Below are 55,534 nucleotides of genomic sequence, written 5' to 3'. Positions count from 1 at the left end.
AATTTTGCAATTTTTGTAGCCGTTGGCGGCGTAACTTCAGCATAGCTTGATAACTTTGGATCAAGCGCAACTTATCTTGTTTGATCCGTAAGATCTCGTCTTCTAAGACCGGTGTTGCCAATTCAGCTGCTGCAGTAGGGGTCGCCGCTCTGACATCAGCTACTAAATCAGCGATCGTCGTATCGGTTTCGTGTCCAACCGAAGAAATGATCGGGATCTGGCTTTCAAAGATCGCTCGGGCAACTTTTTCTTCGTTAAAGGGCCATAGATCCTCGATTGAGCCCCCACCACGACCGATAATGATCGTATCAAAATCTCCTCGAGCATTGACCTCTTTTAAACGTCCAACTAATGAATCAGCTGCTTTTTCGCCCTGAACGACTGCGGGAAATAAAACTAGTTGTGCGATTGGATACCGCCGTCTAGTAGTCGTGATGATATCACGGATGACTGCGCCCGATGGACTAGTGATCACTGCGATCCGTTTAGGAAAATGGACTAATGGCCGCTTAGGTGCGCTAAACAACCCTTCTGTGGCTAATTTAGTTTTTAATTGCTCAAACGCTTGATACAAAGCGCCCACACCATCTGGTTCCATCTTCTCGATCGTGATTTGGTAATTTCCACTAGGTTCATACAGATCTACTCTTCCGACCACTAAGACTTTCATTCCATCTTCAACATTGAATTTCAGTTTGTTAAATGCCGATTGAAACATGACTGCATCTATTTTAGCACCATCGTCTTTTAAACTAAAATATTGATGGCGGGGACGCAAACGGAAATTTGAGATCTCACCAGTCAGATAGACACGATTCAAATATGGATCAGCACTGAATTTTCGATGTAAATACTTAGTTAGTGCGGTGACGGTCAAATATTGATCTTTTTCCATTAGCTATTGCTCTTTTCTGCCAATTCAAGCGTTTGTTGCATCAACATCGCGATCGTCATCGGTCCAACGCCGCCGGGAACTGGTGTCAAATAAGCTGCCTTAGTTACAGCACTAGCTTGTTTGACATCACCGACTAATTTGCCGTTAGCCAAACGGTTGATCCCAACATCGATCACAGTTGCGCCTTCCTTGATATAAGTCTCATCGACCATTTCAGCTCGTCCCGTTGCAACGACTAAAATATCAGCCTGGCTAGCAACTCTTTGAAGATCTTTAGTCTTGCTATGCGCCACAGTGACGGTAGCATCTGCATTTATCATCAAAGCAGCTAAAGGACGTCCAACTAAATTACTGCGTCCGATGATCACAACATTTTTACCAGCCACCGGGATCTGATACTCTTCTAATAGGACCATAATGCCACGTGGGGTACATGGTAAAGCTTTAGGCTGGTCCATAAAAAGATGGCCTAAATTTTCGGGATGCAAACCATCAGCATCCTTTTTCGGATCGATCCGTTCGATCACTGCATTTTCATCAAGCTGTGCTGGTAACGGCATCTGCACCAAGATCGCATGGACTGTTACATCGCCATTCAACTCATCGATCAATTGTAATAACTCTGCTTGTGTCGTGTTAGCTGGTAAAGTGATATCTTTAGTCTTGATCCCGATCTTTTCAGCTGCCCGTTTTTTATTGCGGACATATACATGACTAGCCGGATCATCCCCTACTAAAACAACAGCCAAACATGGCTCTAACCCTTGTTGCTTTAACTTTTCTGTCTTTCCCTTTAATTGGCTGCGGATTTTTTCAGCAGTTCCGCGTCCGTCTATCATCACTGTCATATAAATCACAACCTTAACTTTAGTGTATACCTAATATTTTAGCACACTCAGCTACATTTTTTTCAAAAATAAAATGCCTGCACTAAACTTTAGTACAGACATTTTTCATCTTTAAAGTAGATTTGATAAAACACCATTGATAAAACGCCGTGATTTACCATCACTAAATTCCTTAGCTAACTGCAAAGCTTCGTCTAAAGCCACTTTAGCCGGAACATCATCAACATAAAGCATTTCATAGATCGCTAAGCGCAAGATCAAGAGGTCTATCCTGTTCAAGCGTGCGAGCGTCCAATTTGCGCTCAAATGTTGATCGATCTTTGCGTCTAATTCAGATTGGTGTGTAAGTACGCCTTCTACCAATTCAGGCAAGTAGGCTGGTACTGTAGTTGTCGCCTCATCTTCCAACAAAGCTTCGTAAACGTCTTGTGGTAAGGCATCTGGGTTGCTATTCAACGCAAAAAGTGCTTGAAAAGCCAGTTTACGCGTATCATGTCTACTAATACTCACTATTCTTCACCATTCTCTTCCCCAAATAAATTATTTGGGTCAATTGTTTGTTCTTGTTTTTCAGGTATTACCCCTTGAACGTGCACATCAACGCCTAAAATTTCAATTCCCGTCATAAAGAGAACTTGTTGGCGAACCTTTTCTTGGATCTGAGCCGCAACTTTAGGAACTGAGACGCCATAGTTCAAAAAGACATAGACATCAACTTTTAATTGATCTTCGTCTTTGTTGACTTTGACACCTTTACCTCGAATTTGACGGCCTAAGAGTTCTGAAAAGCTGTTGGCGATCGAACCACGCATCGAATATACACCATCAACTTGACTTGCTGCGATCCCAATGATCACTTCGATCACTTCTGGTGCTAAACGAACTTCACCTAAGCTGGGTTCTTTACTTGTTAAAACAATATTATTATCTTCAGACATATCTAAAACCTGCTATATAAAATATGGAAAAATATAGGGAAACTCCCTATATCTCAAGAAAGATTATATATTTCCTTTCTTAAATTTTTTCACTTCCAATATTCAACCAAGAAATCCTTTTTTAAAAATTTACCTGTCTTCAAGTTTTTTATGCCAGGACAATCCCGATCCCATATTATCTTTCTTACGGTCACTGTCACAAAAAATAGCTAAAATTGCTAAATGGTTGATTTTTGGCGAAAATAACGTTCAATTGACCAAATTAGGCACGTGAGATATAGGTGCCGTCAGTTGTGTTGATCGTTAATACATCACCTTCATTAACGAAGAATGGAACTTGGACCACAACACCTGTTTCCATTGTAGCTGGCTTAGAACCACCAGAAGCTGTATCACCTTTGATACCTGGTTCAGTTTCAGCAACTGTAAGATCAACAGTATTTGGTAATTCAACACCTAATGTTTCAGAACCGTACATGATAACACTAACGACCATGTTTTCTTTCAAGTACTTCAATTCTTCTGTTAAGCTTTCACCTGGTAATTCTAATTGTTCATAAGTATCTGTATCCATGAAGACATAGTTGTTACCATCAGCATATAAGTATTGCATCTTCTTGCGGTCGATCTGTGCTTGTTCTACTTTTTCACCAGCACGGAATGTTTTTTCTTGAACAGCACCATTACGTAAGTTTTTTAATTTAGAACGGACAAAAGCTGAACCCTTGCCTGGCTTTACATGTTGAAATTCGACCACACGCCATAATTCACCATCGACTGTGATCGTTAAGCCATTTTTAAAATCATTTACTGAAATCATATTAGTCCTCCTAAAATAATTACATAAGCCCCACTATCTCATTAGTAGCACACTTATCCAAATATAATTTATACACTTTATAATATCAAAAGAACAGCGGTAAATGCAAGTTAATCACCGCTATCTCGCTTAAATTTCATAATATTCTTGGTAAAAATCGGTCAAATTCTCATAGCCCGTTTCGGTGATTAAGATATCATCTTCCAAACGTACCCCACCCAGATCAGGTAAATAGATCCCAGGTTCGATAGTGATCACTTGTCCTGGCTGTAAAACTTCTGTGCTTGTTTTACCGATATAAGGGCCCTCATGAACATTTAGTCCGATCCCGTGTCCCATACCGTGTTCAAAATATTTTGCATAACCTTTTTGAGCGATATAGTCGCGTCCGATCTGATCAAGTTCTTTTCCGGTGATCCCGGGTCTGACTGCTTCGATCGTCAGTTGCTTAGCTTCAGCAACGATATGATAGATCTCTTCTAGCTTAGGATCGACCTTGCCTAGCGCAAAGGTTCGGGTCACATCCGAAGTATAGTAGTCTAAAAAATAACCATAATCAAGAGTTACTAAATCCCCTGAAGCTAATTTCTTGTTACTTGCGACACCATGTGGTAAGGCCGAACGTGTTCCTGAGGCTACGATAGTTTCAAAGGAGGCTTGACTAGCCCCGTTTTTTCGCATGTAATAATCTAGTTCCAAGGCTAGCTCTTGTTCTCCAAGTCCTGGTCTAGCAAGTTTTAAGACATGCTCAAATCCAGCCTTAGCCAAGCGACAACTCGCTTTTATCTTTTCGATCTCAGTAGCAGATTTTTGTGAACGCAAGGCTTCGATCAAACCACTCAATGCGACTAGATCACATGGAGCATATTCATCTAACTGATCATAAACTTGATAGCTCAAACTTTCTTCAAATGCTAAAGCAACAACTTTCTCACGTTCGCATATCTCTAAGGCTCGTCCAAAATAATCCCGTGTGATCACTGCTTTTAACCACGGATTAGTTTGAGCTATTTGCGTCTCAAAACGTGCATCAGTGATCAAATAACGTTCTTGTTCTGTTACTAACAGAATGCCGGCATCCCCGGTAAAGCCACTTAAATAATAGATATTATCTGGTGAAGTCACCAAATAAGCATCTACACTAGCTTCTTGCATTTTTTGACGTAAGCGTTGACAACGTTGGTCAAATTCATTCATCATTGATACCTTCCTTGATCCATATTTATCTCATGATAACACACCTATGCGCGCTAGAAAATCTAAACGATCTCCTTGATCTTATCAGCGATATAGTTTCCCTTGACTATCACGATGATCCGATTAGCTCGATAACTTTTGAGACTTCGAAAATGAACTCGAACGATCATAAAACATTTGTCTGTTCCATCAACGATCGCCGTAGCACCCTTAAAATTTTGTTTTGTACTAAGAACTAACATTGTTTGATCTTGTTCTTCAAAATAGATTTTCTCTAATAAGTTTGGCAAATTACCGCCCCCATTTACTTTTTATCCGTATTATATTCCTTAGTTCACAAAAATTCCATCAACCATAACTTATATAATCAATTTATAATAAGTTATCGTTTTTAAAAACATTCTTCCTTGTTACAGTTAATATGTTATACTGAATTTTATGTAAATTAGAAAACGAGGTCATGGATAATGAAAGAAATTACATCGGTCTCCAATCCTCAAGTCAAGGCTTGGAAAAAACTCGCCACCAAAAAAGGGCGTCAACAAAGTCAAACTTATCTGCTCGATGGTTGGCATTTAGTCAAAGAGGCATTGAATTCTGACGAACCGATCCAAAAGATCCTAGTCACACCGAGTTTCAAGTATCTAGCTGACTTAGAGATCTTGCCCGAGATCCAATATTTCTCGATCAGTGAGTCGATCGCCAAGCATCTCAGCGAAACTAAATCGCCCCAAGGGATCTTTGCTGAAGTAGCCTTTGACCAAACTACGATCAGTCCGACCACTGCTTCTGGTGCATGGCTCTTACTTGATGGTGTTCAAGATCCAGGAAATATCGGAACTATGGTGCGAACCGCTGATGCAGCTGGTTTTTCAGGGGTCGTTTTTGGGCCTAAGACAGCTGATATGTATCAACCCAAAGTCGTCCGCTCAATGCAAGGTAGCCAATTCCACCTTCAATTAGTCACAGCTGATCTGAGCACTTGGATCCAAGCTTTCAAGGCTAAAAATTATCCTGTTTTCGGAAGCGAATTAAACAAAGATGCTCGTTCTTATCAAGAAGTTGGCCAACACCAAAATTTTGCTCTGATCATGGGCAATGAAGGTAATGGGATGAGCGCAGAACTCTTACAACAAACTTCACTCAATCTCTATATCCCGATCAAAGGCCATGCTGAATCGCTAAATGTGGCCGTTGCTGCCGGGATCTTGATGTTTCAACTCATAGACTAACTAAGGATCAGTGCCGTATAAAAAAAGAGGGACCTATCACGATAAGCTCGTGGTAGGCCCCTCTTTTTTTATAGCAATTTTTATTCAATAGCATTCAAGTTTTGAACGATCTGTTCTGCATGAACATCGGCTTTGATCAACTTATCGGGATCAAATAAGATCCCCGCCATCTTAGCATTGTGCCCCGCTATGATATCTAAAGTCCGATCACCGACCATTACAGAAACACTGGGATCTAGTCCATGCTTAGCGACCAAAAAGTTCAACGCTTCAGGATCTGGCTTACGTTTAAAACCATCGTCTGCCGTCGAATGATCCGTAAAATATTGCAAAAATCCATCACGCTCGAGCAATGTCAATGAACTTTTATCGCGATGGGTCAATAAAAAGTTTTGCCCACCATTAGCAATGATCCGCTCTAATAACTCACGCGCCCCTGAAAACGGCTTAGCTTGAACTTGATACTTTTCTTCTAGACGTCGATAATCAGCATGCAATTTAGCCTCATCTAACTGTGCGGTCGTGTATCGTCGATAAGCTTCACGCACGGAAGCCTCACGCATCACTTGATAAACTTCACTTGTTGATAGTTCTACTCCTTGAAGTGCAAAAGCTTCAACAAAAGCTTTGACCATGCCAGGATACGTATCATAGAGCGTTCCATCAAAATCAAAAAAATAATTTTGATACATATTATGACCTCACTATCTATTCTCTGTATCAAAGATGATCGTTACAGGACCATCATTTACCAAACTCACTTGCATATCGGCCCCAAATTCTCCAGTTTGAACTTCGATCCCCAAAGCTTGCAACTTTTGGTTGAATTCAGCATAATTAGCCACCGCCTTAGCTGGCTCTTGGGCCTTAGTAAAACTTGGGCGATTTCCCTTCTTAGTATCAGCATAAAGCGTAAATTGTGAGATCGACAAAATTTTCCCCGCGATCTGTTGGACATTCAGATTCATTTTCCCCTCTTCATCGCTAAAGATCCGACAATTGGCGATTTTTTTTACTAAATAATCGATCTGCTCGCTACCATCGCCAGCCTGAAAACCCACTAATAGCAGTAGCCCTTGATCGATCTGACCAACAGTTTGGTCTGCGATCGCCACACTGGCTTTTTTTACTCGTTGTAATACTACACGCACTTTTCTTTACCTCACTTAATGGATCGTTCGTTTTACTACATAAACATCAGGGACTCGTTTGATATTATCGATGACCCGTTGCAAATGTACCTTATCTCTGATCCCTACTGTCACATCGATCGTTGCCATCTTATTATGATCGATCCGTCCGTTGATCGAATTGAGTTGTTTTGTCGTATTGTTGATCGCCTGTAAAACATCGTTCAACAGACCAGAACGATTATACCCTTGGATCTCAAGGTCAGTATTATAGTGTGTCCGATCATCAGAAACAACATTCCAACTTACATCGATCAAACGCGTACCACTTTGTTCAGCATTTTTCATATTAGGACAATCAGTTCGATGGACCGAGACCCCACGCCCTTTAGTGATATACCCAACGATCTCATCACCTGGGATCGGATTACAACAATGACTCAAGCGGACCAATAGATTATCGATCCCTTCGATCAAGACACTTTCATCATGCTTATTCTTACTGTTAGCATTGTTATTTTTGATCCCTTTATGATCTTCAAGAAGATCTTTTTCTTGTTGTTTTTTACGTTGTAATTCTTTTTGCTCACGAATATCTTGTGTCAAAATATTAATGACCCCAGCTGGCTGTAATTCACCAAATCCGAGCGCTGCATACATATCGTCGCTCGTGGAAATATGCCGTTTAGCCAAGACCCGCTCAATATTTTTAGTATTTAAAACATCGTGTACATTATAGCCTTCTTCGATCAGCGCTTCTTCTAAGATATCTTTACCTTGGTCGATATTTTGGATCCGATCTTGTTGTTTAAAGAAACGCTTGACTTTATTACGTGCCTTATTCGTATGCACTAACTCGAGCCAGTCACGGCTAGGACCGGCCGAATTTTGCGAGGTCAAAATATCAACGATATCGCCATTTTTGACCTGATAATCCAGTGGAACGATCTTACCATTGACCTTAGCTCCCGTCGTATGGTTTCCGATCTCCGTATGGATCGAATAAGCCATATCTAGTGGACCGGCTCCTTTAGGTAATTCAAAGACATCCCCTTTAGGTGTAAAGACATAGACCCGGTCACTAAAGAGATCACCCTTGACACTTTCCATGAAATCACTAGCATCAATGGATTCATTTTGTAACTCAATGATCTCTTTGAACAAGTTGAGTTTTTCACCCGTTGTCGTTTCTTTAACACCATCTGTCTTACCTTCCTTGTAAGCCCAGTGAGCAGCGATACCATATTCAGCCACCCGGTGCATCTCCTCAGTTCTGATCTGCACCTCAAATGGAGTCCCATTTGGTCCGATCAAAGTCGTATGCAACGATTGGTACATATTAGCTTTAGGCATCGCAATATAATCTTTGAATCGGCCTGGCATTGGGGTCCACTTCGTATGGATCGCCCCTAATACCGCATAACAATCCTTGATCGATTTAACGATCACACGGATCGCAAGTAGGTCATATATCTGGCTGAATTGCTTGTGCTGATCACGCATCTTACGATAGATCGAGTAAATATGCTTTGGTCGCCCATAGATCTCACAATCTTTGAGCTTAAGATCCACGATCGCACCTTTGATCTCATCGATCGCTTCATTGATGTATTGTAAACGTTCGTCACGTCTTGAATTCATCAAATGCACGATGCGATAGTATTGTTGAGGATTCAAATATCTTAATGAGGTATCTTCCAATTCCCATTTGATCGTACTGATACCTAAACGATCAGCTAACGGTGCATAGATCTCGAGCGTTTCATTTGCAATACGGCGTTGTTTGTCTGGACGCAAATGTTTTAGGGTACGCATATTATGCAAACGGTCAGCTAACTTCACGATAATGACCCGTAAGTCTTTTGACATCGCCAAGAGTAGTTTACGGTGATTTTCAGCTAGCTGTTCTTTGTGTGACTTGTAGCGGATCTTGCTCAATTTTGTGACCCCGTCTACGATCACTTCGATATCTTTACCAAAAAGCTCACCAATATCAGCCAAAATAACGGGCGTATCCTCGACCACATCATGCAAAAAACCGGCACTTACCGTTTCAGGATCCATTTTTAATTCAGCTAAGATCGCAGCCACTTGGATCGGGTGGACGATATATGGTTCTCCTGACTTACGAAATTGTTCACGGTGAACGTAGGTAGCAAAATCACAGGCTTTTTGTACAATCGCCACATGTTCTGCATTCATGTATTCACTACATTTGTTGATCACATCTTCTGCACTCCAAATTACGTTCTTTTCCATCTCATCACCGTCGCCACTAAAGACAGTAGCGCTTCCTTTCTCACCAATCTACCAAATTCATTTGAATGCACGATAGGCACTTTTCACTACTGCAAAAAGTGCCTATTGCTGTTGTAAATTTTATTTGCGTACAGCACCATAGGCAAAGCATGTCAACATCAGATAAACTACGGTACAATAGATCGCATGGCTATCAAAAAAGAAATCACAACCGATCAAGTAAATAACTGGGAAAAATAGCACTAGCCAAAACTTATCGGCATGTTTACCTGCATAAAATCCAATTGCGATCGCATAAACTACATTGATACCAAATAAGATCACACCCGTTTTCGTGATCTCATCAACATTTAAAACCGTAAAAATGATCGGGATCACGAAACTAAACAGTGTGGCAAAAGCCCAATATGAAATTATTTTTTGGGGTGATACTTTACTTAATTGCATTTTCATTACCTGTTTCTAAAATTAATTAATTTTATTTTACCGTAAAATCACATTTTAGTATAGAAGAAACTCTGCTACAGGCTATTTGACCAATTCTAACGCATACGAAAGCGTCGCTAAAAGATATAGTGGCGCTGTCTCAGCCCGCATAATCCTTGGCCCTAACCCCGCTTGAATGAAACCTTCTTGCATCAAGATCTCGATCTCATTTGTTGATAAACCACCTTCTGGGCCAAAAACTGCCGTCAGATGTGGGGCTTGGTGTGCAGTAAGTTGTTCAATAACTTTGACTAAATTAGCTTTTTCCCCTTGTTTAGCTGCTTCTTCATAGGCCACGATACCTGACTCATCTGTGGCTAGTTTTAATTCTTTCAAGCTGTTGCAATAGCTGATTGTTGGGATCGTTGTGCGATGTGACTGTTCAGCCGCTGCTAAAGCGATCTTTTCCAACCGTGCGATCTTTTTAGCTTGCTTTTTATCATCCCACTTGGCGACCGAAAAATCACCTTTGAAAAAGATAAATCTATCAGCTCCCAATTCTGTTCCCTTTTGCACGATTAATTCCGCTTTATCACCCTTAGAAAGGCCACAAGCGATCGTGGTTACAACGGGCAATTCAGTTTGATGACTAAAAGTTTCAATGACCTTAGCTCGTGACTGTTGTTTATCGACTGCAGTCACTTCCATCAATTGAACTTGCTTATCTGGAGTCACCAACTCAAATTTATCCCCAACACGCATCCGCATTACTGTGATTGCATGCTTATAGATATCTTTTGGTAAAACAAATTGCTCATTGGCTAACATTTCATTATAAAAATAACGTTGCATTTTTTAGACCTCATCTGTCGTTGGCATATGGGCGATGATCGAGTACCAATCTTTTATATTTAAGATTTGATCGATCACAAAACCTTTGGCTTCAATTTCACTGACGATCAAATCTTTTTTATCAGCGATGATCCCGGAAGTGATAAAGATCCCACCTGGCTTTAAGCACTCATAAGCTTGAGGGATCAAAGGTACGATGATCTCGGCTAAGATATTAGCCGTGATCAACCCAACTTTGGTCTTGATCCCAGCCAACAAGTCATTTGCTCCCACCGTGATCGCATCTTGCATGCCATTTAACGCCAAATTTTCTTCGGCCACCTTGACCGCTTCAGCATCAACATCATAAGCAGCGATCTGAGCGACACCAAAATACTTAGCTGCAATACTCAAGACACCCGAACCAGTGCCCACATCTATCATGGTCTCTCCACCACGCACAACAGTCTCTAATGCTTGTAATGCTAATTTAGTTGTTGGATGAGTTCCCGTTCCAAAAGCACGACCGGGATCAAGTTTGATAACTTTTTCATCAGTTGTTTCTGGCGTATAACTTTCCCAACTTGGCACGATCGTCAAATAGCGCGTTAAACGGACTGGATGATAGTATTTCTTCCAAACATCTGCCCAAGAATCATCATCCAGTTCGGCTAATTTGACAGTTCCCTTGCCTGGATCTAAGCCAAATTCGCGCAATTGTGCGATCTTTTGTTCTAATTCAGGGAGTAGCTCTACTAAGCCAGCCTGTGCTTGAAAATATGTAGCTAATTCAACTTGACTAAGATCTGAATCATCGATCTCAACGCCACCAGCCCCATTTTCCATCAAAAGATTGATCACAGCTTCACTCGCCTCATTTGTCGTCGTTACAGTTAATTTGATCCAATCCAAAATAAATTCATCCTTTGCTTAAAATTTAGGGTACGGCAAATTTTCCGCAGCCGTATTCTCAGTCGCATCCTGCACAAATCTTTCAAATTCACTCATCGACCAGGTCAATTCGAATAATTCCTTGTCGCTGTCATTTAAAAAGTCAAGCAGATCCGAACGTCCATTGTCTAACACGATCTGTAAATAACTAAAAAATGCTTTACCACGTGCTAATGTCCAACCTTTTTTACCAGCATAGCTCAAGCACGCTAAATACGCTTCTGGTTCGACTTGAGCTGCATTTTTCTCATCATAAAATAAAATACTGTCACTAAATGAAATGATCGCTTCATCCGAACTTACTCCTTCCGCGTCTGTGATGACTTGACTAGTAGAATTTTCGGCGTAAAAAGTCAATTCCATCTCAAATGTTTTGGCGCGTTTATTCCAAAAAAGTTCGATCTTACCATCAAAATCTAAGCTATCTATATTGCTTTCCAAAAAAGTCAAAAGATCTGTTTTTGCCATCCAATCAATCCTGTCTGTGTATAGTTATACTAATATAGTAACCTCTAGGCGGGATAGAAAACAAGTTTAATTCGATAATCTTTTGTTTTTAGCTGATTTAACGTATATTTTATCGTTTTTAGCAATATTTTATTAATTTTTTACACTCAAGTAAGTACAAAAGCCATAATTTCTGATAAACTAAGAGTGTGAATTACTAACTTTAGGAGATGATTTACTTGGCAAAATACAAAATGATTCTTGATCTCGATACTGGGATCGACGATGCATTAGCCATCGCTTATGCTTTAGCTTCAGAAGAATGCGATCTGATCGGGATCGTGGGTTCATATGGTAACATTCTAGTCGAAGATGGGGTCCAAAATAGTTTAGACTTGCTTGAACTGTTAGGACATCCAGATATTCCAGTTTTCACTGGGCTTCCACACGCTTCTACTAAGGATAGCTTTGAAGTTATGCCGATCAGTGCCCAGATCCACGGCAAAAACGGGATCGGTGAAGTCAAACTTAAAAAGGCTGACCGTAAACCAGAAGCAATGTCTGGAGTCGATTTCTTCATCGAAGCTGCTCACAAATACGGCAAAGATCTCGTGATCGTTCCAACTGGTCCTTTGACAAACTTAGCTGCCGCCTTAGAAAAAGATCCTGAGATCGCTAAACTTGTAGGTAAAGTTACCTTAATGGGTGGAGCTTTGACTGTTCCTGGTAACGTCAACCCGGTAACTGAAGCTAACATCGATCAAGATCCTGAAGCAGCTGATAAAGTCTTTCGCAGTGAATTCCCATTGACGATGATCGGCTTAGACGTTACGACCCGAACACTCTTGACTACAAAAGAAACTCAAAAGTGGCGTGACTTAAAGACTTTAGCCGGTGAAAAATATGCTGATCTGACAGATTACTATATCGATGCTTACAAAGTTACAAGTCCTTACTTAGGCGGCTGTGCTTTACACGATCCACTAGCTGTAGCAGCAGCGATCGATCCTTCGTTAGTAACAACACTTGATCTAAACATGAAAGTTGATACCGAGGGGCCTTATGCCGGACGCACGATCGGGGATGAGACTCGGATCAACGAACCCGCTTTATTGACTAAAGCAGCCGTCAACGTTGATAAAACCCGCTTTGTCGATTTATTCATGGAACGTTTGACGACGCTATTTAGCAAAAATTAGGAAGATGAGGCTTAAGCAATGAATATTCTTGGGATATCCCTTTATATCTTTTGGCTTTTGCTGGGCATCTTAAAATTTAGTTCTTTACCGCATAACCGCAGTTTTTCTTACCAACAAGCCTTCTTTGGTACTTTGTACTGGTACAAAAATTTTAGAAATTTACTGTTGCTCTGCGCTTTGATGGTCTTATTTATTTTTGCGCCACTAAAATTGATCTACTTTCTATTTTTTATTACCGCCTGCCTAATATTTCTTATGACAGCGCGCAATTTTTGGCTTCGGATCGGCAACGCTTGGACAAGTATCTTTCTTTGTTTAGCTTGTATCTTTATTGGGATCGGCACTGGACTATTTGTTTTCAGAACTTAAATATTTGCTCCCTTGGTCATGGCTAAGGGAGTTTTTTGCGTACAAAAAAAGACCTGCCTTTTTTGGCAGATCTTCTTTGGACAAAATTATTTAACTTCAATGATCTTGACTTGCATTTCACCGCCAGGAGTTTCAACACTCACGGTCTCGCCCACTTTATGTCCAACTAAGCTTTGGGCGATCGGTGATTCGTTTGAGATCTTACCAGCAAATGGATCAGCTTCAGCAGCACCCACGATCTGGTAAGTTTCTGGTTCATCGTCGTCTTCTTGGAAGACTACTGTTTTACCGATCGCAACTTCGTCAGCAGCGATCGAGCCATTATCAATGATCTCAACATGGTTCAACATGTTTTCGACTTCTTTGATCCGACCTTCAAGCATTGATTGTTCATTCTTTGCTGCTTCGTATTCGGAGTTTTCAGATAGATCTCCAAAGGAACGAGCGATCTTGATCCGTTCGATGATCTCTGCTCGTTTAGTTGTCCGAAGTTCTTCTAATTCAACTTCAAGTTTTTCTTTACCTTCCAATGTCATTGGAAATGTTTTTTCTTCAGCCATTTTTACACCTCATTAATATCATTAACTGCGTGGTTCATTATACCACAACTAGTCTTCGTTTTTACGAATGATGTCACGAACTTTTGTGACCAAAAGATCGATCGCAACCTGATTTTCGCCACCTTCAGGCACAATAATGTCAGCATAACGCTTTGAAGGTTCAATAAATTGATGATACATTGGCTTGACCGTTTCAAGATATTGATCGATCACTGATTGCAAGGTCCGACCGCGTTCTTCGATATCACGTTGGATACGACGAATGATCCGAATATCGTCATCAGTATCCACGAAGATCTTAATATCCATCAAATCACGTAAACGTGCGTCGTTTAGCGTTAAAATACCTTCCACAATGATAACTTCTCGCGGTTCTTGAACTACGACTTCCTTGCTCCGTGTATGAGCAGCATAATCGTAAACCGGGATCTCGATCGTCTTCCAGTTGAGCAGATCTTCAAGTTGTTCGATCAAGAGATCTGTATCAAAGGCATTTGGATGGTCATAGTTGACTTTAGTACGTTCTTCAAATGGAACATCATCTTGACTCTTGTAATATGAATCTTCTTGGAGCATCATCAAGGAATGACCATGAAGTTGATCAAAGATCGCACGGGAAACAGAGGTCTTCCCACTACCTGATCCCCCAGTTACACCGATAATAATTGGACGTGGACGCTTCTTTGCTTCTGACATTAATAAATACCTACCTTAAATTAATTATTGATTATCTTTTTCGAGTTTCTTGGTCAATGCTTGATGTTCTTCATAAGTCTTGGAGAAGTAGACCTTACCTGTCTTCATATTTGCGATGAAATAAAGATAACCTTTATCCTTATCGACTGGGTCTAAGACAGCTTTTACCGATGCAATACTTGGGTTATTGAACGGCCCAGGTCCCATACCTTCATTTTGATATAGATTGTATGGAGAATCAACTTCAAGATCTTTATATGTCACATTTTGCTTGTGTTTACCCAAAGCATAAAGAACTGAGATATCTGATTGGATCTTCATATTCTTTTCTAAGCGATTTTCAAACACACCTGCGATCTTATAACGATCATCTGCAGTCACACCTTCGCGCTCAACTAGAGAAGCTAAGGTCAAGACTTGTTGAACTGTGTAGTGACGTTCGGAGATCTTACTGTAGTATGGTGACAACATTTCATTAGTCTTAGCTACCATTTGTTCGACCAATTGTTTTAATGTCGTATCATCTTGAACTGAATAAGTAGCTGGATATAAGTAGCCTTCTAAACGATAACGAACATCTTTGGCTTCAAGCGCTGATGTTAATAACTCTGGATACTTGTTTTTTAACTCGTTTAAGAAAGTTTCGTCGTTGACTAATGCCAAAAAGTCCTTCTTACTGAACTTAGTCGCATTTTGGATCTCAGTTCCGACCTCATCGATCGTTACCCCTTCTTTAACAAGAACTTTTCCTGAGTCAAGTGGTTCACTAGCGCCACCTTTTTGTAAAGCTTTTGAGATCTGTTCAAGTGTCATCGAGGGTTTTAGTTCATAGTACCCTGCCTTAAAATTCCCTAGTTTATTGGTCTTAACATAGTAATCAAAGACAAAGCCGCTCTTGATGACCTTTTTTTCCTCCAAAATAGCGCCGATCTGTTTGTTGTTACTTCCAACAGGGATCTTGACCTCGATACGTTGATTCGAGTTTTTGTCAAGTGGTTGCAAAGCCGTCTTAACGTAGTGGTAGCCAAATGCTCCGACTAATACGATCAAAACTACGATCACCAAGATAACCCCAGTGATGATTTTTTTAGCAACCGATTTCTTTGCTTTTTCTTTACCCAAAGTAATCACCCTTACTACACTAATGTGAACAAATATAAATATATATTTGTGAAAGAATTATAGTTTTTCCTTTCCTGCGTTTTAAGCCCCTAGCTAACTTGCTATGTATAAAGATCATACACTGGATCTATCGATTTTATGAGATCTTTAGCCCCACATTGTGATCTTTCTGACTATGATCTCTTTGACCCATGGCATTATTTCATCTAAGCCACTCCCGTGTAAACTCTATCTCTACCATTATATAAGCGTGGTTGCCTAATTGCAATATTGTATCATGGTTAATTTCTAAAAAAAGAAGCCCATATGAGCTCCTTTAATTTTATTTCTAACGAATGTCTGCTTCGAATTCTTCGACTAACTTAGCTTGCACTTTTTCAAAAGCTTTGGTAACTGCTTCATCTTGTAAAGTTGTATTTGGATCAGAGTAGACCAAAGTATAAGCCAATGATTTAAAGCCATCCATAATATGTTCACCTTGATATACATCAAACAGCTTGATATCTTTCAAGAAAGCACCACCATTTTTGCGGATGCAATCTTCGATCTGTTGATTTGTCACATCGGCCGAAACTGCCAAAGCGATATCACGTGTGATCGATGGATATTTTGAAACAGGTGTATAAAGTTTAGCTGCTTTTGGCAACTCGATAACTTTTTGTAGATCAAGTTCAAAAACATAAACCCGTTGTTTTAATTTATATTCCTTAGCTGTGTTAGGATGAACTTCACCGATAAAGCCTAAGTAAGTTTCTCCTGCATAGATCGCAGCCGTCCGACCAGGATGCATATCTGGCATGGCAACTGCTTGATAAGATTCGTTAGTTACACCTAATTCATGTAACAAGTTAGCTACGATCCCTTTGAGATAGAAGAAATCAACTTCTTGTTTTGTAGTATTCCAGTTAGCATCACTGACTAAGCCCGTTACTGCCCCAGCGATATGTTCAACTTCACGTGGGCGTGTTTGATCTTCATCTCTAAAGAAGACCCGTCCTTGTTCATATAACGCAACATCGTTAACTTTACGTGCTGCATTATAGGCTAGATCATCTAAAAGCCCTGAGATCAAGTTCATGCGAACCGTCGTGTGTTCACTGCTCATTGGAAAATCTAAATTAGTCGGCAAAGCTTCTTCTAAAGCAAAACGTTTGGCTTTTTCTTCAGTCGTCAACCCGTATGAAATAGCTTGATCTAAGCCAGTTGCTTCTAAAGTTTGGCGTGCTTGGCGGATCAATTTTTGAGCTGGAGTGTAGCTACCTGGTGTTGTTTGCCCTGCTGGCAGTGTTGTTGGCAAATTATCATAGCCATAGATCCGTGCTACTTCTTCAACTAGGTCAGCTTCGATCGCAATATCCCAACGTCTTGTTGGTACATAGACTGTCAGCTCATCAGCTGCGACTATCGTTTCAAAGCCTAAACGATCAAAAATAGCTTGGATCTGTTCCACCGTCAATTCTGTACCTAAAACTTTATTGATATGTGAAGCTGAGGTCTTGATCTTAGCTGGAGTAGTTTCTAGTTCGTTGACACTAGCTACCCCTTTGACCACTTGACCTTCACCTAATTCAGCGATCATTACCGCAGCAGCATCTAACGCTTCACGCACAGCTGCTACGTCAACACCACGTTCAAAGCGCATTGAAGCTTCTGAGTGCAAGTTTTCCCGCCGTGAAGTCTTTCTGATCCGATGACCGTCAAAGACAGCTGCTTCCAAAGCAACTGTGGTCGTTTCGTCGCTGATCTCAGTCTCTAAGCCACCCATCGTACCCGCTAAAGCAACTGGTACATCATTAGCTGTGATCACAATGTCATTTGGTTGTAATTTACGTTCTTCACCATCAAGGGTAACTAGCATTTCGCCTTCTTTAGCTAAACGCACAACGACTTGCTTAGATCCTAACTTATCCAAGTCAAAAGCATGCAATGGTTGACCGTAATCAAGCAAGATATAGTTTGTCACGTCAACGATATTGTTCAACGGGCGAATGCCTGCATTCCAAAGACGTGTTTGCAACCACATTGGACTTTCTTTGACTTTGACATCTTTTATGACCCGCATCATATATGGTTTAGCTAATTCTTCAGGTGCGCTGACAGTAACGTGATCAGCGATCTCATCTGTAGCGGATTCGATCACATTTGGCACAGGCAAGGTCACTTCACGATCATAGATAGCTGCGATCTCATGGGCAGCACCGCGCATACTTAAAAGATCACCACGGTTTGGTGTGATATCAAGATCGATCACCGTTTCGTCCATCCCTAAGTAACCAAAAACAGGTTCACCTGGTTTAGCATCTTCGGGTAAAACATAGATCCCGTCAGCAAATTCTTTAGGAACTACACTTTCAGAAAAACCTAATTCTTGTAAAGCACAGATCATCCCTTCAGAAACTTCGCCCCGCATCTTACCGCGTTTGATCTTCACATTACCAGCAATCCGTGAATTTGGTAAAGCAACGATGACTTTTTGACCAGCCTTGATATTAGGTGCACCACACACGATCTGTGATGGTTCTTCTTCACCAATATCTACTTGGCAAATGTGTAAGTGGTCAGAATTTGGGTGATCTTTAACATCCAAAGTATAACCTACAACGATCTTCTTTAGTCCATCTTCAAGTTTACCTGTGCTAGCAACTTCGACCGCCGTTCTTTCGATTTTTTCAGCCAATGCTAACGGTTCAAGGTCAGCGACAGGCACATATTCATTTAACCATTTTGTTGAAACTTTCATGAATCAGTTATCCTTTCTGTGCGAATTGTTGTAAGAATCGAACATCATTTAGATAAAATTCGCGAATATCATCGACACCGTATTTGAGCATAGCAAAGCGATCAGGTCCAAGACCAAAGGCAAAACCGCCATAAACTTCTGGATCGACACCAGCCATCTTCAAAACGTTAGGATGGACCATACCAGCACCTAAAACTTCGATCCAACCTGTTTGCTTGCAAACTGAACAGCCCTTACCACCACATTTGAAACAGGAAACATCAACTTCAACAGAGGGTTCCGTAAATGGGAAGTAACTTGGACGCAAACGGATCTCGCGTTGTTGGCCAAAGACCGTCTTAGCGATCAACTCTAACGTACCCTTTAGATCACCCATCGTAATATTTTTATCGATGACTAGACCTTCAACTTGGTGGAACTGATGCGAGTGTGTCGCATCGTCTGTATCACGGCGGTAAACTTTACCTGGCGAGATCATCTTCAATGGTCCCTTGCTAAAGTCATGAACTTCCATCGTCCGAGCTTGCACAGGTGATGTTTGCGTCCGCATCAATAATTGTTTCGTAATGTAAAATGTATCTTGCATATCACGGGCAGGGTGATCTTGTGGCAAGTTCAACATTTCAAAGTTGTAATGATCTTCTTCGATCTCAGGTCCATCGACAACTTGAAAGCCCATCCCTAAGAAGAGTTTTTCGATCTCATCGATAACTTGGACTAAAACATGGGGTGTCCCCGTCTTAACTGGAGTCGCTGGTAAAGTAACATCGATCGTTTCACTTTCTAAGCGTTTAGCCAACTTTAATTCCTCTAATTCAGCGTGCTTTTCAGCGATCGCTTGGGTCAATTCATCTCTGATCGTGTTAGCGAAGCTTCCGACCTTAGGACGTTCTTCAGCGCTTAGATCACGCATTCCCCGCAAAACTTCAGTAATTGAGCCCTTTTTACCCAATAATTCTACTCGGACGTCATTGATATGTTTAGTATCTTCAGCACGCCTAATTTCTTCTAAGCCATTTTGTTTGATCTCTTCAAGTTTTTCTCTTAGATTCACACTAATCTTTCCTTTCATCCGGCTGTTCCAACGTAAAAAAGCCCCATCCCTAAAAAAGGGACGAGGCTTCGCGGTACCACCCTTGTTCTGTTAAGCAAATAACAGCACTCTTTCATGATAAAACGGTCATGAACCGATCTGTTATTCATCCTAAGGAATCCCAACAGCAACTCAGGAAGTGAAATTCGGCCTTAGATCAAGCAAGCCTTCTCAGCTCCCGGCTCTTTTCTGTCTTGATCGATCAGCTTACTAATTTCCGTCTACGTCTTTAAATATTCTACAATTCAGTTTAAGCTCGCATGCATAAATAGTCAAGTAGTTATTTGCAATCTTCTTCAGAATACCACTTTTCTGACCAAATATGTATCTCTTGCATGATCGTTTTTAAAGCGGCGCCCCGGTTGGTCAATTGATAGACCGCACGTGAACTATTGCTAGTCATCACACGTTCTACAAACCCTTCCTTCTCCAACTCTTTTAGACGTTCCACTAAAACGCGATCACTGCATTTCTCAACTTTTTGTGCTATTTCTTTAAAACGCTGTGGCCCTTCGTTCAATAAAACTTCGATGATCAAACCATTCCATTTTTTCCCTAAAATCCCAAAAGTCTTTTGGAACTTCGGACAGACTTTGAATACTGATTGTGTACTCAAGGCACATACCCCTTTCTAAATTACACAAATAGACCCGCACTATCGAGTGATACGGGCCTATTATCTGTGCTTTCAATAGTGCTTAACACTATTTTACACTATTCACTTACTTTCGCAAAGCCTAGAGCTTGTTTTAATGAACCAATTATTTTCAAAGAAAGATGTTTACTGTATTCTTCAGTCGCCGAATATTTATCAACTAATGACACAATGTAGCCTTCTGGATACTTTGGAGGGCAAGTCGTTGCACCCCACATGTGTTTGATGATGATATCTTTTTCGCGTGGAGTTAGTACGGTCAACTTTTCAGCATTACGTACAGCGATCCGCGGATGGATCCACGCATGCGTGCCACGGTCGAATTTAGTCACACGCCAATCATAGTAAAATAAATCATGCAACAAGCCAGCACGAGCTGTAGCTTTTGCATCCAAGTGGAATTTTTTAGCAAGTAAATAGCTTTCATAGGAAACAGCAATACAATGTTCTAAGCGCGTTGAAAAATGGTGTTGCGTATAATTAGCCAACCGTTGGACTTCTGGCTTTTCTAGCAATTCACCTACATAGCTCATATATTCTTCATCATTACGCCATACGTCTTTTTTCATAGATGCTGCCTAACTCCTTTAACCAATATTTTACTAACCAACCCTACTTCTCACTCTTTATCTTACTATTTTATTTTGTAAAAGCAATCTTTAAGCTGTCGTTTTAAGTAATTTAAAGATAAATTTAAAAATTCAGGATCTATTTGTCCAGTAAACGAACATATGTGCTACAATACATAAAAAGAACATGCATTCGCAAAAGAGGTATTAGCTATGGATAAACAAGAATTCGAGACTTATTTAAATGAGCACTGCTCGGCTTTAACTAAATTTCAAGAACGAGCTTTAGACTACCAAGCCAATAAAAATCAAAATCGCGCTAGATCGGCTCGCTGGAATGATGCCAAAGTCCAACGAGCCGCCGATGCAATGTACGATACTTTTCTTACTGGGATCTACACCAAATTACGCAGTGCGATTGAAGACAAATATGATTGCCAAGCTTGGCTCGATTATATCGAAAAATACGGACTCTTAGAACAGTTGGAAGAAAGTGTCCTTGAGATCGAATTTGAGTAAAAAGATAGCAGATGTTTGAGGCATCTGCTATCTTTTTACTCAAAAGTACTGAGGAGATCGTTCCATGACCACACCAGAAAGCCAAGCAAAAATCGAGCAATTTACAGAACTGATGCAGCTTCAAAGGGAGACTGGCATAGAATTTTGTGGACGTGAATATTTCTTCGAACCTATTTTCAGCGACGACCCATTTAAAGCTATCGGTTGGAGGTTTTCTACACTTTGTTTTAGGAAATAATCACTATATCTAACTATTGTTGTGAATGCACATCAATAGTTACTTAAAGTCAATTGAAATTTTTTCCATTGAACTAACACTTACTATAGTCTTTCCTCTAAAGCACCGTATTTCTTGATACCATGTTCTCTTTGATCTTAGTACGCATCATAATCTTATCTTCTTCTCTACACCCTTGAAATACTAATTCATCGACATCATTGAAATAATAGCACCCATCAGGATTATTCATTCTCTCCTGTTCATCAAGCATTATATAATGTTCCATTCCGACTTTATGCCTAAATTCAGCAAGTTGTTCACCTGCTCCATATAAAAGTGGACCAGTAGCACCCCATATTTCTTTCAACACGTAATAATCTATCTTATATTGATACTCTAAGTAATTATGCCTTCCCATCCTATCTTGCCCCTGTTCATTACATTCAATTCTACAGCATATTTATTTTCTTTCACTATATCATATCCTGATAGAACAGCAACTATAACCTTGAATAATTTTAAACTACTCCAGATACTCTGCATGCGCTACGTTATCTTCGTAGCAACAAATATAATCTCCCTTATCACGTCCCTTTTCGGGGACAATCGTTAAATACGCACCATTGTCATCATTATCATAACTAGTAGTATAATCTACAATTTTCCCAATAATAACTCTACCATTTTTTAAAATAACTTTGCCCCTAGCAACTCTTTCAAAATTACTCAAAATCATCCGAATCACCCTTCCATGGAACTAAATGAACACCTGTACTGCTTAGTGTATTTTTACACCAGTAAGCCTTCGTCCTTTGTTATCTATAGCAACAACTCACCTACATATACCCTTTCACGAGGGTCATACTCGGAGTTTTCATTTTTTTCAAACTCTCCTTTTCCTTTAAACTCATTATACAATAATTCGATATCAATGTTGCTGTTAAAAAGCGTTCTACTTTTTCCGTCTTGTGGCGTATGTGGTATATCCTTGTTTTGATGTCTTTTTTGAGCATGCTTATTGATTTCATCTTTCCAAATGCCTTTTGCAAAATTTTCTTGAATATTAGGTGGCTCAAGCTGCGGTTTGTAGCCTGCTTGTTTATCCCTGACTAGTAATATGCCAATTTCTCGGATGGTTAAGTACACTATTTTCTAGTGAAATAACGTCCATGAACTCCATTCCTTTGACGTAACCATACTCGGACAGCATTTTCATCGTTTCGTATAATTGGCGATTCGAAACATCTAACATGCTAGCGTTCAGACTGTCGATGTTAATATCTAAATCGTTCTTATAACAATTCATTTAGGTATTTCAAGATTTTACACGTTACTCGAGCATAGGAATTTGATTTCACGTCTATCACTCCAACATATTAAAAAAGCACTCAATCACGAGTGCATAAGATTTAAGATAATTGTACAATATTCAAGCGGCGATACGCTACCATAATCAATTCTTTAACATTATAGCCGTCAACTTCAAAGTCATCCAGTTCTGGCGCTTTTAAAAACGCTTCAGGATCAGCAACTTGAACAGAACAAATTTCACCACCAGAAAATTCTGTCCACTCTGCAAAAAGAACAGACTGAATCCCCTTAGGCAGTTCTATTCCCCCGCGGTATGTGGGGCCAATCCTGTTAGGGAAGTCAATGTCAATTTCAGGAACAGTTTCATCTAATTCGTATTCAGTCAAACTGAACTTAAAGTTCTCAAAGTCCATTAATACAACTTTCCTCCATTTTTATAATTTTCTATACTTTAAACTCGCTTGCAAGAGTAGTTATTTGTACTTTTCCATTCCATTTTACACCTATTCATCACATTTAATTCTACAGAATATTTATTTGATTTAACTATTATCATATCTAGTATATAGTTGTGTCGTCTGCCTACGTTTGGTTATACAGTTTCCTCTATTCCAATCTAACGTAAACATTCCCGATGGAACAGTCACCCTCGAATAATTTTAGACTACTCTAGATATTCTGCATGTGACACTTCATCTTCATAGCAACAAATATAGCCACCTTTTAACGGACCAGCTTCGGGGACAATTGTCAAGTATGCACCATCATCATTGTTATCATAACTAGTAGTATAATCTACAATTTTTCCGATAAATACTTTACCATTTTTTAAAACGACTTTTCCCCTAGCGGTCCTTTCAAAATTACTTAAAATCATTTGAATCGAATCACCTTTCCATGGAACTAAATGAACACCTATACTGCTATAGTATATTTTAGCTGTTGTCACTCGTTATCTATAGTGACAACTCTACCTACATAATATCCTCTTGCGAAGTCCGTGTTCAAGAATTGTATTTTATTCAAATTTTCCTTCGTAGGAATTTGATTTCACATTTATCACTCCAGTATATTAAAAAAGCACTTAACCATGAGTACTTAAAAATTAAGTCAATTGTTCAATGTTTAATCGACGATACGCCACCATGATCAAATTCTTGACGTTGTAGTTATTGACTTCAATATTATCTAAAAATGGATCATTTAAAAAATCAGCTGGGTCTACAATCTCGATATAACTAATTTTTCCTTCTTTAGTTGAATCCGTATAAATTATAGATACCCCATTACCAGGAAGTTCGATTTCACCAAAACGAGTCTTTCCCGTTATATCTAGAAAATCAACACCGATTGCCGGTATTGTTTCATCCATAAAGTATGAAGTTAATTTAAAACTAATATTTTCAAAATTCATCAATATAGACGCTTCCCTTCTTTTTGTTTATTTAAGTATCTTGGATCTGGTTCGTATGCTGTAACTATATTACCATTTCTTGTAACTACAATAAAAGAATCTTCACCCCAAGAAGAGACCTACGTGGCACAGCGCCCCTTTCTGAAAAATCCCCTAACCCGTTACTACAATGAGTTTTAAAAAAACTATAAAAGAACGTACATTCAAGAAAAGGGAGAAAAATTATCGTCAGTGTCACAGAAACGCTAGAATATAAAAATATAGCCATTTCAAATCAATACAAATCGGATCAAACTAAAACCGCTGCCGGAATGCGCAACCTAGTATCATCGCATATTTTTAGGCATACGCATATTTCCAAACTCGCAGAGCTAGGTGTGCCACTATATGTGATCTAGAATCGTGTTGGTCATGAATCAAGCAAAATAACACAGACGATTTATCTTCATGTCACAGAACAGGCTAAGAAACAATTGAATTCAAAATTGGACGAGCTTTAAAAAAGTTTTCTCCCATTTGTCCCCCCAAAGGGTATTTTTTTAGATCAAATTAGCCTCATCTAATTTTTTGCAAATAAAAAAACCCTTGAAAACTCAAGGGTTTCGACGTTTTTATTAACGGCGGCGTTCTGGGATACGAGCAGCCTTACCTTGTAATGCACGTAAGTAGTACAACTTAGCACGGCGTACACGACCGTAACGTACAACTTCGATCTTGTCAACACGTGGTGTGTGCAATGGGAATGTACGTTCAACACCTACACCATTACTGATTTTACGAACTGTGTAAGTTTCTGAGATACCTTCGCCACGACGTTTGATAACAACGCCTTCGAAGATTTGGATACGTTCACGCTTACCTTCAACGATACGAGCGTGAACACGCACTGTATCACCAGCGCGGAATTCTGGAATATCATTACGTAATTGAGATTCCGTAATCTTTTGGATCAATGGGTTTACTGACATTATATATGTTCTCCTTTTCCTCGACATTCATGTCCAGATACAGCGGAATATCGTTAATCGTCGGCAAATAGCCAATAAATATCTTAACATACTCAAAATTGAATGTAAACATCAATTTTAAAAATTTGGTTTAGCTAATGGTGGTGCTGGCACTGGATGAGTCCCGATAAACTTTTCCATCCAAACCATATCATACCAAGTATCAAATTTGTAGCCACAGCTATGGAAACGGCCGACCAGCCGATACCCTAAATGCTCATGAAAATGCATGCTGGCATAATCAACATGCTCTTGCTCCTCAGTCGCAGGAACACTGATACATGCGTTGATATTTTGGATCCCTTGTCGTTTAAGAGCTTTTTCTAACGCCTGATAGAGCTTTTTGCCAATGCCACCACCTCGACTAGCATGGTCCAAGTAGACTGTGACTTCAACGGCCCATTTGTACGCTTCTCGGTGATTGAAAGAAGCTGCATAAGCAAATCCAACTACGATATCATCTTTTACCGCTACTAAATAAGGATACATCGCCGTAGTCTTTTCGATCCGTTCAGTAAATTCGGTTAAAGTTGGAACTTTATATTCAAACGTGATTGCTGTCTTTTCAACATAATAAGCATAGATCTGGCGCAAAGCCTCAGCATCAGCTTTTTGGACCGGTCTGATCACGACTTCACTCATCGTCATTTACCTCAAGTGTTTTAAACTCCCGTAGCCATTTTTCCTCTTGAGCAGAAAGCTCGTAATTTTCTAGAAGGTCAGGCCGGCGCTCATAAGTCCGACGTAAAGCTTCCTTATTGCGCCATTCAGCGATCTTTTGGTGGTTACCACTTGTTAGTACTTCAGGCACTTTCATTCCTCTAAAATCGGCTGGACGGGTGTATTGTGGATATTCAAGTAAGCCCATCGAAAATGAATCACCTAAAGCCGACTCACGGTTACCCAAAACATCAGGCAATAAACGTACCGTCGCATCGATCACGACCATCGCACCTAATTCACCACCAGTCAAGACAAAATCCCCTAATGAGATCTCATCTGTCACGCGTTCTCTGATCCGTTCATCATAGCCTTCATAATGGCCACAAATAAAGGTCAAATGTTTTTCTTGCGATAATTCTTCGGCAACTTTTTGATCAAATTTACGTCCAGCTGGATCTAATAAGATGACTTTGCCTAAGCCATCATTTTTAGCAGCGATCGCATCTAAAGCATCATAGATTGGTTGAGCTTGTAACAACATGCCAGCGCCACCTCCATAAGGTGTATCATCAACATGACGTTGCTTATTAGTCGTATAGTCACGAAAATCGGTCACTTCGACATCAAGGAGTTGCTTTTCGATCGCTTTGCCCACGATCGATTGCGTCAATGGTCCCTTGAACATTTCGGGAAATAAACTTAAAATATCTATCTTCATCTAGTCATCCAATCCCTCTAAGAGTTCAACATGTACTTTACCAGCAGCTAGATCGACATCTTTGATCACCTCATCGATCACTGGCAGTAAGAGATCATTTTTTTGTTTACGTTTGACGACCCAGACATCATTAGCACCAGGCGATAAGATCTCCTTGATCTCCCCAAGTGAGTTGCCATTTTCATCTACAACATCTAAACCGATGATCTGATGATAGTAATATGAACCATCTTCAAGTTCTTCTTGTTGATCAGCCGAAACCTTTAGATCATCACCCTTGAATTTTTCAACTAAATTGATGTTATCGTAGCCTTCAAACGCTAACATGATAAATTGCTTATGGCGGCGACTCTTTTGGATCGTCAATTCCGTTCCCGTGCTTGCATTTTGCTTAAAAGCATATAATTTATTACCTGGCTTAAAACGCTCTTCTGGAAAATCAGTCGTTGCGATCACCTTGACTTCCCCACAGATCCCGTGAGTATTAACGATTTTTCCAACTTGATAAAATTCCATTTAAAACCCTCCTCGTATTTGCTATTAAAAAAACCTCTGAAGAAACTAGGTTTCAGACAGAGGTTTGATTAATCATCTACAATATTTAAACGAACACGCAAAGGTCCGTCAATACGAATGCTATAAACGATAGTCCGGATCGCTTGAGCTACCCGACCATGTTTTCCAATCACACGCCCGACATCTTCAGGCGCTACAGATAAGTTAAAATTCAGAAAATGTGCATCCTGGGCAGTTGTAATCGCAATCGCCTCAGGTTCAGACACCAATGGTTTGACAATCGATAAGATCAATTGTTTCACATCTGCTTCTGTCATTTACCTAACCTTATTTCTTGGAGTACTTAGCTTCGTGGAATTTCTTCATAACGCCTTCTTTTGAAAGGATGTTACGAACTGTATCTGATGGTTGAGCACCGTTATTCAACCAGCCCATGATAGCTTCTTCTTTAAGTGTAACTTGTTCTGGTTGTGTCAATGGGTTGTATGTACCCACTGTTTCGATGAAACGGCCATCACGTGGAGAACGTGAATCTGCTACAACGATACGATAGAATGGGCGCTTCTTAGAACCCATACGCTTTAAACGAATTTTTACTGACATGCATTACACCTCCTAATATCTTATCAACGATAAATAATATACCAGTAATTTGGTCTGCTGTAAAGGGAAAATTCTTGACAGTTATAAAAAATTTTTCTAATTTAATGAAAAACCTTGATTTACCGCCTATTTGCGCCGCTTACGCAAACGTTGTAATTTACGTTTTTTATTTTTACGTACCATGCGATTCATGGACATCTTAGCTAATTTACCACTGATACCATCACCTAAGAGACCTTCCATCCCACTGAAATTCCCCTTAGACATCTTTTGCATCATATCACGCATTTGTTTAAATTGCTTGATCATTCGGTTCACTTCTTGGATCGGACGTCCTGAACCAGCTGCGATCCGGCGTCTGCGACTTGGATTCAAAAGATCTGGATCTTCCCGTTCTTGTGGTGTCATTGAGTAAACGACCGCCTTGGTATGCTCCATATCTTTAGGATCGACCTTAATATTTTTTAGGGCTGGATTATTGGCCATCCCTGGGATCATCTTCATGATATCTTCGATCGGTCCCATATTTTGAACTTGTTCTAATTGATCTAAAAAGTCATTGAAATCAAAGCTGTTTTCCCGCATTTTATCGGCGAGTTCTTCGGCTTTTTTCTCATCAAAGTCCTTTTGAGCTTTTTCGATCAATGTGAGCATATCACCCATCCCTAAGATACGTGATGCCATTCGATCAGGGTAAAAGACGTCTAAGGCCGTCATTTTTTCACCTTGCCCGATAAATTTGATCGGTTTACCTGTCACCGCACGGATCGAAAGCGCAGCCCCACCACGAGTATCGCCATCTAATTTCGTTAAGACGACCCCCGTTACATCCAATTGATCGTTAAAACCTTGGGCGACTTCCACGGCATTTTGCCCGGTCATCGCATCAACTGTCAGCAAGATCTCATTTGGTTGGGCCAATTCTTTGATATTGACTAACTCATCCATCAATCGTTCATCGATCTGTAAACGACCAGCCGTATCGATGATCACATAGTCATTTTTCTTTTCCTTGGCTAGTTCCATCCCTTGCTTAACGATCTGAACGGGATCGACATCGGTTCCCATTTCAAAGACTGGGACATCTAATTCACGCCCAATCGTCTTCAATTGGTCGACCGCAGCTGGGCGATAAACGTCAGCCGCGATCATCAATGGACGTGCATTTTGTTCGTCTTTTAGGCGCTTAGCCAATTTCCCTGCTGTTGTTGTTTTACCGGCACCTTGTAGCCCGACCATCATAATGACTGTCGGGATCTTAGGTGACTTATTCAATGGTGTGGCTTCTTCCCCCATCACCTTGACTAATTCTTCATTAACGATCTTGACGATCTGTTGTGCTGGCGTCAAGCTTTCTAGCACCTCAGCACCTACAGCTCGAGTACGCACGGTCTTCACAAAGTCTTTGACTACTTTAAAGTTAACGTCAGATTCCAACAAGGCTAAACGGATCTCGCGCATTACCTCTTTGACGTCGGATTCGCTGACCTTACCCTTACGCCGTAATTTTCCGATCGCATTTTGGAGACGTTCTGTTAATCCTTCAAATGCCATTTAGTGCACCAACTTTCATTTTTCTTCTAAAATTTCTAATTTTTCGACCAATGCTAATAATTTCTCATCGGTCGGATATTTTTCAGTCACATAAGCTAAAAGTTCATCCGTTTTTTCGCTTTGTTGTAAAAAATCACGATACAGATGCAGTTTCTGCTCATATTCTTCTAAAATTTTTTCGGTCCGCTTGATGTTATCATAGACTGCTTGCCGTGAAACTTCATAGTTTTCGGCGATCTCACCTAACGAAAAATCGTCCCGGTAATATAAAGCAATGTAATTCATCTGCTTTTTAGTCAGCAAAGGCTCATAGAATTCAAACAAAGCATTTATCCGATTGGTTTTTTCAATTGCCATTTTCTTACCTTAATCTTTCTTAGGTGTAACTAGGCCTTTGAATAAGCCATAGACAAATTCTTCAGGTGAAAAGTCGCGGAGATCGTCCATTTTTTCGCCTAGACCAACTAATTTCACTGGTAAATGAAGTTCATTTCTGATCGCTAACACGATCCCCCCACGTGCAGTCCCATCTAACTTAGTCAAGACGATCCCGGTAACGTCGGTAACTTCTTTAAATTGTTTAGCTTGCGTCAAGGCATTTTGACCTGTTGTAGCATCTAAAGCCAATAATACTTCTTGCGGTGCTTCGGGCAATTCACGCGTAATGACACGCTTGATCTTATCCAACTCGTTCATCAAGTTGACTTTATTTTGCAAACGTCCAGCTGTATCGACCAATAAGATATCATAGTTTTCTTTTTTAGCCTTGATCACAGCATCGTAAACAACAGCTGCTGGATCGCTTTTTTCTGGCTTAGTAACTACATCGACTCCAACACGTCGGCCCCATTCAGCTAGCTGCTCGATCGCACCTGCTCGGAAAGTATCACCCGCGGCTAACAACACTTTTTTACCAGCTTGTTGGTAACGGTGAGCTAATTTACCGATCGTTGTCGTTTTACCTACACCATTGACCCCAACAAATAAGAACACGGTCGGTTCATCTGGGTCCTTAGCAAAATGTAAACTATTGTCTTCATCAACGCCTTCACTTTCATAGATGTCGACTAAACGCTCGATGATCGCATCAGAGACATCGGAGCGACTTTTAGCATTACGCAATTTTACTTCATCTTGCAATTCATCACTGATCTTCATCGCCGTCTCAAAGCCAACGTCAGCTTCGATCAAAGTTTCTTCGAGTTCTTCAAAGAAATCCTCATCTACTCGTCTAAAATTAGCCAATAAAGCATTTAATTTAGCACCAAATCCCTTACGCGACTTAGCCAAACCTTTGTCATAACGCACGGTTTCAGAAGGTGTCGTCTCTGTTTCAGGTTCCTTAGGTGCCACTTTAGTTTCTTCTAACTCAGCACTTTGTTGTTCTAATAGCTCTTCTTCGACTTCTTCTTCATTTTCTGATGTTACTTCAATTTCTTTTGTGACTTCTACTTCTTCTGGTGTTTCGACCACTTCTTCAGTCACTTCAGTTTCCTTATCGACTGGTTCAGTCGCTTTTGCTTCATCAGTTTTTGCTTCTGTTACTTCAGACTGATCTTCTTCTGGTGTAACAGTTGTCGTTTCATCAGTCGCAGTTTCCTCAGGTTCTGAGCTTTCTTCTTCTGAGGTCGAAACAATTTCGTCTTCTTTTTTTGGCTCTTCTTCAGGTTCACCCGAAAAGGCTCGTCTTAATCGATCAAAAAGGCCCATGCCCATCCCTCATTTCTTATTTTGTTTTATTTTATCAAATTCATTTGTATTTTCCAAAACACTATGCTAATTCATCCAACGATACCGAGACCATCTTTGAGACCCCAGATTCTTGCATCGTGACCCCATATAAGACATCGGCGTTCATCATCGTCCCTTTACGGTGGGTGATCACGATAAATTGCGTCTGGGCATTGAACCGTTGGAGATAGCGTGAATAACGGATAACATTAGCATCATCCAAAGCAGCTTCAGCCTCATCCAAAACTACAAAAGGTACTGGGCGGACCTTTAAGATCGCAAACAATAATACGATCGCAGTCAAAGCCCGTTCCCCACCTGAAAGTAGATTTAAATGCTGGAATTTCTTACCTGGTGGCTGAACCATGATCTCGACACCAGTGGTCAAGAGATCGGCTGGATCAGTCAAACTAAGTAGCGCCTTTCCTCCTTCAAAGACCTGCGGAAAGATCTCAGAAAAGGCAGCTGCAACTTCATCAAAAGCTTGTTTAAAACGACTTTTGGCTTCAGTATCCATTTCATCCATACTTTGGACTAATTGCGCTTTTGCCTCTAACAGATCGGCTTGTTGTTGCGTCAAGAATTCATAACGCGTATTGATCCGTTCAAATTCATTGATCGCCCCTAAATTGACTTCACCTAGCTCTTCGATCCCTAATTTCAAAAGATGGACTTTATTTTTGACAAATTCTAGATCTGTTGCTTGGTTTTCTTGTTTAGCCATTTCATAACTCAAGCCATAGTTTTGAGCTAATTCATCTAGATCACGTGCTAGATCTGCTTTGCAACTCCCCAGTTGTGCCTTGATCTCGCTCTTTTCATCCAGGCTAGCCTGACGCAATTCATTTGCCCGTTTCAATTCTTGTTGGGCATTTTTAAGGCGTACCGCTAGATCTTGACGTTTTTGTTTTTGATCTGCGATCGCTTGCTCAAGCTCTTCATAACGCTGTTCGACATCTTGGCGTTTAGCTTCGATATCGGTGTCGCGCACCTGATTTTGTTTTTGATTTTCTTTGATCTCAGTGATCTTAGCTTGTGCTTTAGTGATCCGGGCATGTGTTTGGTCTAATTGCACTTGGCTTTCTTTGACTTGAACTTGTAGCAACTGCGCTCTTTCTTTGGCGATCGCTTCTTTTTGCTTGAGTTCATTTAAAGTCTCTTGCTGTTTTGCTTGTGTCGCACTGGTATCTTTTTGTAAAGCGACTCGCAATTTTATCTCATTTTGCTTGGCTTCAATATCTTTTGCCAACGTTGCCTGTTTCTCGACCAAAGCTTGACGTTTACTTTCATACTGACTTTGATCAGCCTCACTCATGCTAGCTATTACTTCTAACTGTTCAACTTGCTTAGCTTGATGTTCGACTTCAAGCTCACAGCGTTCCAAAGCCTTGAGTGCTTGTTGTTGTTCTTCTAATGCCTGTTGTTCACTTGGCTTCATTTCTTCTAGCTCTTGGACTAGTTGTTCAACTTTTTCTTTAGTCTGGCCACCTTCAAATTCGATCTGCGATAGTTTTTGTTCCATCACAGTAATATCAGCTGCCAGTTTTTCAACTTGTTGCTGTTGTTCTAACAGACCAGTTCGTTGCTTTCTATCTTGTCCCCCAGTCATCGAGCCGCCAGCATTGATAACTTCACCCGCTAAAGTTACGATCTTGACACTATAATTGAGCTTTACAGCAAGCTTAGTAGCTGCATCTAGGTCTTGGGCGATCACGATCGCTCCTAATAAATGTTCGACAACAGGTTTATCCAAAGGATCGTACTGGACCAGATCTTTGGCCAGCCCGACAACACCTGCTTGTTGCTTGACCGTCTGTAAGTGACCTTGGGCTAAAAAGCGTGGTTTGACAGTCGTACGGGGCAAGAATGTCGCCCGCCCAGCTTTTTGCTTCGTCAGATAATTGATCGCCGCTTTTGCACTTTTATCATCGGTCACGATCACATTTTGTAATTGTGCACCTAATGCCACATCGATTGCTTTAGCTACTTTAGCTGGGACCTTAAGCCGTTGAGCTACCGAACCTACTACACCAGTCAGATCTGCTTGTAAGATCGCTTTGACCCCGTGATAATAGCCGGCATAATTAGCTGCAATATTTTGCAGTGATTCATGCTGCGCACGCGCCTTTTGCAAGATCTCACTTGCCTTGAGCCAGCGTCTTTGTTGGTCTTCGCGCAAACGCTGAGCGGTCGTTTGTTGCGTTTGAAGTTCGTTCACTGTTGCTTGAAGTTTAGCATGAGCCGCTTTAGCTTCAGCCGCTTGTTTACTTGCCTTTGCCTGTTTTTCTTTGAGCGTGGCCAACTGTTCTTTAGCACTTGTGATCCGCTTTTTGTCAGCTTGCTTTTGATCTGAATTGCGTTTGTTTTCCTGTTCTAAGTAGGCTAATTCATTTTTAGCCGAAACTTGTGCCTGCATCAGATCGATCAGGTCTTGCCGTAGCTTTTCGATCTGATCAGCCAAAGTCTCAGGATCATCGACTAATGCCGCCTGGATATCCTGGATCTGCTTAGTATACTTATCTTGTAAGAAAGCTGCTTTGGCTTGCTGTGTTGTCAGATCATCAACTTGTGCTTGTAATTGCGCAACCAAACTTTCATCGCGCTTGATATTTTCATTGAACTCAGCGAGGCGTTCTTTAAAGAGATCATCATCATGCTTTGAGATATCTTGACGTCCGATCAGCTTCTCACGTTGTCCCGTCAAAAGGTTGAATTCTCTTTGATCTTCATCTAATTTTGCTTCTAATTTTGCTTGCTTATCGGCTAATTGTTGCGATTTTTGCTCTTGGAGCTCAGCGTGCTTCGTGTGAGTCGCTAGCAATTTTTCGATCTCAGAAAGTTTTGTTTCGATCTGTGCTTTAGTTTTGGCACGTTGCTCGATCTCTAAGACTAGCCGACTTTTTTCATAATGATCAAACTCTTCTTTTTGAGCCACATAGTCCTTAGCAATACTTGCTTGTTCTTTTAGTGGTTCTCTTTGTTGCCGTAATTCAGTAATAATATCTGCTACCCGATCTAGGTGATCTGTAGTTTCAGCTAGCTCTTGTTGCGCTTTTTGCTTTTCTTTTTTGTACTTGACCACACCGGCGACTTCTTCGATCAAGACACGCCGATCTTGGGGTTTACTGTTAAAGATCGCTTCAACTTTCCCCTGTGAGATGATCGAAAATGATTCCCGACCCAAGCCAGTATCCATGAACAATTCTACAATGTCACGCAAACGGACTTTAGCATTATTGATCAAAAAATCACTGTCGCCATTTCGGTAGATCTTACGCGAGATCACAACTTGATCGGCATTTAGATCTAAAAAATGGTCTGAGTTATCAAATTCTAATTCAACTTCGGCATGATTTAGCGGAGCCCTTGTTTGAGAACCAGCAAAAATAACATCTGGCATTTTTCCCCCGCGTAAGCTCTTAGCGGATTGCTCCCCTAAAGCCCAACGTAAAGCTTCGATGATGTTACTTTTACCACTCCCATTGGGCCCAACGATCCCAGTCATACCACCTTGAAATTCGATCTTGGTCTTGTCAGCAAAGGATTTAAATCCGTTTAGAGTCAACGACTTTAACTTCATGCTGAATTTCTTCCCTTCAAATAAACTAATTTTTTTGGAGTGCTTTTAATGCTTGGAAAGCCGCTTGTTGTTCGGCAGCTTTCTTTGACATTCCTTTTCCTTCACCGATCTTTTGTCCATCAGCATAAACCGCCATGGTGTATTCTTTTTCATTATCCGGACCATTTTCAGCAACTTTTACATAAGTGATCTTGCAATCCCCATGTTGTTGCAATAATTCTTGAAGTTCAGTTTTATGATCTAAATAGTGATCAAACCAGCCCAGATCAAGCTTAGGAAAGACGACCCGACTGATAAAGCTGACTACGACGCCTTTACCTTGATCAAGGTATAATGCCCCGATAAAAGCTTCAAAAATATCGCAAAGTAACGACGCCCGATTACGTGCATTGGCTTTTTCTTCACCTTTGCCTAAGCGGATATATTCATCAAAATGGCATTCCTTAGCAAATTTGCTGAAACTGTCTTCACAGACCATCGCCGCACGCAAGCGTGAGAGTTTTCCTTCTGGTAAAGTAGGATAGCGTTTAAATAGGTATTCTGAGACGCAAAGTTGCATCACAGCGTCGCCTAGAAATTCGATCCGTTCATAATATTTTAGTTTTTCACGTGGATGTTCGTTTACATAAGAAGCATGGGTAAAAGCTTCGTCAAGTAAAGCTGTATTTTTAAAATCAATGCCAAAATCATCCTTTAGCATTTGTGTTAGTCCAATTATCAAAATGATTCTCCTCACTTTATTAATGCATTATCCATTATAGCAAAAAAGACCAGCTTTGTTACAGCTGGTCTAAGATAATTCTATCCTTGATGTGAAGCGATATAATCTACAGCATCTTTAACTGTCACGATTTGTTCGGCATCTTCGTCAGAAATTTCAGCACCAAAAGTATCTTCTAATTCCAAAACAAATTCTACCAGATCGATCGAATCGGCATCAAGATCAGTCTTAAAGTTTGTTTGTTCTGTCACCTTATCAGTGGAGACATCGAAGTGATCCTCAATAATTGTTGTGATCTTTGTAAGAATTTCGTTTTCTGTCATGGATATCAACCTCACCTATCCTAGTTTTTCGCAAACAAGTATATCATATTACTCAGCGTCTTTGCTATCTAAAGCTTCTTTCGCTTGTTGGGCTTGCCAGTATTTTGTAAAATTAGGCACCATTTCTTCATTGATCATGGTCCTGATCTGTTTTAATGTGTAATACACTGTCAGATCATCACTTGACCCGTGCGCTTTAACGACCGGTGCTTTGACCCCAAGTAAGACCGCACCACCATATTGAGCTTGGTCCATGCGACCCTTAATGCTCTTTAGATCGTCTTTTAGTAATAGTGCACCTAATTTGCCTTTAGCACCAGCATTGGCGATCGTGTCTTTCAACAAACTCATTACAGCTAGAGCCGTCCCTTCGATCGCTTTTAAGACTGCATTCCCTGTAAAGCCATCCGCAACGACTACATCACAGACACCTTTCATCAGATCTTTAGACTCAACATTTCCGATAAAATTCAAATTTTCATCAGCTGCTAAAAGTTGGTAAGCTTCTTGTGTCACTTTACTTCCCTTATGCGGTTCAGTCCCATTGTTCAATAGTCCGATCCGTGGTTCTTTGATCCCGCGAACGTTGCTAGCGTAATACGTACCTAAAAGGGCATATTGATAAAGGTGCTCTGGTTTACTATCGGCATTAGCCCCACTATCAAGTAAGTTGAATGCTCCATCCTGTCCTGAAACAACAGGTAAAGTCGATAGTAAGCCCGGACGCGTGATCCCCTTGATCCGTCCGACCAGTAAAAGTCCCGCTGTCAAAAGAGCCCCTGTGTTCCCACAAGAAAACAGCGCATCGGCTTCTTTAGCCTTGACTGCATTAGCTGCCACGACCAAAGACGAATCTTTCTTACGCCGGATCGCCCGGACCGGTTCATCATTCATCCCGATCACTTCAGTTGTGTTAACGATCGTGATCCGCGTTTGATCAGTTATATATTTCTCGATCGCGGTCTTATCACCATACAAAACAAGTTCTAGGTCGCTGAACTCATCACGTGCTTTGAGCGCACCCTTAACAACACTTTCGGGTGCATTGTCGCCCCCCATTGCATCGATCGCAATTTTCATTTCATACATCCTCTCTTTAGTCAAAACTGGTAAAATAAGTAAGCTCTTGATTCAAATAGCGCATCAAGCCGGTATTTTCCTGACGATAACAGAATTTTTCGTCGGCTAAAAGTTTAGCCACTTCTAATTGTGCTACTTGTAAAATATTGAAATCACTCACTGGATCACCGATCTTAAAATCCGGTAGCCCCGATTGTTTCTTACCTAAAACATCCCCTGGGCCGCGTAATTCTAGATCTTTTTGGGCAATCACAAAGCCATCTGTCGTTTCGACCATTGTTTTCATTCTTTCGATCCCATACTCACTCTTAGGATCAGCTACTAACAAACAATATGATTGTTTATTGCCCCGTCCGACACGACCACGCAATTGATGCAACTGCGCTAAACCAAAGCGGTCAGCATCTAAGATCACCATGACTGTTGCATTAGGAACATCGACCCCAACTTCGATCACTGTAGTCGAGACTAAAACGTCTAGCTCACCTGCTTTAAAGCGATCCATTACTTCATCTTTTTGTTCGGACGTCAGCTGACCATGTAACAATCCTAACTCATAGCGTCCTGCATAGTGAGCCTTTAACTTTTCATAGATCTCTGTAGCATTTTGAAGATCTAGCATTTCTGACTCAGCGATCAATGGTGAGATCACATAAGCTTGTGAACCATTTTGCAACTGTTGTTCCATAAAGTCAAGTGCTTGCGTAAATTGCTTTTGGCGTAACCAGTTTGTTTTAATGGTTTGCCGGCCCTTAGGTAGTTCATCAATTATCGAAACATCCATCTCACCATAAGTCGTGATCGCTAATGTCCGTGGGATCGGAGTCGCGGTCATCGCTAAGGCATCAGGAGAATCTCCCTTTTGGCGTAGAGCTTGACGCTGACCAACACCAAAGCGATGCTGTTCATCAGTAACGACTAAGCCTAGCTTTTTAAAATTGACATTGTCCTGGATCACTGCATGTGTCCCGACTAATAGGTTTATCTCCCCACTGGCTAAATTATCCAGTAAAGTCTGCTTAGCCTTTTGATTGCGAGTCACACTACTGGTCAATAAGGCTACGTTGACCTCTGGTATACCTTCAAACAATTGGGCTAACTTTTGGGCATGTTGTTGCGCTAAGATCTCAGTCGGTGCCATCAAGACCGTTTGATACCCCGCTGTAACAGCAGCATACATGGCTAAAGCCGCCACGACCGTTTTTCCTGAACCCACATCCCCCTGTAAGAGACGATTCATGTGTTCCGGCCGGTGTAGATCCCGACAGATCTCGTTAACGACCCGTTTTTGGGCCGCTGTCAGTTCAAACGGTAACTGTTTGATGAATTGACGCAATTTATCGTTGTCGTATTTGATAACGATCCCGTTTTCCTTACGGTGTTTTTGCTTAAGCAGTTGGATCCGCAATTGGAATTTAAAAAACTCTTCAAAGATCGCTGAACGCCGGGCTGCTTTTCCTTGAGCCAAAGTCACTGGAAAATGCATATCATGGATCATCTGCGCACGTGTCTCTAAGCGAAATTTTTGGCGCAAACTATCGGGGACGATATCAAATATCAGATCATGGTAGTCAGCATAGGCTAGTGAAACAAGATCTTTGATCGTTTTAGCCGTGATCTCCTTTGAAGCCCGGTAAACACCAGCTAGATCTTCATCTTTAGCCTGATACATCACTTTCATCCCAGTCAAACTCTGGCGGCGTTGATCATATTTACCATAGATCGCGACCTCTTGCCCCGTACTCAATTGTTTAGCTAAATAACCTTGATTAAAAAAGGTCACTTTAACTAGATCATTTTCGACCAATAAGCCAAAATTCAACCGCATTTTAGCCCGGCCAAAATTAGAAACGACTGGTGGTGCAGCGATGACACCCTTTAAGACGACTTTTTCGCCATCAGCTACGTCGCTTAGTTGTTTGACCGTCAGATCCTCATAGCGAAATGGGTAATAGGTCAACAGGTCTTCGATCGTATTTATCCCTAATTTGTTCAACGCCTGTAATTTTTTAGGACCCACGCCTTTCAACACTGCAGGTGAGTCCGTCAAGGCTCGTGCCATAAATAATCCCCCTCAAACAAATAAATTCTAACTTCTATGCTCGCTAGAAGTTAGAATTTATCGCGCATTATTCGACTGAGATCAAGTATGGATAAACTGGTTGGTCACCTTCATGGATCTCAATTTCGATCTCAGGATCTAATTCTTCAAGCTGAGCTGCAATTTCGTTTGCTTGTTCTTCTGAACCATCTTGACCATAGATGATCGTTACGATCTCACTATCTTCATCTAACATCACCTTAGCCATCTCGATCGCTGCTTGTTCACAAGTTGGTTGGGTGACTACGATCTTACCATCAACGATCCCCATATAATCATCTTTCTTGATCGGGCGACCCTCGATCGTTGTATCACGTACCGCGACCGTAACTTGCCCTGAAAGAACTGCATCCATTTCTTCAGTCATCGCTTCGGTATTTTCTTCGATCGAAGCTGCATCATTAAAGCCAAGCATTGCGCTCATACCTTGGGCGATCGTCTTACTCAAAACTACGGCAACTTGAGCATCAGCTACTTCAGCTGCTTGTTGAGCTGCTAAGAAGATATTCTTATTGTTTGGTAAGATGATCACTTTCTTAGCATTGGTCTGCTCGATCGCTTCAACGATATCTTTCGTACTTGGATTCATCGTTTGACCACCATTGATGATATGCGTTACGCCCAAGTTTTTGAAGATATTAGCGATCCCTTCACCTGAAGCGATCGCGATCACACCATATTCTTTTTGAACTTCTGGGGTAGCCGGAATATTAGGTGCTGGCATTTCATCATCTTTTTCCAAGATCGTTTCATGTTGCAAACGCATGTTATCGACTTTGACTTTGATCAAAGAACCAAATTCTTGACCATAGGATAATACCTTACCTGGATGCTCTGTGTGGACGTGAACTTTAACCACTTCATCGTCGGCAATAACGAGTAATGAATCCCCGATCTTAGATAGATGTTCCCGGAATTCATCGTAGTTAAATTCCTTGTCGACTAAGCGTCCTGCCCCTAAACGGACCATGATCTCAGTACAGTAACCAAATTCAATATCTTCAGTATGCAATTGACTTTGGGCACTCTTATGGTGTTCTGCATTGACCATTTCATCCATTTCGATCGGGCTTGGTGTATGAACTTCATCTTCTTGGCGTTCATTGCCAGCTAAAGCATCATAAAATCCTTGATAGACAAAAGTTAGTCCTTGACCACCAGAATCAACAACGCCAACTTCTTTTAAAACGGGTAAAAGATCTGGGGTCGTTTGTAACGCAGCCTCCGCAGCTTCATAAGTCGCTTTCATAACTTCAACGACATCAGCTGTTTGGGCAGCCGTTTTTTTAGCTGCTTCAGCTGCCTTCCGTGCTACCGTCAAGATCGTACCTTCTTGCGGTTTCATAACTGCTTTATAAGCTGTTTCGACCCCACCTTGAAGGGCTACAGCCAGATCAGCCGCACTCAAAGTTTCTTTTTGGGTAACACTTTTTGAAAAGCCACGGAAAACTTGGGATAAAATAACACCCGAGTTACCACGTGCCCCCATCAACAGACCTTTAGCTAAAGCATTAGCTAATTCCCCAACATTACTTGAAGTTGACTCGGCAACATATTTTTCACCGCTCGCAAAGGAAAGACTCATATTTGTCCCTGTATCCCCATCGGGCACCGGAAACACATTCAATGAATTGATAAATTCTGCATTATTAGTCAATCTTTTCGAACTGACCAGAATCATTTTACGAAATTCTGTTTCAGTAATATTCTCCACTTTCAAGTTACTAACTCCTCCTTGGTTATTTCGCGGTACTAATCGTTGATGACACGTACGCCTTGAACGATAACATTCACAGATTCAGCGGTAATGCCTAACATTGAATCTAAATTGTACTTAACTTTATCTTGTACATTGCGGCAAACTTCTGAGATCTTTGTACCATAACCGACAATAATATATACATCCACAGCGATGCCTTCATCTTCTTGACGAATCACAACACCTTTAGAGTAATTGTCACGCTTTAAAATTTCATTCAAATTGTCTCGAATCTGGTTTTTGCTGGCCATACCAACGATCCCGAAAATTTCAGTTGCGGCTCCACCAACAACAGTTGCGATCACTTCATTGCTGATATCGATATTTCCAAATTGATTTTGAATTTTAACAGCCATTTTATACAGCCTCCTTAACTAATAAGACAATTCCCTTTTCCCAAAAAATGGAAAAGAAATATCAAATCGATGTTCAGTTTTTCACTGCTCAATCAATACTTGTCCTTTCATTATACCATGTTTATCGCAATTGCCCAAAAACAGTTGTTCATTTTATCTTTTTTACCCTTTAAATACTAGCATTCTCCCCTATTAGGCCACTAATATTGGTTTAGATAAAAATTTAACTTTTGGAAAAGCCTATATTTTAGGCATTTATAGCTGTCAAGCAAAATTACTTTATAGAAAACTATTGCAATCGCGCGCTATCTATGATAATTTTATTTAGTGAATGAGCAAGACCCCTTGCTCCTTAATTCGAGATAAGGGAGGATATAATCATGGCTAAAGATTTTGTAACTGGTCGTAAGACAACTTTTGGTAAGAAGCGTTCCCATGCTTTGAACCAAACAAACCGTAGCTGGAAGCCAAACTTGCAAAAGGTACGCATCTTGGTTGACGGCAAGCCTAAGAAGGTATGGGTTTCAGCTCGTGCTTTGAAATCCGGTAAAGTTACACGCGTCTAATCGAGGCGTTTACAGGCCCCAACTTGAGGGCTTTTTATTTTACCTTAAAAACACATAAAAACTCCCCGTAGGTAGCACTAGGCTATTTACGGGGAGTTTTTATCTACTCAATGATATAAACTTCTTTCCAATTATTAGTAGCACCTGCCGAATTTTGGATCAAACCTTTAACAGTCACATTTATCAACTGCGGTACATTAGTTTGATAAAGCGGCGCCACACCTTGTTGTTCACTTAAGACTTTAGACGCTTGAACTAGATCATCCCAACGCTTCGCTTTATCACTCGCATCAGTCGTTTTGGAAGCTTCGATCAAGCGGTCGTATTCTGCATTTTCCCATTTACCAAAGTTATAAGAATTATCCTTTGTAAAGAGATCTAGGAAACTGATCGGATCAGCAAAATCGGCTGACCAACCACTTAACTGAACATCAAAGTCACCTTTTTCACCACGGGCGATCCGTGTTTTCAATGGCACACTTTGGACTGAAACTTTAACATCAGATAGATTTTCTTCCAGCTGACTTTGGATAAATTCAGCCACTTTCTTTGAAATATCATCATCACTACTCATTAAAGTAAATGATAATTTATCTTGGCCCAATTCAGCCAAACCTTCCTTCAATAATTCCTTGGCTTTTTTCTTGTCATAGCTGACACCAGCTGTCGTTTTCGCTGCCTGAGCAAAGTCTTGGTCTTTGTACTCAGCTAGACCTTGAGAAACGATCCCTAGACTTGGTTGCGAACCACCGCCAACGATATTTTTAGCTAATTCTTGGCGATCGACAGCATAGGATAGTGCTTGCCGAATCTTTAAATTCTTAAAACTTTCCTTTGTCTGGTTAAAGTCTAGGTAGGTAGTCCGGGCTTGTTTTAAGGCACTATATGCTGGATCTTTTGCCAATTGCTTAGCCTGTTCATTGCTCAAAGTCGTGTAGTCGAGTTGCTTACTTTGATAGAGATTATACGATGTCGTTGTGCTCTTATTGACCTTAAAGTTGATCGTTTCGAGTTTGACTTTCTTTTTGTCCCAATAATTTGGATTTTTGTTAAGTTTCCAATTCAAGTTAGAACCTGTCCAACCTTCAACTACGAATGGTCCATTATAGACCATGGTTTTAGCCGAAGTTCCATACTCATCACCAAATTTTTCGACTGCTTTTTGATTTTGAGGTAAGAATGGTTCAAAGCCTAATAATAGTTGGAAATATGGGATCGGCTTCTCCAAAGTTACCACTAAGGTATGATCATCTTTAGCTGTGATCCCTAAAGTTTCAGGTTTAGCTTCACCTTTAACGATCGCATCAGCATTTTTGACTCCACTATAGAGATAAGCGTATGGTGAGGCCGTTTTTTGATCAACAGTTCGGCGCCAACCATAAACAAAATCATGCGCGGTCACCTTATCTCCATTAGACCATTTACCATCTTTTCTTAACTTAAAAGTATATGTCAAATTATCATCTGAGACTTCTGTTTGTGTCGCTAATCCTGGTTCGATCTTGCTGTTTTTTCCTAAGCGATATAGCCCTTCCATCGAGTTATTGATGATATCACCACTATAGGCATCCGAGACCTTCGATGGATCAAGCGTTGCCAGTTCAGCTAGATAACTCCAATTCAAGACTTGTTTTGAAGCTACCTGCCCTGTAGAATTTGCCTTTTGCTTGTTTGAACAAGCTGTCACTAATAAGCCTGTGGCTGCTAAAGCAAGTGCCCCAGTCACCAATCGTTTAAATTTCATAATACTCCCCCTCATGCTATATATCATTTAACATTAATTAATGTTTCGTTAATTTTAATCTAAAACAAATCAAAAAGCAATATTTTTTTGCAAAAAAATATGATCGCCAAATAATTGACGACCATTATTTCTTTAACTATCTTTACTTTGAATAACACACAACACGCCACTATCAAAGCTAAAACTAGCACTTTCGCCAACAAATTCATTGCTGACATATGCAGTTGGCAGTGAAAGATCTTGCTCAAATAATTGATATTTTTCATCAGGGAGCGTTAGTTTAGTTACCGGTGTTAAGGAAATAAATGAGAGATAACTCATTTCTTCTAACTTAGTTAATGTATAACTTCCAGGTAAATAAAATCGAATTTCATTTTGACAGTCTTTGAAGCAAACTTTAGGCACAAATGTCGGAAAATCTAAACGTAAAACGCTAAATAAATTAGCCAAAAAATGATCACTTCGTCCCCCAGTGGCCCCGTAGACCACGATCTGTTCCGGATGATACCGGCGCTCGATCTCTAACAATGCTACTTCAGTATCGGTATAGTCTTTTTTTGCCGGTAAACTACAGATAGCTTGACTGGCTTCTGTGACTAACTTGACTTGTTCTGCAGTTGCAGAATCAAAATCGCCAACAGCTAATAAGGGCTTGATCTTTGCTTGACATAAGCGGACTGCTCCCATATCAGCTCCGACCCAGCGTTCATTTTTCTTAGCTTGCAAAAGCCCCGGTGGCAGATGATCCACTGGACCTCCGACTAATAAATTTACTTGCATCCTATCTAGCAGCTTCTTTTAACGTTGCGATCTGCATTGCTGGATCTTTTGCGTTAAAAACGTATGAACCAGCAACTGCAACTGTTGCTCCCGCTTGGGCAACTTCTTTGATCGTTTCAGCATTGATCCCACCATCAACTTCGATCTCAAAGTCAAGCCCATGTTCTTTTTTATAAGCTGCTAATTCAGCTACCTTAGCAACTGTTTCAGGGATAAAAGCTTGACCACCAAAACCTGGATCGACTGTCATGATCAAAACTTGATCGACTAGCGGTAAAATTTCTGCTGCCGCCATAACTGGTGTCCCTGGATTCAAAACAACTTCTGCTTTCAGACTACTAGCTTTGATCTGGCTCAAAACACGATGGATATGCGGTGTGGCTTCTAAATGGACCCCAACGATATCAGCACCTGCATTTTTTAGATCAGTGATATATTTTTCTGGTTCATCGACCATCATATGACAATCAAAAACTAATTCTGAATGCTTGCGCAAAGCCTTTACTACATTAGCTCCAAATGTTAAATTATCGACAAAATGGCCATCCATTATATCGATGTGTAAATATTCAGCGCCTGCCTTTTCTACTACAGAAACATCATCTTTTAAATTTGCAAAATCAGCACTTAAAATTGAAGGTGCAATTTTCATATTAAATTCCTCCGTTATCTATATTTAGGTTTTTGATTTATGATCATATCATGAAACAACTGGTAATTAGCATAGCGACTAGGCATGATCTCTCCCGCCTCGACTGCTGCCTTGACTGCACATTTAGGTTCATTGATGTGCATACATCCCCTGAATTTGCAGTCAGCTTGATGAGCTACTAGATCTGGAAAGAGCGTTGGAAGTTGTTCTTTAGTGATCTCTAATAATTCAAAGGATGAAAAACCAGGCGTATCAGCTAATAGATTATCTCCGATCGGCAAAAGTGAAACTTTACGTGTCGTATGCCGTCCACGACTTAAGGCCTTAGAGATCTCGCCAGTTGCTAGCTCTAAACTGGGCTCTAACTGATTCAAGAGTGTGGACTTGCCCGCACCAGTCTGCCCCATAACAACGATGACTTGATGATGTAAATTTGCTAACATCGTCTCTAACGTCTCCGGTCGAGCTGGCAAGCTGCCCCGATAGACCGGATAAAACTTAGCATAGTAGTTGAGGATCGGATCAAGCTTGGCTTTTTGTTCTTCGGTAAGAAGATCATATTTTGAAAAATACAAAACTGGTGAGACATCATTCGCCTCTAACATCGCTAACTGACGGTCAAGTAAATTACTGGAAAAATCCGGTTGGACACATGCGGTAACTACTAGAGCTGTGTCTAAATTGGCCATTGGTGGTCTGACTAACTGATTTTTTCGCGGATAGATCTCTAAAATATATCCTTCGTCGGCTTTTTGCGCTTTAAACTCTACCCAATCCCCCACCAGCGGAGTTTGCTTTTTTTTGCGAAAATTTCCTCGTGCTCTAGTTCGATACTCTACACCATCAGTAGTGACCACATCATAGTAGCCACTTAAAGATTGTCTGATCTGTCCTTTTGTCAATTACTCTATCACCTTTCATTTCTATTCTACTTCATAGTTGTAGGGAATATTTTCAGTCTTACTACCCAAAGTTATCTCCAAAACATCACCTTCGTGCAAAGGTGTCCCTACTGCTGGCTCTTGGGCGATCACGAACATAGCTTTCTTCTTTGAACTTGATGTTTTTTTCACAACTAATTCTAAACCACATTCACTTGCATATTCCTTAGCTTCACTCAAAGTATAGCCTGTTAGATCGATCATCCCTTCTAAGTTAGGGCCTTGACTGACTGTAAATGTTACCGTCGTTTTGGCAAAGGCAACTTTCTTTTTAGGTGAGATCGATTGGGCAATTATTTCACCACTTGCTACGCTATCTGAATACTGTTTCTTTTGTTTGACCGTGACCCCTTGAGCTTTCAATTTACGACTAACATCACTAAAATCACGACCACGATAATCGCCAAAAGCTTTTTTAGGTAGCCCCTTAGATAAGATCAGATCGATCTTAGTGCGCTGTTTGACTGTCGTTCCCTTACTTGGAGAGGTAAAGGTCACACAGCCTACATCATAGCGGTCATCGTATTGGTAAGTCACTTTACCTAGACTCAAGCGTTGACTTTCCAATAACTGGACCGCTTCTTTCTTATGCATTCCCTTTAAATTAGGGACCGATACATCTCTTGGAAGCGTATAAACAATCGCCCCAAGAACCACTAGTAACGCTAAGATCACTAGCAACCAAATTTTCAACCGCTTAGGCCGAACTTTCACGGCTTTTTTAGGTTCTGGTGTAATTTGTACCGTCTTAGTTAAGTTTTTATCTTCACGAGCTACCTCATCATAAAAATTAGGTAAGATCTTAGTCTCTTCTTCCACATGTATCCGCGGACGCCAACGTGGCTCAGCTGTTCGTTTTTCATCTAAACAAGTTGCTAGATCAGCTTGCATCTCTTCCACGTTTTGATAACGATCAGCGCAATCTTTAGCAGTAGCATGCAAAACGATATTTTCTAAGGCTTGGGGGATATCTTGCTTAAATGAACGGGGCGATGGCATTTGACTGCGATAATGTTTCAATGCGATCGAAACAGCTGTTTCACCATCATATGGAACGCGCCCTGTCAACATTTCAAACAAAATGATCCCTAATGAATAAATATCAGATTGTTGAGTTATCATGCTGCCCCGCGCTTGTTCGGGTGAGATATAATGAACTGATCCCATCAGCGTATTGGTCTTAGTCATAGTTTCTTCGGCTAAGGCGATCGCGATCCCAAAATCAGTTATTTTAACATTTCCCGCTTCATCTAATAAGATATTTTGGGGCTTTAGATCGCGATGGATGATCCCATGACTATGCGCTTCTTTTACGGCTGACAAGATCTGCTCCATGATCTCGATCACTGTAGCATAGGCTAATGGCTTGTGCTTTTCGATGTAGCGCTTGAGATCCATCCCTTTAACATATTCCATTACCAAATATTGCATACCATGATCTTCACCAACATCGAAAATATCAACGATATGTGGATCATCGAGCTCGATCAGCGAATTGGCTTCACGTTGAAAGCGCCTGATTGCAGCTTTATCGTCGCTTAGATCTAGACGCAAGAGCTTGACTGCCACCTCACGTTCTAAGATCAGATCGTAAGCTAGGTAAACATTAGCCATGCCACCTTCGCCTAAAGAGCGGATGATGCGGTAGCGACCATTGATCGCATAACCGGCTCTCATTTTTCATCGTCCTCCTCATCTGACCAAATTATCAAAACTGTGATATTATCCGAACCTCCAGCTAAATTAGCTTGCTCAACTAGTTTTTCAGCTTTTGCTTGCAAAGACAATTCGGGCAACTCTAAGATCTGCTTGATCTTTTCATCATCTAACATATTCGTCAAGCCATCCGAACAGAGTAAATACATATCGGTCGGCAATAGCTTTAAAATGCATGAATCGATCTTAGCTTGCTTAGAGACCCCTAACGTCCGTGTAATAATATTCTTGTGCGGATGATGTTTAGCTTCTTCCTTGCTGATCTCACCACGCTTGACTAATTCATTGACATAAGAGTGATCCTCTGTGATCTGCTCAAATTCACCGGCATGTAACAAGTACGCTCGACTATCACCGATATTTGAGATCGCGATCTGGTCGGCAAAGATCATCGCACATACAAGTGTCGTTCCCATTCCAGCTAGATCTTGATATTGATCAGCTCGTTTCAAAATACTATTATTTTCAACGATCACTTGATCTTCGAGCCATTTTATCGCTGCTGTTGCATCACTTAATTCTGTCTGTTCAAATAGGTAGCCGAGGTGAGAAACTGCCATTTCAGAGGCAACTTCCCCACCTAAATGTCCGCCTAAGCCATCTGCTACGATCGCAAAGCTAAAGCCAGCTTTATTTTTAAAAGTTGCGACGCGATCTTCATTGACTTGGCGGACTTGACCAACATCACTTGTATATGCGATCTTCATCTGTTACACCTCAGTTCTTTTAACTAATGTTGCGATATAAAATCCATCCGATAAGTGATCATCAGGATAGATCGTCAAGCCCAGCTCTTGACGGTCGGCTTTGAGCTCAAAAGCCGTTTTGGTTTTGACCTGCTCAAATTCTGGGTGGGCTTTTAGAAACGCCGAGACAGTTTGTTGATTTTCACTGTCTAAGATCGTACAGGTACTATATGTCAGGGTGCCACCGACTTTTAGTAACGGTGCCACCGCATCTAAAATGCTAACTTGGATCCGGTGAAGGTCTAATGAGTCTTGATATTTTTTCTCATACTTGACCTCAGGTTTGCGCCGTAACAGACCGATCCCTGAACAAGGAGCATCTACTAGTATTTTATCAAAACTTTCCTTAGCGAACTCTTCGGACGCCTTGCGTGCATCCATTTGTAAAGCTTTCACTTGCGCCTCAACATGGGCCCGGAGCGCATTTTGTTCTATCAAAGCGACTTTATGCTTATGGATATCCAAGCTAGTAACTTGGCCGGTCTCTAACTGGGCAGCGATCTGCGTAGTCTTTCCGCCTGGTGCTGCACAAGCATCTAAAACTTGGTCACCAGCGTTGATCGCCATCGATTCAACTGCCAACATCGCACTTTCATCTTGCACGATCGCTTGACCAGTTTTAAAAGCTTCTGTTGCTGGAATAAAGCCAGTGTTGACTTGCAATGCTAACGGCGTGACTGGACTTTTAGCTACTTCAAGTTTTTCCGCTTCTAACTGCGCCGCTAGGGCCTCAGCTGTCGTTACTTTAGTATTGATACGGACGGTTTGCTTTGGTGCTTGATTGATAGTTTCTAAGATACTTTTAGTTTTAGCTGTACCGACCTCTTTTTGCAACTGCTCGACCAACCACCGCGGTGTACTAGTCGCAATGCTCAAAGCTTCGATCGGATCAGTGATCGCATCTAAGCTCGGTATGCCTTGGCGATCGATCGCATGTAAGATCCCTGTGACAAACTTTCGGACCCCAGCATGCCCCTTAACTTTAGCGATCTCGATCGTTTCATTAAAGACCGCCCGTTTAGGAATATTATCCAAATATATCTGTTGATAAAGCGCCGTTAAAAGCAGTTGTTTGACCCAACTTTGTAATTTATTTGGCCGTTTGATAAAAGGCTTTAAATAATATTCCAAAGTAAGCTTATGTTGGATCACACCATAGACGATATTAGTCAATAAATGGGCATCCCGCTTTGTCAGTTCATTTTGCTTGATCGTTTGATTGAGTGCTAAATTTGAATATGCGCCTTGCTTTTCGACTTTTTCAAGCAATTCAACCGCTAAATAACGTGGTGTCTTATTTATCTTCTTTGCCATCTGAAATTACCTTTTGCCCTACTTTTAGTCCTTGACCAACACCATTTAAATAATCGGTGATCTTTAATTTAGGCTTACCTGCTGGTTGTAAAATTTTGACACTATAAGTCGTATTTTCAGCTGCAGCTAAGATCAGCTCATGTTTTGAAACTTCGACCACTGTCCCAGCTTCAAACTCAGTTGTTTGCGTCAATGGTTCGATCTCCCATAATTTAGTCCGCTTACCTTTGAGATCGGCAAAGTATGCGCCTGGAGCTGGGCGTAATGCACGGATCTTCCAGTCGAGTTCTTTAGCTGTCAGATCTAGACTCAAGCTCTCTTCTGCTGGTTTGATCGTTGGTGAAAAGACGACTTTAGTCTCATCTTGTTCAACTGGTTTGATCTCACCTGCGATCAATTGTGGTAGCATTTCTAGTAAGGTATCGCGCCCTAAGATACTCATCTTTTCAAAAATCGAAGCTGTATCGTCTTTTGGTCCGATCGGCATCTCTTTTTGAGCTAACATTGCGCCCGCATCCATCTGCTTGACCATATAGATGATCGTGACACCTGTCTTATCATCCCCATTCATGATCGCATACTGTACCGGAGCCCCCCCACGGTATTTAGGCAACAAGGAACCGTGAACATTGATCGCGCCGATCTTTGCTGCTTGGATCAGTTTAGTAGGTAAAAATTGACCAAAAGCGGCGGTAATGATCAAATCTGGATGTAGATCAATGATCTCTTGCATCTCAGGACTCCCTGAGATCTTTTCTGGTTGTAAAACCTTGATCCCATGTTTTAAAGCCATTTCTTTGACTGGTGAAGCTGTCAAGACTCGTTTACGTCCTGTATAACGGTCTGGTTGAGTCACGACTGCTTTTACGTCATATCCATTGGTCACTAGACCTTCTAAGATCGGGGCAGCAAATTGTGGTGTCCCCATAAATACTACTGATGTCATTTCACTTATCATCCTCTTTACTTAACATTATAAAAAATTGACTGGTTCACGATCGATCACGACCATGATCCCTTTTTTCTCACCGCTTTGGCTTTGTAAGAGCAAGTCTTGTAAATATTTTTCCAAAGCGGGTTCTTGTTTATATTTTATCACTAATTGGTAATAAAACCGATTCTTGATCTTTAAGATCGAACTTGGCGTTGGCCCTAAAACTAGCGCTTGTGGGCTCAAGCATTGGTCGAGTCCTTTTTTGATCGCAAAGCTTTCTTTAGCAGCTTCTGCCTCACTTTTAGCACTAACTGTGATCTTGATCGTATAGTAATACGGCGGGTAATTGTTCAAATGGCGCAAATTCATCTCATAGAAGAAAAATTGCTCATAATCTTGACGACAGGCTAACTGGATCGCATAATGCTCGGGATTATAAGTCTGAATGACCACTTGGCCGGTCTTATCGGCCCGTCCAGCCCGTCCACTTACCTGGGTCAAAAGTTGAAAAGTCCGTTCACTCGAACGATAATCTGGCAAACTCAAAGATGTATCAGCATTTAAAACTCCAACTAAAGTCACATCGGGGAAGTCTAACCCTTTAGCGATCATTTGTGTTCCTAATAAAATATCAGCTTCATGCGCTCCAAATTTAGCTAATAACCGCTCATGTGCGCCTTTTTTACGTGTTGTATCCACATCCATCCGTAAGATCCTTGCTTCAGGCAATAACTTTTCTAACTCAGCTTGGACTTTTTGAGTTCCGGTCCCATAGTAACGGATCTTTTTGCTATCACAACTCGGACAGCGATTCGGGATCGCTTCTTCATGACCACAATAATGGCATTTCATCGAGTGCGTATCCATGTGTAAGGTCAACGAAACATCACAATTCGGACACTTCAAGACAAAGCCGCAATCGCGACACAAAACAAACGACGAATAGCCACGCCGATTCAACATCAAGACGACCTGTTCTTTTCTAGCTAAACGTTCGGTGATCTGATCAAGCAATATCTGCGAAAAATCTGGAGCAGGCGCTGTTTTGACCGCTTCACGCATATCGACTAAAGTGACCTGTGGCAAAGAGCTACCATTGATCCGTTTAGTTAAATTCAATTGTTGATAAACACCTTTTTGCGCCCGCGCACGCGTCGCTAGATCTGGGGTCGCTGAGCCTAAAACGACGGGACAATTGTGGTATTTTCCACGCCAAAGCGCCACATCCCGGGCTTGATAACGGGGCATATCTTCTTGTTTATAACTCGCTTCATGCTCCTCATCAATAATGATCAGCCCAAGATCATCTAAAGGAGCAAAAATAGCTGAGCGCGCACCAACTACGACTTTGGCTTCCTTGCGCTCGATCCGACGCCATTCATCATAACGTTCTCCATCTGATAACGCACTATGCAACATCGCAACATCTTTGCCGAAACGCTCTTTGACTCTTTGGACCATCTGTGGCGTCAGCGATATTTCTGGTACGAGCATCAAAGCCGAACGTCCTTGGCTCAATGCATGGGCGATCGCTTGCAGATAGACTTCTGTCTTACCACTGCCAGTCACACCTTCCAATAAAAATGCAGTCGCATTTTTAGCTGTTATCGCTTGATCGATCTGTTCGACCGCTCGCTGTTGTTCAGGCGTTAATTGCTTGGGCGTAGTTACTTGGAGCGTTTTATCACCATAGGGATCACGATAGCGTTCTTGCTGAGCTAATTTTAGCCAGCCTTGCTGAGCCGCTTTTTTTAATTGATTTAGACTGACTTGTAAATCTGCTTGTAGCTTTGTTTGCAAAAAACTTTGGTGCGGATTTTGGTATAAAAATTCTAATAACTCCAATTGTTTATGGGCATTTTTCCGCACTTTAGCTTTGAATTGAGTATAATTTTGTTCATCGACCAGTGAAGTCACCACCCCGACTAGCTTAGCTTTAGCCCGATCTTTAACATGATAGACCACTTCTAAATGACCAGCTTGGCGCATTTGTGCTAACTTATTCAATTGTTGTGCCGACAATTTGCTCTCATCAAATTCGATCTCGGATCCTCCAGCAAAAAGTGAGTTCAGTTCTTGCGGTAATTCAACAGCCGAAAGCAAACGTAAACTCTTAGAATAACTCGCACGCATGACATTAGGCAACATCACTTGCAGGCAACGGATCTTAAATGAAAATGTCTTTTGGGCTAACCAATCGGCTAATTGTAAAGCTTCATTATTCAAAACTGGGGCTAAGTCCATTAAACTTGTAACGCGCTTAGGAGCGATCGCAAGCTCATATTCATCAGTCAGACCGACGATAAACCCTTGGATCTGGCGTTCTCCTTTACCAAAAGGAACGATCACTCGCATCCCTACCTGAGCTTGATCCTGTAATTCTTGCGGTAACTCATACGTATAGGGACGATTAGTCTGCATGGCGGGCACATCAACAATAACTTGCGCATAACGTGCCATCAGCTCTCACCTCGTAACTGCAAAGCAGAACTCAAGATCAGATCAGCTAATTGCGTCTTTTTTAGCTTACCCGTAGCTTTAGGTGCGTTTTTTCTTGTCAATAGCCAGGCTTCATTATCGTCAGCCCCAAAGCCGATATCTTTTCGTGAAACATCATTTGCAACTAAGAGATCAGCATTTTTTTGCTGTAACTTTTTAGTTGCATGCGCTAAAAGATCGGTCGTTTCAGCCGCAAAGCCAACCAATACTTGCTCACGCTTTAATTCGCCTAACCGTTTTAAGATATCCGGATTTTTTACGAGCTCTAACTGCCATGTTTCAGCATTTTTCTTGATCTTTTGTTCTGCAACTGTTTTAACGCGATAGTCCGCCACTGCGGCTGCCATGATCACAATATCTTGTTTGGCATAATGGGTGAGCATCGCTTCCTCTAATTCTGCGGCAGTCTGGATCTCATATGTCGTGACCCCTGCTGGTGGCGTTAGTTTAGTCGGGCCAGTGACCAAGGTAACTTCTGCTCCCCGGGCTAAAGCTCGCTTGGCTAAGGCATATCCCATTTTTCCACTCGAACGATTGGCGATATATCTGACTGGATCGATCGCTTCTCGGGTCCCGCCTGCACTTATCAAAACTTTTTTTCCTCTAAGATCTTGTTCGATATTTTCTACGTCAGCGATCCAAGCATAGATAGCTTCTGGTTCGGGCATCCGGCCTTTACCGGCATAACCTTCAGCTAATAGACCATTCACTGGCTCTAAAATTGCAACACCATCGGCCTGTAATCGTGCAATATTGCGCCTTGTTGCAGGATCAGCCCACATTTTATCATTCATGGCAGGCACAACGTATTTAGGCGCTGCCGTCGCTAATAGAGCAGTCGTTACAAAGTCATCAGCTATCCCATTAGCCATTTTAGCGATCACATTAGCTGTAGCTGGTACTACCACAGCTAGATCGGTCCAATCGGCTAACTTGATATGTGGTACAGGTGAATCATTTTCAAAGAGATCGGTATAAACTTCTTGATGGGTCAAGCCCTTAAAAGTTAGTGGTGTAACAAACGCTTGCGCCGCTTTAGTCATTGCGACCTTGACCTTTGCCCCTTGTTTAACGAAGAGTCGCGCCAAAATAGCTGCTTTATAGGCCGCGATCCCACCACTTACATAGAGTGCTATATGTTTTTTCTCCAAAAAATCAGCCCCTTTAATTATCTATACATATTTTAGCACATTCCTCAAATTTAATATTTTTAGTTGTTCAAAAAAAATGAGACCAAGGTCAACCTCAGTCTCACTCTACTATATTAGCCTTCTTCACCTTCAGATTTGATCTTAAGGTCACCGGCAACGATTTCTTCTAAAGCTCGGCCAACACTTTTTACCGATTCATATTCGCTTAACATTGGATGTGCCCCAGCATCAAGTTCATGGGCACGCTTAGATGCAAGCATGATCAAAGAGTAACGTGAATCGACACGTTCTAAAAGTTCATCTACTGATGGATATAAAATCATTGAATATTCTCGACTATATGAATGTGAACAAGTCAAAATAAACTTGTGAAGAATATAGTCTCTTCCTTTCCTAGATTTATTGCGCTATTGCCTCACATTTAAACTTCTTAGCTCTCGACTTAAAGCGGTCAGTCGACCCCTAATTGTTTCTTATAATCAGGCAAGAAACGTTTAACACGCCAACGTTCAGCCCGAATGATCGTTTTGATCTTTTCAGCTGCCTTAGCAACTTCATCGTTTACGACCGCGTAATCGTAATTTTGCATCATTTCGATCTCGTCTTTTGCCTTTTCCATACGCTTATCGATCGTTTCTAGATCATCAGTCCCGCGATTGATGATCCGTTGGCGAAGTTCCATTAGGTCAGGTGGGGTCAAGAAGATGAACAAGCCGTCAGAAACTTTTTCACGTACTTGCATTGCACCTTTGACTTCGATCTCCAAAAAGACATCCTTACCCGCATCAAGCATCTCATTAACGTATTTTAATGGTGTACCATAATAATTGTCAACATATTGAGCATACTCCAACATGCCTCCGTCAGCGATCTCTTTTTCAAACTCTTCTTTTGAAACGAAGTAATAATCTTTACCGTCAACTTCGCCTGGTCGCATTTGTCTAGTCGTCATTGAGATCGAATAGTCAAAGTTGTTTCCTTCTTGTGAAAAGATCTCCTTTCGCACAGTACCCTTCCCCACACCAGAAGGACCTGAAAGGACGATCAACATTCCTCTTTTAGCCATGCGCTTTATAACTCCTCAATTTATAAGTTTATATACCATTGTGCACTTTTTTAAGGCTTTTTTCAAGTCGTCATGTCCATTTTTGCAGATTTTAATTAAATTTTCTCAAAAAAATCTAGGGCTTTTCATGTCATGAGCATTCCCCTAATCAAGAACCACTTATTGTATATATGGTACCACTTCCAAAATTCCTAATTCTGCTATATAAAATGTAGAACAATATAGAAGTTTAAGTACATTCTTCTACATTGTTAGAAAGAATTATATAGTTT

At 41.0% G+C, this 55,534-nt stretch carries 61 protein-coding genes and 1 pseudogene; 6 read left to right on the top strand and 56 right to left on the bottom strand.

Translation table 11 applies throughout. The features are described from left to right. The 7 genes from xseA to ABT996_RS08325 all read right to left on the bottom strand — a co-directional run. Nucleotides 1-895 (bottom strand): exodeoxyribonuclease VII large subunit (xseA, locus tag ABT996_RS08355; RefSeq protein ID WP_349924661.1); only part of this gene is annotated, 895 nt, incomplete at its 3' end. After that, nucleotides 895-1,743: a bifunctional methylenetetrahydrofolate dehydrogenase/methenyltetrahydrofolate cyclohydrolase FolD gene (gene folD, locus ABT996_RS08350; protein ID WP_035447934.1), complete on the bottom strand. Its 849-nt coding sequence runs from the start codon at nt 1,741-1,743 to the stop codon at nt 895-897. The genes folD and xseA, both read right to left, overlap by 1 nt. A gap of 111 nt (nt 1,744-1,854) precedes the next feature. Then, nucleotides 1,855-2,253 carry a transcription antitermination factor NusB gene (nusB, locus tag ABT996_RS08345; RefSeq protein WP_035447932.1) on the bottom strand — a complete coding sequence of 133 codons (399 nt, stop codon included), beginning with the start codon at nt 2,251-2,253 and terminating at the stop codon, nt 1,855-1,857. Continuing rightward, nucleotides 2,253-2,681 (bottom strand): Asp23/Gls24 family envelope stress response protein, encoded by a 429-nt coding sequence (locus ABT996_RS08340; RefSeq protein ID WP_004047591.1) that lies wholly within the window; start codon nt 2,679-2,681, stop codon nt 2,253-2,255. The genes nusB and ABT996_RS08340 overlap by 1 nt, the downstream gene beginning before the upstream one ends. 262 nt (nt 2,682-2,943) lie before the next feature. After that, nucleotides 2,944-3,501 (bottom strand): elongation factor P, encoded by a 558-nt coding sequence (gene efp / locus ABT996_RS08335; RefSeq protein WP_004047589.1) that lies wholly within the window; start codon nt 3,499-3,501, stop codon nt 2,944-2,946. Between the two features lie 129 nt (nt 3,502-3,630). Next, nucleotides 3,631-4,698: a M24 family metallopeptidase gene (locus ABT996_RS08330; protein ID WP_035447925.1), complete on the bottom strand. Its 1,068-nt coding sequence runs from the start codon at nt 4,696-4,698 to the stop codon at nt 3,631-3,633. A 62-nt stretch (nt 4,699-4,760) separates the two neighbouring features. Continuing rightward, on the bottom strand, nt 4,761-4,988 hold the full coding sequence (locus ABT996_RS08325; protein WP_035447924.1) for a hypothetical protein: 228 nt from the start codon (nt 4,986-4,988) through the stop codon (nt 4,761-4,763). Between the two features lie 177 nt (nt 4,989-5,165). Here ABT996_RS08325 and ABT996_RS08320 point away from each other — a divergent pair, with 177 nt between their 5' ends. Then, complete coding sequence (locus ABT996_RS08320; RefSeq protein ID WP_035447923.1) at nt 5,166-5,930, top strand: TrmH family RNA methyltransferase; 765 nt, start codon at nt 5,166-5,168, stop codon at nt 5,928-5,930. A gap of 80 nt (nt 5,931-6,010) precedes the next feature. Here the strand turns inward: ABT996_RS08320 and ABT996_RS08315 are convergent, their stop codons facing one another. The 7 genes from ABT996_RS08315 to ABT996_RS08285 form a co-directional block, all read right to left on the bottom strand. Beyond that, complete coding sequence (locus ABT996_RS08315; protein WP_010688939.1) at nt 6,011-6,622, bottom strand: HAD-IA family hydrolase; 612 nt, start codon at nt 6,620-6,622, stop codon at nt 6,011-6,013. 12 nt (nt 6,623-6,634) lie between these two features. Next, the gene (dtd, locus tag ABT996_RS08310) at nt 6,635-7,081 is read right to left on the bottom strand and encodes a D-aminoacyl-tRNA deacylase (RefSeq protein WP_035447921.1); all 447 of its coding nucleotides are present in this window, start codon (nt 7,079-7,081) and stop codon (nt 6,635-6,637) included. A 15-nt stretch (nt 7,082-7,096) separates the two neighbouring features. Continuing rightward, nucleotides 7,097-9,319 (bottom strand): RelA/SpoT family protein, encoded by a 2,223-nt coding sequence (locus ABT996_RS08305; protein WP_035447919.1) that lies wholly within the window; start codon nt 9,317-9,319, stop codon nt 7,097-7,099. Between the two features lie 120 nt (nt 9,320-9,439). Continuing rightward, complete coding sequence (locus ABT996_RS08300; protein WP_035447917.1) at nt 9,440-9,766, bottom strand: hypothetical protein; 327 nt, start codon at nt 9,764-9,766, stop codon at nt 9,440-9,442. An 81-nt stretch (nt 9,767-9,847) separates the two neighbouring features. Beyond that, nucleotides 9,848-10,597 carry a 16S rRNA (uracil(1498)-N(3))-methyltransferase gene (locus ABT996_RS08295; protein WP_035447912.1) on the bottom strand — a complete coding sequence of 250 codons (750 nt, stop codon included), beginning with the start codon at nt 10,595-10,597 and terminating at the stop codon, nt 9,848-9,850. 3 nt (nt 10,598-10,600) lie between these two features. Then, complete coding sequence (gene prmA, locus ABT996_RS08290; RefSeq protein WP_035447911.1) at nt 10,601-11,488, bottom strand: 50S ribosomal protein L11 methyltransferase; 888 nt, start codon at nt 11,486-11,488, stop codon at nt 10,601-10,603. Nucleotides 11,489-11,506: 18 nt separating this feature from the next. Then, complete coding sequence (locus ABT996_RS08285; RefSeq protein WP_010688930.1) at nt 11,507-11,995, bottom strand: DUF3013 family protein; 489 nt, start codon at nt 11,993-11,995, stop codon at nt 11,507-11,509. A gap of 218 nt (nt 11,996-12,213) precedes the next feature. On the opposite strand from ABT996_RS08285, the gene ABT996_RS08280 reads away from it, so the two are divergent. Next, entirely contained in the window at nt 12,214-13,173 is a 960-nt protein-coding gene (locus ABT996_RS08280) for a nucleoside hydrolase (RefSeq protein ID WP_035447909.1), read from the top strand. 455 nt (nt 13,174-13,628) lie between these two features. Here the strand turns inward: ABT996_RS08280 and greA are convergent, their stop codons facing one another. The 7 genes from greA to ABT996_RS08245 form a co-directional block, all read right to left on the bottom strand. Then, the gene (gene greA, locus ABT996_RS08275) at nt 13,629-14,102 is read right to left on the bottom strand and encodes a transcription elongation factor GreA (RefSeq protein ID WP_035447905.1); all 474 of its coding nucleotides are present in this window, start codon (nt 14,100-14,102) and stop codon (nt 13,629-13,631) included. Nucleotides 14,103-14,150: 48 nt separating this feature from the next. Next, complete coding sequence (gene udk / locus ABT996_RS08270) at nt 14,151-14,798, bottom strand: uridine kinase (protein WP_035447901.1); 648 nt, start codon at nt 14,796-14,798, stop codon at nt 14,151-14,153. Nucleotides 14,799-14,822: 24 nt separating this feature from the next. Continuing rightward, nucleotides 14,823-15,920 (bottom strand): endolytic transglycosylase MltG, encoded by a 1,098-nt coding sequence (gene mltG, locus ABT996_RS08265; protein WP_035447899.1) that lies wholly within the window; start codon nt 15,918-15,920, stop codon nt 14,823-14,825. A gap of 328 nt (nt 15,921-16,248) precedes the next feature. Next, entirely contained in the window at nt 16,249-18,660 is a 2,412-nt protein-coding gene (gene pheT / locus ABT996_RS08260) for a phenylalanine--tRNA ligase subunit beta (protein ID WP_035447894.1), read from the bottom strand. Nucleotides 18,661-18,667: 7 nt separating this feature from the next. After that, complete coding sequence (gene pheS / locus ABT996_RS08255) at nt 18,668-19,714, bottom strand: phenylalanine--tRNA ligase subunit alpha (RefSeq protein ID WP_010688921.1); 1,047 nt, start codon at nt 19,712-19,714, stop codon at nt 18,668-18,670. A gap of 319 nt (nt 19,715-20,033) precedes the next feature. Further along, nucleotides 20,034-20,369, bottom strand: a complete 336-nt coding sequence (locus tag ABT996_RS08250) for a winged helix-turn-helix transcriptional regulator (protein WP_005920929.1) — start codon at nt 20,367-20,369, stop codon at nt 20,034-20,036. A gap of 98 nt (nt 20,370-20,467) precedes the next feature. Next, complete coding sequence (locus ABT996_RS08245) at nt 20,468-20,977, bottom strand: HD domain-containing protein (RefSeq protein WP_035447892.1); 510 nt, start codon at nt 20,975-20,977, stop codon at nt 20,468-20,470. Nucleotides 20,978-21,190: 213 nt separating this feature from the next. Between ABT996_RS08245 and ABT996_RS08240 the strand changes: the two genes are divergently transcribed. Together ABT996_RS08240 and ABT996_RS08235 are read left to right on the top strand one after the other, a co-directional pair. After that, entirely contained in the window at nt 21,191-21,496 is a 306-nt protein-coding gene (locus ABT996_RS08240; RefSeq protein ID WP_066023858.1) for a hypothetical protein, read from the top strand. Nucleotides 21,497-21,560: 64 nt separating this feature from the next. Continuing rightward, complete coding sequence (locus tag ABT996_RS08235) at nt 21,561-21,734, top strand: hypothetical protein (protein ID WP_010688916.1); 174 nt, start codon at nt 21,561-21,563, stop codon at nt 21,732-21,734. Nucleotides 21,735-21,831: 97 nt separating this feature from the next. Here ABT996_RS08235 and ABT996_RS08230 read toward each other — a convergent pair whose 3' ends face one another. The 7 genes from ABT996_RS08230 to ABT996_RS08200 form a co-directional block, all read right to left on the bottom strand. After that, the gene (locus ABT996_RS08230; RefSeq protein WP_010688915.1) at nt 21,832-22,134 is read right to left on the bottom strand and encodes a hypothetical protein; all 303 of its coding nucleotides are present in this window, start codon (nt 22,132-22,134) and stop codon (nt 21,832-21,834) included. 105 nt (nt 22,135-22,239) lie between these two features. Continuing rightward, a complete protein-coding gene (locus ABT996_RS08225) occupies nt 22,240-22,452 on the bottom strand; it encodes a hypothetical protein (RefSeq protein ID WP_033193016.1) in 213 nt (70 codons plus the stop codon). 83 nt (nt 22,453-22,535) lie between these two features. After that, nucleotides 22,536-22,862 carry a polymorphic toxin type 50 domain-containing protein gene (locus ABT996_RS08220; RefSeq protein ID WP_035447888.1) on the bottom strand — a complete coding sequence of 109 codons (327 nt, stop codon included), beginning with the start codon at nt 22,860-22,862 and terminating at the stop codon, nt 22,536-22,538. After that, nucleotides 22,816-22,968 carry a YjcQ family protein gene (locus ABT996_RS08215; protein WP_237745248.1) on the bottom strand — a complete coding sequence of 51 codons (153 nt, stop codon included), beginning with the start codon at nt 22,966-22,968 and terminating at the stop codon, nt 22,816-22,818. Before ABT996_RS08215 ends, ABT996_RS08220 begins: the two co-directional genes overlap by 47 nt. Nucleotides 22,969-23,125: 157 nt before the next feature. Next, nucleotides 23,126-23,440 (bottom strand): hypothetical protein, encoded by a 315-nt coding sequence (locus tag ABT996_RS08210; protein ID WP_010688905.1) that lies wholly within the window; start codon nt 23,438-23,440, stop codon nt 23,126-23,128. 251 nt (nt 23,441-23,691) lie between these two features. Further along, a complete protein-coding gene (locus ABT996_RS08205) occupies nt 23,692-23,976 on the bottom strand; it encodes a hypothetical protein (RefSeq protein ID WP_225361389.1) in 285 nt (94 codons plus the stop codon). 156 nt (nt 23,977-24,132) lie between these two features. Next, a complete protein-coding gene (locus ABT996_RS08200) occupies nt 24,133-24,441 on the bottom strand; it encodes a hypothetical protein (protein ID WP_010688903.1) in 309 nt (102 codons plus the stop codon). A 227-nt stretch (nt 24,442-24,668) separates the two neighbouring features. Between ABT996_RS08200 and ABT996_RS08195 the strand changes: the two are divergent. After that, a pseudogene (locus tag ABT996_RS08195) lies at nt 24,669-24,941 on the top strand (tyrosine-type recombinase/integrase); the annotation flags it as partial. Between the two features lie 114 nt (nt 24,942-25,055). On the opposite strand, the gene rplS reads toward ABT996_RS08195, so the two are convergent. The 16 genes from rplS to ABT996_RS08115 all read right to left on the bottom strand — a co-directional run bounded on the left by rplS (nt 25,056) and on the right by ABT996_RS08115 (nt 41,153). Beyond that, nucleotides 25,056-25,409, bottom strand: coding sequence for a 50S ribosomal protein L19 (gene rplS, locus ABT996_RS08190; protein WP_004047428.1), 354 nt, complete (start codon nt 25,407-25,409; stop codon nt 25,056-25,058). A 117-nt stretch (nt 25,410-25,526) separates the two neighbouring features. Continuing rightward, nucleotides 25,527-26,090, bottom strand: coding sequence for a GNAT family N-acetyltransferase (locus ABT996_RS08185; protein WP_035447886.1), 564 nt, complete (start codon nt 26,088-26,090; stop codon nt 25,527-25,529). Continuing rightward, nucleotides 26,083-26,829 (bottom strand): tRNA (guanosine(37)-N1)-methyltransferase TrmD, encoded by a 747-nt coding sequence (gene trmD, locus ABT996_RS08180; protein WP_010688901.1) that lies wholly within the window; start codon nt 26,827-26,829, stop codon nt 26,083-26,085. Before trmD ends, ABT996_RS08185 begins: the two co-directional genes overlap by 8 nt. Beyond that, nucleotides 26,830-27,345 (bottom strand): ribosome maturation factor RimM, encoded by a 516-nt coding sequence (rimM, locus tag ABT996_RS08175; RefSeq protein ID WP_010688900.1) that lies wholly within the window; start codon nt 27,343-27,345, stop codon nt 26,830-26,832. It abuts the gene before it with no gap. A 68-nt stretch (nt 27,346-27,413) separates the two neighbouring features. Then, nucleotides 27,414-27,662, bottom strand: coding sequence for a KH domain-containing protein (locus ABT996_RS08170; protein ID WP_004047420.1), 249 nt, complete (start codon nt 27,660-27,662; stop codon nt 27,414-27,416). Between the two features lie 10 nt (nt 27,663-27,672). Then, entirely contained in the window at nt 27,673-27,948 is a 276-nt protein-coding gene (gene rpsP / locus ABT996_RS08165) for a 30S ribosomal protein S16 (protein WP_004047418.1), read from the bottom strand. Between the two features lie 126 nt (nt 27,949-28,074). Beyond that, a complete protein-coding gene (gene ffh, locus ABT996_RS08160) occupies nt 28,075-29,502 on the bottom strand; it encodes a signal recognition particle protein (RefSeq protein WP_035447884.1) in 1,428 nt (475 codons plus the stop codon). 15 nt (nt 29,503-29,517) lie between these two features. Continuing rightward, nucleotides 29,518-29,859, bottom strand: coding sequence for a putative DNA-binding protein (locus tag ABT996_RS08155; protein WP_010688897.1), 342 nt, complete (start codon nt 29,857-29,859; stop codon nt 29,518-29,520). A gap of 9 nt (nt 29,860-29,868) precedes the next feature. Continuing rightward, on the bottom strand, nt 29,869-31,212 hold the full coding sequence (ftsY, locus tag ABT996_RS08150) for a signal recognition particle-docking protein FtsY (protein WP_035447882.1): 1,344 nt from the start codon (nt 31,210-31,212) through the stop codon (nt 29,869-29,871). Between the two features lie 61 nt (nt 31,213-31,273). Beyond that, nucleotides 31,274-34,813: a chromosome segregation protein SMC gene (smc, locus tag ABT996_RS08145; protein ID WP_035447881.1), complete on the bottom strand. Its 3,540-nt coding sequence runs from the start codon at nt 34,811-34,813 to the stop codon at nt 31,274-31,276. A gap of 25 nt (nt 34,814-34,838) precedes the next feature. Continuing rightward, on the bottom strand, nt 34,839-35,534 hold the full coding sequence (gene rnc / locus ABT996_RS08140) for a ribonuclease III (protein ID WP_010688894.1): 696 nt from the start codon (nt 35,532-35,534) through the stop codon (nt 34,839-34,841). 80 nt (nt 35,535-35,614) lie between these two features. Continuing rightward, complete coding sequence (acpP, locus tag ABT996_RS08135; protein ID WP_010688893.1) at nt 35,615-35,857, bottom strand: acyl carrier protein; 243 nt, start codon at nt 35,855-35,857, stop codon at nt 35,615-35,617. A 48-nt stretch (nt 35,858-35,905) separates the two neighbouring features. After that, nucleotides 35,906-36,937 (bottom strand): phosphate acyltransferase PlsX, encoded by a 1,032-nt coding sequence (gene plsX / locus ABT996_RS08130; protein WP_035447880.1) that lies wholly within the window; start codon nt 36,935-36,937, stop codon nt 35,906-35,908. A 16-nt stretch (nt 36,938-36,953) separates the two neighbouring features. Continuing rightward, nucleotides 36,954-38,999, bottom strand: a complete 2,046-nt coding sequence (gene recG / locus ABT996_RS08125) for an ATP-dependent DNA helicase RecG (RefSeq protein WP_035447876.1) — start codon at nt 38,997-38,999, stop codon at nt 36,954-36,956. Between the two features lie 67 nt (nt 39,000-39,066). Then, entirely contained in the window at nt 39,067-40,758 is a 1,692-nt protein-coding gene (locus ABT996_RS08120) for a DAK2 domain-containing protein (RefSeq protein ID WP_035447875.1), read from the bottom strand. Nucleotides 40,759-40,790: 32 nt separating this feature from the next. Next, nucleotides 40,791-41,153, bottom strand: a complete 363-nt coding sequence (locus tag ABT996_RS08115; protein WP_004047399.1) for an Asp23/Gls24 family envelope stress response protein — start codon at nt 41,151-41,153, stop codon at nt 40,791-40,793. A 380-nt stretch (nt 41,154-41,533) separates the two neighbouring features. On the opposite strand from ABT996_RS08115, the gene rpmB reads away from it, so the two are divergent. Beyond that, nucleotides 41,534-41,719, top strand: a complete 186-nt coding sequence (rpmB, locus tag ABT996_RS08110) for a 50S ribosomal protein L28 (RefSeq protein ID WP_004047397.1) — start codon at nt 41,534-41,536, stop codon at nt 41,717-41,719. Between the two features lie 103 nt (nt 41,720-41,822). Here rpmB and ABT996_RS08105 read toward each other — a convergent pair whose 3' ends face one another. The 12 genes from ABT996_RS08105 to gmk all read right to left on the bottom strand — a co-directional run bounded on the left by ABT996_RS08105 (nt 41,823) and on the right by gmk (nt 55,262). Continuing rightward, nucleotides 41,823-43,463 carry a peptide ABC transporter substrate-binding protein gene (locus tag ABT996_RS08105; protein WP_035447873.1) on the bottom strand — a complete coding sequence of 547 codons (1,641 nt, stop codon included), beginning with the start codon at nt 43,461-43,463 and terminating at the stop codon, nt 41,823-41,825. Between the two features lie 132 nt (nt 43,464-43,595). After that, complete coding sequence (locus ABT996_RS08100; protein ID WP_035447870.1) at nt 43,596-44,243, bottom strand: thiamine diphosphokinase; 648 nt, start codon at nt 44,241-44,243, stop codon at nt 43,596-43,598. Between the two features lies 1 nt (nt 44,244). Beyond that, entirely contained in the window at nt 44,245-44,895 is a 651-nt protein-coding gene (rpe, locus tag ABT996_RS08095; RefSeq protein ID WP_035447869.1) for a ribulose-phosphate 3-epimerase, read from the bottom strand. A 14-nt stretch (nt 44,896-44,909) separates the two neighbouring features. Beyond that, nucleotides 44,910-45,797: a ribosome small subunit-dependent GTPase A gene (gene rsgA / locus ABT996_RS08090; RefSeq protein WP_010688881.1), complete on the bottom strand. Its 888-nt coding sequence runs from the start codon at nt 45,795-45,797 to the stop codon at nt 44,910-44,912. Nucleotides 45,798-45,818: 21 nt separating this feature from the next. After that, nucleotides 45,819-47,513 (bottom strand): Stk1 family PASTA domain-containing Ser/Thr kinase, encoded by a 1,695-nt coding sequence (pknB, locus tag ABT996_RS08085; RefSeq protein WP_035447867.1) that lies wholly within the window; start codon nt 47,511-47,513, stop codon nt 45,819-45,821. Then, a complete protein-coding gene (locus ABT996_RS08080; protein WP_010688877.1) occupies nt 47,510-48,259 on the bottom strand; it encodes a Stp1/IreP family PP2C-type Ser/Thr phosphatase in 750 nt (249 codons plus the stop codon). The genes pknB and ABT996_RS08080 overlap by 4 nt, the downstream gene beginning before the upstream one ends. 3 nt (nt 48,260-48,262) lie before the next feature. Continuing rightward, nucleotides 48,263-49,612, bottom strand: coding sequence for a 16S rRNA (cytosine(967)-C(5))-methyltransferase RsmB (rsmB, locus tag ABT996_RS08075; protein WP_035447865.1), 1,350 nt, complete (start codon nt 49,610-49,612; stop codon nt 48,263-48,265). Continuing rightward, on the bottom strand, nt 49,593-50,558 hold the full coding sequence (fmt, locus tag ABT996_RS08070) for a methionyl-tRNA formyltransferase (RefSeq protein WP_010688874.1): 966 nt from the start codon (nt 50,556-50,558) through the stop codon (nt 49,593-49,595). Before fmt ends, rsmB begins: the two co-directional genes overlap by 20 nt. 27 nt (nt 50,559-50,585) lie before the next feature. After that, nucleotides 50,586-53,006, bottom strand: a complete 2,421-nt coding sequence (priA, locus tag ABT996_RS08065; RefSeq protein WP_035447863.1) for a primosomal protein N' — start codon at nt 53,004-53,006, stop codon at nt 50,586-50,588. Next, nucleotides 53,006-54,196: a bifunctional phosphopantothenoylcysteine decarboxylase/phosphopantothenate--cysteine ligase CoaBC gene (gene coaBC / locus ABT996_RS08060; RefSeq protein WP_010688872.1), complete on the bottom strand. Its 1,191-nt coding sequence runs from the start codon at nt 54,194-54,196 to the stop codon at nt 53,006-53,008. The genes priA and coaBC overlap by 1 nt, the downstream gene beginning before the upstream one ends. A gap of 113 nt (nt 54,197-54,309) precedes the next feature. Further along, nucleotides 54,310-54,519 (bottom strand): DNA-directed RNA polymerase subunit omega, encoded by a 210-nt coding sequence (gene rpoZ, locus ABT996_RS08055; protein WP_004047376.1) that lies wholly within the window; start codon nt 54,517-54,519, stop codon nt 54,310-54,312. Between the two features lie 128 nt (nt 54,520-54,647). Continuing rightward, the gene (gmk, locus tag ABT996_RS08050) at nt 54,648-55,262 is read right to left on the bottom strand and encodes a guanylate kinase (RefSeq protein ID WP_010688870.1); all 615 of its coding nucleotides are present in this window, start codon (nt 55,260-55,262) and stop codon (nt 54,648-54,650) included. Nucleotides 55,263-55,534 lie beyond the last annotated feature (272 nt).

The organism is Ligilactobacillus sp. RTP31139st1_D10_RTP31139_211217, from assembly GCF_040226755.1.
Lineage (GTDB): Bacteria > Bacillota > Bacilli > Lactobacillales > Lactobacillaceae > Ligilactobacillus > Ligilactobacillus animalis.
The sequence above is the reverse complement of the archived record's forward strand: the minus strand, read 5'-3'. Positions and strand labels throughout refer to the sequence as shown.

Coding starts and splice junctions, on each gene's coding strand:
- folD (WP_035447934.1), bottom strand. CDS start 1,743: ATGACAGTGATGATAGACGGACGCGGAACTGCTGAAAAAATCCGCAGC.
- ABT996_RS08340 (WP_004047591.1), bottom strand. CDS start 2,681: ATGTCTGAAGATAATAATATTGTTTTAACAAGTAAAGAACCCAGCTTA.
- efp (WP_004047589.1), bottom strand. CDS start 3,501: ATGATTTCAGTAAATGATTTTAAAAATGGCTTAACGATCACAGTCGAT.
- ABT996_RS08330 (WP_035447925.1), bottom strand. CDS start 4,698: ATGAATGAATTTGACCAACGTTGTCAACGCTTACGTCAAAAAATGCAA.
- ABT996_RS08320 (WP_035447923.1), top strand. CDS start 5,166: ATGAAAGAAATTACATCGGTCTCCAATCCTCAAGTCAAGGCTTGGAAA.
- ABT996_RS08315 (WP_010688939.1), bottom strand. CDS start 6,622: ATGTATCAAAATTATTTTTTTGATTTTGATGGAACGCTCTATGATACG.
- ABT996_RS08305 (WP_035447919.1), bottom strand. CDS start 9,319: ATGGAAAAGAACGTAATTTGGAGTGCAGAAGATGTGATCAACAAATGT.
- ABT996_RS08300 (WP_035447917.1), bottom strand. CDS start 9,766: ATGCAATTAAGTAAAGTATCACCCCAAAAAATAATTTCATATTGGGCT.
- ABT996_RS08295 (WP_035447912.1), bottom strand. CDS start 10,597: ATGCAACGTTATTTTTATAATGAAATGTTAGCCAATGAGCAATTTGTT.
- ABT996_RS08285 (WP_010688930.1), bottom strand. CDS start 11,995: ATGGCAAAAACAGATCTTTTGACTTTTTTGGAAAGCAATATAGATAGC.
- greA (WP_035447905.1), bottom strand. CDS start 14,102: ATGGCTGAAGAAAAAACATTTCCAATGACATTGGAAGGTAAAGAAAAA.
- udk (WP_035447901.1), bottom strand. CDS start 14,798: ATGTCAGAAGCAAAGAAGCGTCCACGTCCAATTATTATCGGTGTAACT.
- pheT (WP_035447894.1), bottom strand. CDS start 18,660: ATGAAAGTTTCAACAAAATGGTTAAATGAATATGTGCCTGTCGCTGAC.
- ABT996_RS08245 (WP_035447892.1), bottom strand. CDS start 20,977: ATGAAAAAAGACGTATGGCGTAATGATGAAGAATATATGAGCTATGTA.
- ABT996_RS08240 (WP_066023858.1), top strand. CDS start 21,191: ATGGATAAACAAGAATTCGAGACTTATTTAAATGAGCACTGCTCGGCT.
- ABT996_RS08235 (WP_010688916.1), top strand. CDS start 21,561: ATGACCACACCAGAAAGCCAAGCAAAAATCGAGCAATTTACAGAACTG.
- ABT996_RS08230 (WP_010688915.1), bottom strand. CDS start 22,134: ATGGGAAGGCATAATTACTTAGAGTATCAATATAAGATAGATTATTAC.
- ABT996_RS08225 (WP_033193016.1), bottom strand. CDS start 22,452: ATGATTTTGAGTAATTTTGAAAGAGTTGCTAGGGGCAAAGTTATTTTA.
- ABT996_RS08215 (WP_237745248.1), bottom strand. CDS start 22,968: ATGTTAGATGTTTCGAATCGCCAATTATACGAAACGATGAAAATGCTG.
- ABT996_RS08210 (WP_010688905.1), bottom strand. CDS start 23,440: ATGGACTTTGAGAACTTTAAGTTCAGTTTGACTGAATACGAATTAGAT.
- ABT996_RS08200 (WP_010688903.1), bottom strand. CDS start 24,441: ATGAATTTTGAAAATATTAGTTTTAAATTAACTTCATACTTTATGGAT.
- rplS (WP_004047428.1), bottom strand. CDS start 25,409: ATGTCAGTAAACCCATTGATCCAAAAGATTACGGAATCTCAATTACGT.
- ABT996_RS08185 (WP_035447886.1), bottom strand. CDS start 26,090: ATGAGTGAAGTCGTGATCAGACCGGTCCAAAAAGCTGATGCTGAGGCT.
- trmD (WP_010688901.1), bottom strand. CDS start 26,829: ATGAAGATAGATATTTTAAGTTTATTTCCCGAAATGTTCAAGGGACCA.
- rimM (WP_010688900.1), bottom strand. CDS start 27,345: ATGGAATTTTATCAAGTTGGAAAAATCGTTAATACTCACGGGATCTGT.
- ABT996_RS08170 (WP_004047420.1), bottom strand. CDS start 27,662: ATGACAGAAGCAGATGTGAAACAATTGATCTTATCGATTGTCAAACCA.
- rpsP (WP_004047418.1), bottom strand. CDS start 27,948: ATGTCAGTAAAAATTCGTTTAAAGCGTATGGGTTCTAAGAAGCGCCCA.
- ffh (WP_035447884.1), bottom strand. CDS start 29,502: ATGGCATTTGAAGGATTAACAGAACGTCTCCAAAATGCGATCGGAAAA.
- ABT996_RS08155 (WP_010688897.1), bottom strand. CDS start 29,859: ATGGCAATTGAAAAAACCAATCGGATAAATGCTTTGTTTGAATTCTAT.
- ftsY (WP_035447882.1), bottom strand. CDS start 31,212: ATGGGCCTTTTTGATCGATTAAGACGAGCCTTTTCGGGTGAACCTGAA.
- smc (WP_035447881.1), bottom strand. CDS start 34,813: ATGAAGTTAAAGTCGTTGACTCTAAACGGATTTAAATCCTTTGCTGAC.
- acpP (WP_010688893.1), bottom strand. CDS start 35,857: ATGACAGAAAACGAAATTCTTACAAAGATCACAACAATTATTGAGGAT.
- plsX (WP_035447880.1), bottom strand. CDS start 36,937: ATGAAAATTGCGATCGATGCAATGGGGGGCGACAATGCACCCGAAAGT.
- recG (WP_035447876.1), bottom strand. CDS start 38,999: ATGGCACGAGCCTTGACGGACTCACCTGCAGTGTTGAAAGGCGTGGGT.
- ABT996_RS08115 (WP_004047399.1), bottom strand. CDS start 41,153: ATGGCTGTTAAAATTCAAAATCAATTTGGAAATATCGATATCAGCAAT.
- rpmB (WP_004047397.1), top strand. CDS start 41,534: ATGGCTAAAGATTTTGTAACTGGTCGTAAGACAACTTTTGGTAAGAAG.
- ABT996_RS08105 (WP_035447873.1), bottom strand. CDS start 43,463: ATGAAATTTAAACGATTGGTGACTGGGGCACTTGCTTTAGCAGCCACA.
- ABT996_RS08100 (WP_035447870.1), bottom strand. CDS start 44,243: ATGCAAGTAAATTTATTAGTCGGAGGTCCAGTGGATCATCTGCCACCG.
- rpe (WP_035447869.1), bottom strand. CDS start 44,895: ATGAAAATTGCACCTTCAATTTTAAGTGCTGATTTTGCAAATTTAAAA.
- pknB (WP_035447867.1), bottom strand. CDS start 47,513: ATGAGAGCCGGTTATGCGATCAATGGTCGCTACCGCATCATCCGCTCT.
- ABT996_RS08080 (WP_010688877.1), bottom strand. CDS start 48,259: ATGAAGATCGCATATACAAGTGATGTTGGTCAAGTCCGCCAAGTCAAT.
- rsmB (WP_035447865.1), bottom strand. CDS start 49,612: ATGGCAAAGAAGATAAATAAGACACCACGTTATTTAGCGGTTGAATTG.
- fmt (WP_010688874.1), bottom strand. CDS start 50,558: ATGACATCAGTAGTATTTATGGGGACACCACAATTTGCTGCCCCGATC.
- priA (WP_035447863.1), bottom strand. CDS start 53,006: ATGGCACGTTATGCGCAAGTTATTGTTGATGTGCCCGCCATGCAGACT.
- rpoZ (WP_004047376.1), bottom strand. CDS start 54,519: ATGATTTTATATCCATCAGTAGATGAACTTTTAGAACGTGTCGATTCA.
- gmk (WP_010688870.1), bottom strand. CDS start 55,262: ATGGCTAAAAGAGGAATGTTGATCGTCCTTTCAGGTCCTTCTGGTGTG.